This is a genomic window from Bradyrhizobium sp. BR 10289 (assembly GCF_019455385.1).
Classification (GTDB): Bacteria; Pseudomonadota; Alphaproteobacteria; order Rhizobiales; family Xanthobacteraceae; genus Bradyrhizobium.
In genome coordinates, this window is the sequence record NZ_JACOFR010000036.1 from 1 (window position 1) to 54921 (window position 54921).

The 54921-nt window shown below is 64.2% G+C and carries 61 protein-coding genes (1 of these 61 only partly in view); 35 read left to right on the forward strand and 26 right to left on the reverse strand.

Annotated elements, in window-relative coordinates:
• Positions 1-147: 147 nt before the first annotated feature.
• Complete coding sequence (locus HYH08_RS34795; protein ID WP_220014330.1) at positions 148-534, forward strand: response regulator; 387 nt, start codon at positions 148-150, stop codon at positions 532-534.
• Between the two features lie 68 nt (positions 535-602).
• Here the strand turns inward: HYH08_RS34795 and HYH08_RS34800 are convergent, their stop codons facing one another.
• The 5 genes from HYH08_RS34800 to HYH08_RS34820 form a co-directional block, all read right to left on the reverse strand.
• Entirely contained in the window at positions 603-1721 is a 1119-nt protein-coding gene (locus HYH08_RS34800; RefSeq protein ID WP_220014331.1) for a branched-chain amino acid ABC transporter substrate-binding protein, read from the reverse strand.
• A 150-nt stretch (positions 1722-1871) separates the two neighbouring features.
• Positions 1872-2612, reverse strand: coding sequence for an ABC transporter ATP-binding protein (locus HYH08_RS34805; protein WP_220014332.1), 741 nt, complete (start codon positions 2610-2612; stop codon positions 1872-1874).
• A complete protein-coding gene (locus HYH08_RS34810) occupies positions 2609-3442 on the reverse strand; it encodes an ABC transporter ATP-binding protein (RefSeq protein WP_220014333.1) in 834 nt (277 codons plus the stop codon). The genes HYH08_RS34805 and HYH08_RS34810 overlap by 4 nt, the downstream gene beginning before the upstream one ends.
• The gene (gene livM / locus HYH08_RS34815) at positions 3439-4758 is read right to left on the reverse strand and encodes a high-affinity branched-chain amino acid ABC transporter permease LivM (protein WP_220014334.1); all 1320 of its coding nucleotides are present in this window, start codon (positions 4756-4758) and stop codon (positions 3439-3441) included. Before livM ends, HYH08_RS34810 begins: the two co-directional genes overlap by 4 nt.
• 11 nt (positions 4759-4769) lie before the next feature.
• Complete coding sequence (locus HYH08_RS34820) at positions 4770-5687, reverse strand: ABC transporter permease subunit (RefSeq protein ID WP_220014335.1); 918 nt, start codon at positions 5685-5687, stop codon at positions 4770-4772.
• A 290-nt stretch (positions 5688-5977) separates the two neighbouring features.
• Between HYH08_RS34820 and HYH08_RS34825 the strand changes: the two genes are divergently transcribed.
• Together HYH08_RS34825 and HYH08_RS34830 are read left to right on the forward strand one after the other, a co-directional pair.
• Complete coding sequence (locus HYH08_RS34825) at positions 5978-6139, forward strand: hypothetical protein (RefSeq protein WP_220014336.1); 162 nt, start codon at positions 5978-5980, stop codon at positions 6137-6139.
• A gap of 182 nt (positions 6140-6321) precedes the next feature.
• Complete coding sequence (locus HYH08_RS34830; protein ID WP_220014337.1) at positions 6322-6846, forward strand: hypothetical protein; 525 nt, start codon at positions 6322-6324, stop codon at positions 6844-6846.
• On the opposite strand, the gene HYH08_RS34835 is transcribed toward HYH08_RS34830, so the two are convergent.
• A complete protein-coding gene (locus HYH08_RS34835; protein ID WP_014494190.1) occupies positions 6808-7200 on the reverse strand; it encodes a carboxymuconolactone decarboxylase family protein in 393 nt (130 codons plus the stop codon). The genes HYH08_RS34830 and HYH08_RS34835 overlap by 39 nt on opposite strands.
• Before the next feature lie 163 nt (positions 7201-7363).
• On the opposite strand from HYH08_RS34835, the gene HYH08_RS34840 reads away from it, so the two are divergent.
• Positions 7364-9499, forward strand: coding sequence for a DUF3422 family protein (locus HYH08_RS34840; protein WP_220014338.1), 2136 nt, complete (start codon positions 7364-7366; stop codon positions 9497-9499).
• 6 nt (positions 9500-9505) lie between these two features.
• Here HYH08_RS34840 and pcaD read toward each other — a convergent pair whose 3' ends face one another.
• Positions 9506-10288 carry a 3-oxoadipate enol-lactonase gene (gene pcaD, locus HYH08_RS34845; protein WP_220014339.1) on the reverse strand — a complete coding sequence of 261 codons (783 nt, stop codon included), beginning with the start codon at positions 10286-10288 and terminating at the stop codon, positions 9506-9508.
• A gap of 35 nt (positions 10289-10323) precedes the next feature.
• On the reverse strand, positions 10324-11679 hold the full coding sequence (locus HYH08_RS34850; RefSeq protein WP_220014340.1) for a 3-carboxy-cis,cis-muconate cycloisomerase: 1356 nt from the start codon (positions 11677-11679) through the stop codon (positions 10324-10326).
• 171 nt (positions 11680-11850) lie between these two features.
• Between HYH08_RS34850 and HYH08_RS34855 the strand changes: the two genes are divergently transcribed.
• From HYH08_RS34855 to adhP, 11 genes are all read left to right on the forward strand, one after another.
• Positions 11851-12297, forward strand: coding sequence for an SRPBCC family protein (locus tag HYH08_RS34855; protein WP_220014341.1), 447 nt, complete (start codon positions 11851-11853; stop codon positions 12295-12297).
• A 153-nt stretch (positions 12298-12450) separates the two neighbouring features.
• Positions 12451-12936 carry a (2Fe-2S)-binding protein gene (locus tag HYH08_RS34860; RefSeq protein ID WP_008137528.1) on the forward strand — a complete coding sequence of 162 codons (486 nt, stop codon included), beginning with the start codon at positions 12451-12453 and terminating at the stop codon, positions 12934-12936.
• A 27-nt stretch (positions 12937-12963) separates the two neighbouring features.
• Positions 12964-13770 carry an FAD binding domain-containing protein gene (locus HYH08_RS34865; protein WP_220014342.1) on the forward strand — a complete coding sequence of 269 codons (807 nt, stop codon included), beginning with the start codon at positions 12964-12966 and terminating at the stop codon, positions 13768-13770.
• Positions 13771-13831: 61 nt separating this feature from the next.
• Positions 13832-14755 (forward strand): AAA family ATPase, encoded by a 924-nt coding sequence (locus tag HYH08_RS34870; protein ID WP_220014343.1) that lies wholly within the window; start codon positions 13832-13834, stop codon positions 14753-14755.
• 143 nt (positions 14756-14898) lie between these two features.
• Positions 14899-16101, forward strand: coding sequence for a vWA domain-containing protein (locus tag HYH08_RS34875; protein WP_220014344.1), 1203 nt, complete (start codon positions 14899-14901; stop codon positions 16099-16101).
• A gap of 12 nt (positions 16102-16113) precedes the next feature.
• Complete coding sequence (locus tag HYH08_RS34880) at positions 16114-16437, forward strand: XdhC family protein (protein ID WP_008564652.1); 324 nt, start codon at positions 16114-16116, stop codon at positions 16435-16437.
• Between the two features lie 2 nt (positions 16438-16439).
• A complete protein-coding gene (locus tag HYH08_RS34885; protein WP_220014345.1) occupies positions 16440-17141 on the forward strand; it encodes an XdhC family protein in 702 nt (233 codons plus the stop codon).
• Positions 17138-18742 (forward strand): NTP transferase domain-containing protein, encoded by a 1605-nt coding sequence (locus tag HYH08_RS34890; protein ID WP_220014346.1) that lies wholly within the window; start codon positions 17138-17140, stop codon positions 18740-18742. The genes HYH08_RS34885 and HYH08_RS34890 overlap by 4 nt, the downstream gene beginning before the upstream one ends.
• A 120-nt stretch (positions 18743-18862) precedes the next feature.
• Positions 18863-19252, forward strand: coding sequence for a DUF4189 domain-containing protein (locus HYH08_RS34895; RefSeq protein ID WP_220014347.1), 390 nt, complete (start codon positions 18863-18865; stop codon positions 19250-19252).
• A gap of 80 nt (positions 19253-19332) precedes the next feature.
• On the forward strand, positions 19333-19743 hold the full coding sequence (locus tag HYH08_RS34900; protein WP_220014348.1) for a DUF2000 family protein: 411 nt from the start codon (positions 19333-19335) through the stop codon (positions 19741-19743).
• Between the two features lie 142 nt (positions 19744-19885).
• The gene (gene adhP, locus HYH08_RS34905) at positions 19886-20911 is read left to right on the forward strand and encodes an alcohol dehydrogenase AdhP (protein WP_220014349.1); all 1026 of its coding nucleotides are present in this window, start codon (positions 19886-19888) and stop codon (positions 20909-20911) included.
• 4 nt (positions 20912-20915) lie between these two features.
• On the opposite strand, the gene HYH08_RS34910 is transcribed toward adhP, so the two are convergent.
• Genes HYH08_RS34910 through HYH08_RS34920 form a run of 3 tightly spaced genes read right to left on the reverse strand, consistent with a single transcriptional unit; the run spans position 20916 to position 22147 of the window.
• Complete coding sequence (locus HYH08_RS34910; RefSeq protein ID WP_220014350.1) at positions 20916-21329, reverse strand: GFA family protein; 414 nt, start codon at positions 21327-21329, stop codon at positions 20916-20918.
• Between the two features lie 12 nt (positions 21330-21341).
• Complete coding sequence (locus tag HYH08_RS34915; RefSeq protein WP_220014351.1) at positions 21342-21815, reverse strand: SRPBCC family protein; 474 nt, start codon at positions 21813-21815, stop codon at positions 21342-21344.
• Positions 21812-22147 (reverse strand): ArsR/SmtB family transcription factor, encoded by a 336-nt coding sequence (locus HYH08_RS34920; RefSeq protein ID WP_212371966.1) that lies wholly within the window; start codon positions 22145-22147, stop codon positions 21812-21814. The genes HYH08_RS34915 and HYH08_RS34920 overlap by 4 nt, the downstream gene beginning before the upstream one ends.
• A gap of 106 nt (positions 22148-22253) precedes the next feature.
• On the opposite strand from HYH08_RS34920, the gene HYH08_RS34925 reads away from it, so the two are divergent.
• The 10 genes from HYH08_RS34925 to HYH08_RS34970 all read left to right on the forward strand — a co-directional run bounded on the left by HYH08_RS34925 (position 22254) and on the right by HYH08_RS34970 (position 31658).
• A complete protein-coding gene (locus HYH08_RS34925) occupies positions 22254-22949 on the forward strand; it encodes a TetR/AcrR family transcriptional regulator (protein ID WP_220014352.1) in 696 nt (231 codons plus the stop codon).
• Entirely contained in the window at positions 22946-23734 is a 789-nt protein-coding gene (locus HYH08_RS34930) for an HlyD family secretion protein (RefSeq protein ID WP_220014353.1), read from the forward strand. Before HYH08_RS34925 ends, HYH08_RS34930 begins: the two co-directional genes overlap by 4 nt.
• Complete coding sequence (locus HYH08_RS34935) at positions 23731-24660, forward strand: ABC transporter ATP-binding protein (protein WP_220014354.1); 930 nt, start codon at positions 23731-23733, stop codon at positions 24658-24660. The genes HYH08_RS34930 and HYH08_RS34935 overlap by 4 nt, the downstream gene beginning before the upstream one ends.
• Complete coding sequence (locus HYH08_RS34940) at positions 24657-25820, forward strand: ABC transporter permease (protein ID WP_220014355.1); 1164 nt, start codon at positions 24657-24659, stop codon at positions 25818-25820. Before HYH08_RS34935 ends, HYH08_RS34940 begins: the two co-directional genes overlap by 4 nt.
• A 29-nt stretch (positions 25821-25849) precedes the next feature.
• The gene (locus HYH08_RS34945; protein ID WP_220014356.1) at positions 25850-27157 is read left to right on the forward strand and encodes an adenylate/guanylate cyclase domain-containing protein; all 1308 of its coding nucleotides are present in this window, start codon (positions 25850-25852) and stop codon (positions 27155-27157) included.
• A 195-nt stretch (positions 27158-27352) separates the two neighbouring features.
• Positions 27353-27550, forward strand: coding sequence for a hypothetical protein (locus HYH08_RS34950; RefSeq protein ID WP_220014357.1), 198 nt, complete (start codon positions 27353-27355; stop codon positions 27548-27550).
• 121 nt (positions 27551-27671) lie between these two features.
• Positions 27672-28403: a GntR family transcriptional regulator gene (locus HYH08_RS34955; RefSeq protein ID WP_220014358.1), complete on the forward strand. Its 732-nt coding sequence runs from the start codon at positions 27672-27674 to the stop codon at positions 28401-28403.
• A gap of 54 nt (positions 28404-28457) precedes the next feature.
• Positions 28458-29699: an MFS transporter gene (locus tag HYH08_RS34960; protein ID WP_220014359.1), complete on the forward strand. Its 1242-nt coding sequence runs from the start codon at positions 28458-28460 to the stop codon at positions 29697-29699.
• Positions 29700-29721: 22 nt separating this feature from the next.
• Entirely contained in the window at positions 29722-30618 is an 897-nt protein-coding gene (locus tag HYH08_RS34965; RefSeq protein ID WP_220014360.1) for an amidohydrolase family protein, read from the forward strand.
• Between the two features lie 125 nt (positions 30619-30743).
• Positions 30744-31658 carry a PhzF family phenazine biosynthesis protein gene (locus tag HYH08_RS34970; protein ID WP_220014361.1) on the forward strand — a complete coding sequence of 305 codons (915 nt, stop codon included), beginning with the start codon at positions 30744-30746 and terminating at the stop codon, positions 31656-31658.
• A gap of 214 nt (positions 31659-31872) precedes the next feature.
• On the opposite strand, the gene HYH08_RS34975 is transcribed toward HYH08_RS34970, so the two are convergent.
• Positions 31873-32334, reverse strand: a complete 462-nt coding sequence (locus HYH08_RS34975) for a DUF488 domain-containing protein (protein WP_220014362.1) — start codon at positions 32332-32334, stop codon at positions 31873-31875.
• Between the two features lie 8 nt (positions 32335-32342).
• Entirely contained in the window at positions 32343-33179 is an 837-nt protein-coding gene (locus HYH08_RS34980; protein ID WP_220014363.1) for a DUF72 domain-containing protein, read from the reverse strand.
• Between the two features lie 104 nt (positions 33180-33283).
• Here HYH08_RS34980 and HYH08_RS34985 point away from each other — a divergent pair, with 104 nt between their 5' ends.
• From HYH08_RS34985 to HYH08_RS35000, 4 genes are all read left to right on the forward strand, one after another.
• A complete protein-coding gene (locus HYH08_RS34985) occupies positions 33284-33673 on the forward strand; it encodes a hypothetical protein (protein WP_220014364.1) in 390 nt (129 codons plus the stop codon).
• 85 nt (positions 33674-33758) lie between these two features.
• A complete protein-coding gene (locus tag HYH08_RS34990) occupies positions 33759-33962 on the forward strand; it encodes a hypothetical protein (RefSeq protein ID WP_220014365.1) in 204 nt (67 codons plus the stop codon).
• A 239-nt stretch (positions 33963-34201) separates the two neighbouring features.
• Complete coding sequence (locus HYH08_RS34995; RefSeq protein ID WP_220014366.1) at positions 34202-35329, forward strand: glycosyltransferase family 2 protein; 1128 nt, start codon at positions 34202-34204, stop codon at positions 35327-35329.
• A 7-nt stretch (positions 35330-35336) separates the two neighbouring features.
• Complete coding sequence (locus tag HYH08_RS35000) at positions 35337-36842, forward strand: glycosyltransferase family 39 protein (protein WP_220014367.1); 1506 nt, start codon at positions 35337-35339, stop codon at positions 36840-36842.
• A 4-nt stretch (positions 36843-36846) separates the two neighbouring features.
• Here HYH08_RS35000 and HYH08_RS35005 read toward each other — a convergent pair whose 3' ends face one another.
• Both HYH08_RS35005 and HYH08_RS35010 read right to left on the reverse strand, forming a co-directional pair.
• Positions 36847-37875, reverse strand: a complete 1029-nt coding sequence (locus tag HYH08_RS35005) for an NAD-dependent epimerase/dehydratase family protein (RefSeq protein WP_220014368.1) — start codon at positions 37873-37875, stop codon at positions 36847-36849.
• Between the two features lie 56 nt (positions 37876-37931).
• Positions 37932-39104 carry a DegT/DnrJ/EryC1/StrS family aminotransferase gene (locus HYH08_RS35010; RefSeq protein WP_220014369.1) on the reverse strand — a complete coding sequence of 391 codons (1173 nt, stop codon included), beginning with the start codon at positions 39102-39104 and terminating at the stop codon, positions 37932-37934.
• A 174-nt stretch (positions 39105-39278) separates the two neighbouring features.
• On the opposite strand from HYH08_RS35010, the gene HYH08_RS35015 reads away from it, so the two are divergent.
• Both HYH08_RS35015 and HYH08_RS35020 read left to right on the forward strand, forming a co-directional pair.
• The gene (locus HYH08_RS35015) at positions 39279-40025 is read left to right on the forward strand and encodes a glycosyltransferase family 25 protein (RefSeq protein ID WP_220014370.1); all 747 of its coding nucleotides are present in this window, start codon (positions 39279-39281) and stop codon (positions 40023-40025) included.
• 27 nt (positions 40026-40052) lie between these two features.
• Complete coding sequence (locus HYH08_RS35020; protein ID WP_220014371.1) at positions 40053-40763, forward strand: WbqC family protein; 711 nt, start codon at positions 40053-40055, stop codon at positions 40761-40763.
• A 47-nt stretch (positions 40764-40810) separates the two neighbouring features.
• Here HYH08_RS35020 and HYH08_RS35025 read toward each other — a convergent pair whose 3' ends face one another.
• The 5 genes from HYH08_RS35025 to HYH08_RS35045 form a co-directional block, all read right to left on the reverse strand.
• Complete coding sequence (locus HYH08_RS35025) at positions 40811-41578, reverse strand: class I SAM-dependent methyltransferase (protein WP_220014372.1); 768 nt, start codon at positions 41576-41578, stop codon at positions 40811-40813.
• A 75-nt stretch (positions 41579-41653) separates the two neighbouring features.
• Entirely contained in the window at positions 41654-42334 is a 681-nt protein-coding gene (locus HYH08_RS35030; RefSeq protein WP_220014373.1) for a metallophosphoesterase family protein, read from the reverse strand.
• Positions 42312-43289 (reverse strand): ATP-grasp domain-containing protein, encoded by a 978-nt coding sequence (locus HYH08_RS35035; protein ID WP_220014374.1) that lies wholly within the window; start codon positions 43287-43289, stop codon positions 42312-42314. Before HYH08_RS35035 ends, HYH08_RS35030 begins: the two co-directional genes overlap by 23 nt.
• A 57-nt stretch (positions 43290-43346) precedes the next feature.
• Positions 43347-44183: an SDR family NAD(P)-dependent oxidoreductase gene (locus HYH08_RS35040; RefSeq protein ID WP_220014375.1), complete on the reverse strand. Its 837-nt coding sequence runs from the start codon at positions 44181-44183 to the stop codon at positions 43347-43349.
• Positions 44111-44878, reverse strand: coding sequence for a class I SAM-dependent methyltransferase (locus HYH08_RS35045; RefSeq protein WP_220014376.1), 768 nt, complete (start codon positions 44876-44878; stop codon positions 44111-44113). The genes HYH08_RS35040 and HYH08_RS35045 overlap by 73 nt, the downstream gene beginning before the upstream one ends.
• A 197-nt stretch (positions 44879-45075) precedes the next feature.
• On the opposite strand from HYH08_RS35045, the gene HYH08_RS35050 reads away from it, so the two are divergent.
• Positions 45076-46401, forward strand: coding sequence for a glycosyltransferase (locus HYH08_RS35050; RefSeq protein WP_220014377.1), 1326 nt, complete (start codon positions 45076-45078; stop codon positions 46399-46401).
• 9 nt (positions 46402-46410) lie between these two features.
• Here HYH08_RS35050 and HYH08_RS35055 read toward each other — a convergent pair whose 3' ends face one another.
• Together HYH08_RS35055 and HYH08_RS35060 are read right to left on the reverse strand one after the other, a co-directional pair.
• Positions 46411-48297: a CHASE2 domain-containing protein gene (locus HYH08_RS35055; protein WP_220014378.1), complete on the reverse strand. Its 1887-nt coding sequence runs from the start codon at positions 48295-48297 to the stop codon at positions 46411-46413.
• A 149-nt stretch (positions 48298-48446) separates the two neighbouring features.
• Positions 48447-48971 (reverse strand): FecR domain-containing protein, encoded by a 525-nt coding sequence (locus HYH08_RS35060; RefSeq protein WP_220014379.1) that lies wholly within the window; start codon positions 48969-48971, stop codon positions 48447-48449.
• A 631-nt stretch (positions 48972-49602) separates the two neighbouring features.
• On the opposite strand from HYH08_RS35060, the gene HYH08_RS35065 reads away from it, so the two are divergent.
• Positions 49603-50676, forward strand: coding sequence for a DUF2778 domain-containing protein (locus HYH08_RS35065; protein WP_220014380.1), 1074 nt, complete (start codon positions 49603-49605; stop codon positions 50674-50676).
• Positions 50677-50740: 64 nt separating this feature from the next.
• On the opposite strand, the gene HYH08_RS35070 is transcribed toward HYH08_RS35065, so the two are convergent.
• The 3 genes from HYH08_RS35070 to HYH08_RS35080 all read right to left on the reverse strand — a co-directional run bounded on the left by HYH08_RS35070 (position 50741) and on the right by HYH08_RS35080 (position 52885).
• A complete protein-coding gene (locus HYH08_RS35070; protein WP_220014381.1) occupies positions 50741-51565 on the reverse strand; it encodes an SDR family NAD(P)-dependent oxidoreductase in 825 nt (274 codons plus the stop codon).
• 75 nt (positions 51566-51640) lie between these two features.
• Complete coding sequence (locus HYH08_RS35075) at positions 51641-52279, reverse strand: glutathione binding-like protein (protein WP_220014382.1); 639 nt, start codon at positions 52277-52279, stop codon at positions 51641-51643.
• A gap of 12 nt (positions 52280-52291) precedes the next feature.
• Positions 52292-52885, reverse strand: coding sequence for a cysteine hydrolase family protein (locus HYH08_RS35080; protein WP_220014383.1), 594 nt, complete (start codon positions 52883-52885; stop codon positions 52292-52294).
• A gap of 128 nt (positions 52886-53013) precedes the next feature.
• Here HYH08_RS35080 and HYH08_RS35085 point away from each other — a divergent pair, with 128 nt between their 5' ends.
• Together HYH08_RS35085 and lepB are read left to right on the forward strand one after the other, a co-directional pair.
• Positions 53014-53847, forward strand: a complete 834-nt coding sequence (locus tag HYH08_RS35085) for a LysR family transcriptional regulator (protein WP_220014384.1) — start codon at positions 53014-53016, stop codon at positions 53845-53847.
• A gap of 147 nt (positions 53848-53994) precedes the next feature.
• On the forward strand, positions 53995-54741 hold the full coding sequence (gene lepB, locus HYH08_RS35090; RefSeq protein WP_220014385.1) for a signal peptidase I: 747 nt from the start codon (positions 53995-53997) through the stop codon (positions 54739-54741).
• Between the two features lie 72 nt (positions 54742-54813).
• On the opposite strand, the gene HYH08_RS35095 is transcribed toward lepB, so the two are convergent.
• Positions 54814-54921 carry the 3' end of a GIY-YIG nuclease family protein gene (locus HYH08_RS35095; protein WP_220014386.1) on the reverse strand. It continues 180 nt past the right edge of the window, so only the last 108 of its 288 coding nucleotides appear in the window; its start codon lies beyond the right edge, outside the window; it ends in the stop codon at positions 54814-54816.

A 54921-nucleotide genomic window follows, 5' to 3' on the forward strand; every position in this document is an offset into this window, starting at 1 on the left:
ACCGAGGGTTACAGCTTACTTAACTTGGAGGGGTATTCGGAACAGGTAAGAGGTAAGAAGTGCTTTACTGGGCCGGACTCATACTGCCTTGTCGCCCATTTGCGGTGAATTGAACCAATTAATGATGCGGATCCGGGAGTTGTTCCCATGCCCCGTGTGCTCGTTGTCGACGACCAGAAGGACGTCCGCGCCATGGTGGCGATCGTGCTTCGGGTCAACCATTATGACGTAGTCGAGGCCGAGAGTGGCGCCGCGGGCCTGAAGGCCTTCGGCGAAGGTGCTTTCGATGCGGCAATTGTCGATATCTTCCTGGCTGATACCAGTGGCGTTGACGTCATGATGGCCATTCGCGAGCAAGTTCCGGGGTTTCCGCTCGTCGCGGTCTCCGGGATGACCGCTCTGGATTTCGTGAGCGAGGCGCCTGATCTCGCCGACGTCGTATGCCTGCAAAAGCCGTTTCGGCCGAACGATCTGCTGCAGGCGCTGCGCAAGGCTCAGGCTGCCGCGGGCGGCCAGCTCTCCGCAGCTGTCTGACCCGCCGGGCAAAAGAAAACGCCCCGGCGAACCGGGGCGTTGGGGGCGATCTGGACAGGCGACCCGTCTCAGGTGCCGTTGCCTTTGATCTCGGCGTAGCCGCCCTTGGCGTCCCATTTGTAGACGACGTAGTCGAGCTGCTTGATGTCGCCCTTGGCGTCGTACTCGATCGGGCCGATCACGGTGTCCCACTTGCCGGCCTTGATCGCGGCCATGACCTTCTTCGCATCGGTGGTGCCGGCCTTCTTGGCCGCCTGCGACCAGACCTGCATCGCCGCGTAGGTGTAGAGCGTGTAGCCTTCGGGATCGATGTTCTTGGCCTTGAACGCCTCGACGATCTTCTTGGCGGTCGGCTTGTTGCGCGGATCGGGACCGAAGGTGAACAGCGTGCCTTCGCCGGCCGGACCGGTGATGGAGGCGTACTCCTTGTCGGCGAGCGCGTCGCCGGCCATCAGCACGGTCTTCAGGCCCTGGTCGCGCATCTGGCGCAGGATCAGGCCGCTCTCCTGATGATAGCCGCCGACATAGACGAGGTCGATGTTGTCGCGCTTCAGGCGCGAGACGATCGCGTTGAAGTCCTTGTCGCCCTTGTTGTAGGACTCGTACATCTTCTCGGTGATGCCGGCCTTGTTGAGCGCCTTCTTGGTCTCGTCCGCAAGACCCTTGCCGTAGGTGGTCTTGTCGTTGAGGATCGCGATGTTCTTGCCTTTGTAGTTCTTGGCGATGTACTGCGCCGCGACCAGGCCCTGCTGGTCGTCACGGCCGCAGACGCGCGCCACGTTCCAAAGTCCCGCATCGGTGAATTTCGGATTAGTGGAGGCGGGGGTGATCTGGAGCACGTTGCCGTCGGCATAGGCCTCCGATGCCGGGATCGACGACGACGAGCAATAGTGCCCGGCCACGAACGGCATCTTGGCGCCGGCGATCTTCTCGGCAACCGAGCGCGCCTGCTTCGGATCGCAGGCATCGTCCTCGACGTCGAGCGCGAGCTTCTTGCCGTTGACGCCGCCGGCGGCGTTGATGTCAGCCACGGCCATTTCGGCGCCGTTCTTCATCTGGCGGCCGAAGGCGGACTCGCCGCCGGTCATCGGACCTGCGACTGCGACGGTGACATCCTGCGCGAATGCCGCGCTCGAGAGCGCGAGCGATGCGCCGAATGCCAGACCGATGAGCTTCAGTGATTTCATGAGATACCTCGCGGGTGGTCGCCTGTGGAAGTTGCCGGGCAGGCCCGGTCCAAACCGGCGCCATTCTTGAATGAATTTTGCGAGAAGTCACCGGCAAAATACGGGCATCGATGGAGATATCTCGCCGCATTCGGCCGCACATCGCCCGTCTCAGCCGTGCCGGCCGCCTTCCAGATAGGCGGCGCGAATCTCGGGGCGCTGCAACAACTCGGCGCCGGTGCCTGCCAGCGTGATGAGGCCGTTGACCATGACATAGCCGCGATGGGCGAGCTTGAGCGCGTGGTTGGCGTTCTGCTCGACGATCAGCACGGTCAGGCCGTCCTGCCGGTTCAGGGTGCGGATCGCATCGAAGATCTGCCGGGCGATCAGTGGCGCGAGGCCAAGCGAGGGCTCGTCGAGCAGCAGCAGGCGGGGCCGGCTCATCAGGGCACGTCCGATCGCCAGCATCTGCTGCTCGCCGCCGGAGAGGGTTCCGCCGCGCTGGGCGTAACGTTCCTTCAACCGTGGAAACAGTGAGAACACGCGCTGCAGCGTCGCCTCGCGCTCCGCATCGGTGCATTCGGTGGCGTCCGCCCCCATCTGGAGGTTTTCCGCCACGCTCATGCGCGGGAAGATGCGACGTCCCTCCGGCGATTGCGCGATGCGCAAATGCGCGATCTCGTGGGTCGGAACGCCGGTGATGTCGCGGCCCTCGTACAGGATCTGGCCGGAGCGGGCGCGCGGCTTGCCGAAGATCGTCATCATCAGCGTCGATTTGCCGGCCCCGTTGGCGCCGATCAGTGCCACGATCTCGCCGGAATTGATCTCGACGTCGACGCCCTTCAGCGCCTCGATCTTGCCGTAGGCGGCGCGAAGGCTGCGGATCGCGAGCAGGGGAGTGGGTGAAGTCATGACCCGCTCTCCATCACGGCCGCAGCCTCGTCCTCGTCGGTGCCGAGATAGGCGGCGATCACCTTGGGATCGTCGCGCACCTCCTGCGGTGATCCCTGCGCGATCTTGACGCCATGGTCCATCACCACGATGTGGTCGGAGATCTCCATCACCACGGACATGTCGTGCTCGATCAGGAGGATCGAGGTGCCGAGCTCCTTGCGGATCGAGAGCAGGAGCTCGCTGAGCGCGGCACTCTCGCGCGCATTGAGGCCGGCGGCGGGCTCGTCCAGGCACAGAAGTGCGGGCTCGGTGCACATCGCGCGCGCGATCTCGAGCCGGCGCTGGTCGCCATAGGCGAAATTGCCGGCGGCATCGTCGGCGCGGTCGAGCAGATTGACGCGCCTCAGCCAGTCGGTGGCGAGATCGATTGCGCGCTTCTCCGCATCGCGATAGCCGGGTGCGCCGATCAGGCCGAGGAAGGTGAGGCCGGAGGCCCGCATCAAGGCGTTGTGCTGCGCCACCATCAGGTTTTCCAGCGCGGTCATGCCGGGAAACAGACGGATGTTCTGGAAGGTCCGCGCCACCTTGGCCTGCTTGGCGATGCGGAAATCGTTCAGCTTCTCCAGCGCGATGGTCCGGCCGTCGTCATGGCTGAGGCGAATGGCGCCACCGCTCGGCTTGTAGAAGCCGGTGATGCAGTTGAAGACGGTGGTCTTGCCGGCGCCGTTCGGTCCGATCAGCGCGGTGATCTTCTTGCGCTCGGCGGCGAACGACAGGTCCTGCACGGCGACGATGCCGCCGAAGCGCATGGTCAGCCGCTCGACGTTGAGAATGGTGTCGCCGCTCATCCGTGGCCTTCCTTGACGAGGTCGGAGGAGATCGCCTGCGCCTTGGTCAGGTACACGGTCGGGGCGCGATGGCCGATCAGGCCGCGCGGCCGCCAGATCATGATCAGCACCATCGCCATGCCGAACACCAGCATGCGGTAGGTTTCAAGGCTGCGGAACAGCTCGAAGCCGCCGATCATGGCAAGCGCCGCAAGCGCGACGCCGAGCTGCGATCCCATGCCGCCCAGCACGACGATGGCGAGCACCAGCGCCGATTCCTGAAAGGTGAAGGATTCCGGGCTGATGAAGCCCTGGCGTGTGGCGAAGAACGCACCGGCGAAACCGCCGAACATCGCACCGGTCGCAAACGCGGTGAGCTTGGTCGTGGTCGTGTTGATGCCGAGCGCGCGGCAGGCGACCTCATCCTCGCGCAAGGCTTCCCAGGCGCGGCCGATCGGCAGGCGGCGCAGGCGGATCGTCACCCAGTTGGTGAGCAGCGCCAGCGCCAAGATCAGATAGAACAGGAACACGATGCGGTGGGTCGACGAATATTCGATGCCGAGTTTTGCGGCGAGGCCGTCATCGCTGTTGTCGAGCGGAATGCCGAAGAAGGACGGGCGGGGAATGCCGGAGACGCCGTTGGGGCCGCCGGTCAGCTCCTGCCAGTTGATGATGACGAGGCGGATGATCTCGCCGAAGGCGAGCGTCACGATGGCAAGATAGTCGCCGCGCAGGCGCAGCACGGGGAAGCCGAGCAGCACGCCCCAGAATGCGGCGAGGATGCCGGCGAGCGGCAGGCAGACCCAGAACGACCAGCCGAAATTGGTGGCGAGCAGTCCGTAGGAATAGGCGCCGACCGCGTAGAAGGCGACGTAGCCGAGATCGAGCAGGCCGGCGAGACCGACTACGACGTTCAATCCCCAGCCCAGCATGACGTAAGTGAGCACGAGGATCGCTAGGTCGAGGATGTAGCGCTGGTTATAGAAGATCACGGGGACCAGCAGCGTGAAGATCAACAGCGCGGGTGCGAGGTAGCGGCCGACGAAGGACATTCCGCTCTGCACGCTGGGTGGCACCAGCTTGTCGGCGCCGGTCGGCCCGATCCATTGCCGCAAGAGATCGATCACGATGGAGCCGCCGAACACCACGGCGACGAGGGAGGCGAGCTCGCCGAACCGCGTCCAATAGGTGAGCTGGCCGTCGGAGCCCGCCTCGGTGCGGATGCCGACCATCAGCGAGAACAGCACCAGCGCGATCAGCGCGTTGATGAAGGCGGTCTTGAGGAGAGCGGGGATGCCCGTTGCAGGTTTGGCCGTTTGGGTCGAGGGAGCTGTCACGCGGCGGTCCGTCAGACTTTTTCGACTTCGGGACGGCCGAGCAGGCCGGTCGGCATGAAGATCAGCACGACGATCAGGATCGAGAACGCGGCGACGTCCTTGTATTCGACCGAGAAATAGGCCGACCAGAACGTCTCGATCAGGCCGATCGCGAGACCTCCGAGCATGGCGCCCGGCAGCGAGCCGATGCCGCCGAGCACGGCCGCGGTGAAGGCCTTGATGCCGGCGACGAAGCCCATGAAGAAATCGACGAGGCCGTAATAGAGCAGGTACATCAGGCCGGCGACCGCGGCGAGCGCGGCGCCGATCACGAAGGTCATGGAGATGGTGCGGTCGACGTCGACGCCGAGCAGCGCCGCCATGGTCTGGTCCTGCTCGCAGGCGCGCATGTCGCGCCCGAGCCGCGTGCGCGAGACCAGCCAGGTGAACAGCGCCAGCAGCACGATGGTGGTGATGACCACCATGATCTGGATGTTGGAGAGCTGGATGACGAAGCCGTCCGCGCTCTCATGCAGGGTATAGCCGCCAGTGATGAAAGGCGGGATCGGTTTGACGCGCGCGCCCTGGGCAACTTGCGAATAGTTGGTCAGTACGAAGGACATGCCGATCGCCGACAGCATCGGGGCGAGTCGGAAGGAATGCCGCAGCGGCCGGTAGGCGATGCGCTCGATGGTCCAGCCATAGAGTGCGGTGATCGCCATCGCGACCAGCAGCACCACGAGCAGGATCACCGGGATCGCGGTCAGGCCGAGTGAGACCAGGATCAGGAACGTGATCAGGGCGATGAAGCCGCCGATCATGAAGACGTCGCCGTGGGCAAAATTGATCATGCCGACGATGCCGTAGACCATCGTGTAACCGATGGCGATCAGGCCGTAGATCGAGCCCAGGACGAGACCGTTGATGAGTTGCTGGGCGAAATAATCCATGCGCTGCCGTTACCAAACCTGTGGCGGGCTCAAAGGGAGCTCTTCGAGGGAGAGTTTCTGTGAGTTTCTTCGCGGGCCCCGGCAGCCCCAAGCGTTCTTCCTGTTTTGTAACAGGAGGGAACTGGCGGCTGCAACTGGCCGCTGCTCGTTAGAAGGTCTTGTGCAGAACTCATTTGGCTACGGATGTCATATCGGGGTTCCGCAGCTGCGAGGAACCTGGTTCCGCATGGCAACCAAATCGCTGCCCCGCGGTTATCTCGCACTGACGTCCAACAAGGGAGTTTCCCGACATGACGAAGCAGCAGAACCAGAATCCGGGCCAGCAGGGCCAGAACCCCGGTCAGCAGCAGGGCGGCGGCCAGAAACCCGGACAGCAGCAGCAGGATCCGCAGCGCCAGGGCGAGCGGCCCGGCCAGCAGCAGGGCGGCCAGCCCCGTCAGGACAACAGGTAGATTTGTGAGCCGAGGAGTGAAGGGAGGCCCCGCCGCAAGGCGGGGTCTTTTTGTCGGACCGGTCGTTCCACAGGCCGGTTAAGGTAAACGAAGGGTTTAAATTGCTGCCACAGTCTGATGCGAGTTAGCTCCCCGCAAAGCCTTCTCTCCGAAGGCGAGTGGCAGGCGAAGCGGGAAGCGGCATGTTCAGGAATTGGCGGATCGGCTCGGTCAACGGCGCGCTGGTGGCGGCCTACTTCATCCCCGCCTGGACCCTCGTTGCCTTCAACATCATGGTGGCCCCGGTGCACGGCCTCTATGAGCGGCCGAGTGTCGCGGTCGCCCTGTTCCTCAGCGACCATCTCCAGATGGCCGGTATGGACACGGTGCGGGCCGCCTGGCTGCTGGCGCTGGGGCGGCTGACCGTCGTCGCGTTTTTCGCGATCCATCTCGCGCTTCTGTGCATTCCCCGAACCCGCAGCAATGGCGGCAGCGACGAGGCGCTCGGCATTGCGCTGGCGATCGGCAGCATCATCTCGTTCGCGAGCATGGTGATGGCCTCCAAGGTCGGCGAGATGGCCGCGCTCCGGCTGCACGCCACCGAGCTGCTGCTGCTGCTCGGTGCCGCCATCGTGGTGGTGATCGAGAAGCCTGCGGCAGCGCCGAAGCTCGTCGAAGCAACACCGCCGCTAGCTCTTGAGCAGACCGAGCTCCTGCACAATCGCTGAGGCTTCCTTGACGGCGTGGTTGGCCGCCGGCACGCCGCAATAGATCGCCTGCTGCAAGAGGATTTCCTTGATGTCGTCGGGCGTGAAGCCGCCCTCGGCGAGCGCCGCGCGGACGTGCAGGCGGAACTCGTCCCATTGCCCGAGCGCGACCATGGTACCGATCACGAGCACGCGCCGCGTGCGCTCGTCGAAATGCGGCCGCGTCCAGATCTCGCCCCAGGCATAGCGCGTGATCATGTCCTGGAAGTCGGTGTTGAACGCGTTGCGGTTCGCGATCGACTTGTCGACCCAGGCATTGCCCAGCACTTTTCGGCGCACGTTCATGCCGGCATCGCGGCGCTTCTGGTCGTCCATTGGGCATCCTCTGGTCAAAATCACGGTCACGCCAATCTAGCGCAGCCCCGCCGAAGCCGACAGGGCGATGCGGCGGGCCCCATATCTTTCGCCGCCGTTCTATCTGAGGTAGCATCGGCCATTGCACGCGCCTGAAGCCTTCGTTTCGAAGGAGTGAATTGCCATGGTCGAGACCGCGCCCGGCTATATTGCCATGTTCAAGACGGCCGACGACTACCACGAGCTGAATGCGGGCGCGCATCGCAAGCCGCCCAAGGTGCTGAGCGCGCCGTCCCTGGTGTGGCATCTCGCCTTCTGGACCAATTTTCAGGAGGTTGGGCGTGGCCGGGACCAGCCTGTCAATCCGGAATGGGCCCCGAACAAGCGCCCCGAGGAGATCAACACGGCCCTCGACGGCTTCATCCGGGAGCTTTGGATCGGGCTGGAAAGGGAGCTCGGCAGCACGGTCGATGTCACGCCGCGGATTGGAGGCGTCAACCTGCTGTTCGGCAGCGCCTACCGCAATCCGCGGAGCGACGGGGTCACGACGCTCACGCGGCGCCAGAATGACATCTTTGCGAGCACCAATCGCGTTGTCAGCCTGCAATTCGTCTGGCAATTGCTTGACGTCACGATCCGTTTCGAGACCCAGGCCGAGTATTTCACGATGTCGGTCTTCGTCGAGCTCGACCGGCCGCGCACCAACGCTCCGAGCGGCATCGCCAGGCTGAACGAGACGATGGAGCGGGTCGCCGCCTATCTCGACCCGGACCGGCACCTCTCCGCTGGCAGCGATCCCGCGACTCCGCCGTCACAAGAGATGATCGACCAGCTTGCGAAGGATATCAACCGCTATTCATTCCACGAGTTCTGGCGTGTCTTTGACGAGCAGGTGCTGTCGCTGGGCGGTCCGTTCCGGAACGATGCCATTTTCCAGCGTGTCTGCGCGGATTTTCGCGGCCTGATCGCCTCCGAGCGAGCCGTGATTTTCCAGGACGATCGCTTCTTCAAGTTCAACGGACCGCCAAGCTGGGGCGCCGAGGCCAAGCAACTGCTGTTGCCCCTGATCCAGCATCGTATCCGCACCGATCACACGCGCTACGAATGCGCCGCCAACTACATGCTCGACGGCCGTGCATTCTATCTGAGTACGCTAGGTCCGCAACTGCCCGAGATTCCGGATGGCCAGCGCGTTCCCGTCGAGTTCATCGTCTATGCCCATCAGAGGGTCGACGACAGGACCGTGGTCAACAAATGGCAGCTCGGCCGTCTCGTCAGCCAGATCCTCCAGCTCGGCACGTTCCGGCTGTGTGCGCTCAAGGACGTCAAGTGGCTGCACGATGCCGGGCTCGAGCTGTCCGATCTGGAGGAGGCGACCCAGCGGGCACGTCGCGCGATCGCGAGAACGGAAGCTTACGGGACGCGCCCGGGACAAAGCGTCCCGGAAACCGCCAACCAGCGCAATCGCGTCGCCATGGCCGAGATCGCCAAGGCGCATGCGCAGCTCAACGAGATCACCGGCAAGTTTCTGGAGAATACCGGCAGCGGTCCGCTCTACCGGATCGAACGGTCCCGCTTCTATGTGCGGCAGTTCGAAGACAATGTGAAGCTGCTGCGCATTCTACGCCTCGAAGGCGACCAGCCCTACGATCAGTTCATCCGGCGCCGGCTGGGACCGGAATTCGATTTCATCGACCGGCTGGGCGTCCGCTACGAGCGCGCGATGTCGAGCATCGTCAGCCTTGATCAGAATTATCTTTCCATCACGCAGAACTCGCTGGTGGAGCGCGCCACCAAGATCGACGAGGAGACGAAGACGATCCAGTCGGAGATCGGCGGAATCCAGCGTTGGGGCGAGTTCATCCTGCTCGCTGCCCTGGTGCCCTACTACGTCTCCCATCTGCTCATCCTGATCATGGGAGAAGAATGGCCGCTCAAATCGCGGGCCGCCACCGGCGTGTGGTTGCTCAGCATCGCGTTCGCGATCTACCGCGCTTTCAATCAGGCCTTCGACCGCCGCAAGCTCACCTTGATACTGCTACCATTCGCGTTGGCCGAACTGGTGTTGATCGGCGTGTCGTTGATCGCGCCGCCGCAACCAGGACATCACCAGGCCGGGTCGGGGACCGATGGCGGCGTGCGAACCCGGCCCTCGCGCGAGCCGGCTCCAACGAACTCCGAAGCGCCGGCGGACGAGCTGAAAACGCCTCAGCGACCATCATTACAGTCTGCGGACCCATCGCCTTCTGAGCCCGCGCCGCCGCCTCCGCCCGACCCGCAGGTAACGCCGCAACCGCAGCCTTCTGCGGAGTCGCGATAGGCGACCTCAGCGCTGCGTCAGAAAGCCCACCACCGCGTCGGTGAAGGCGTGCGGCTGCTCGACATTGGAAATGTGGGCGGCGTCGATGATGGTCATGCTGGCGCCGGGAATGTTCGAGCGGATCAATTCGCCCGCGGAGATCGGGGTGGCCATGTCGTGGCGGCCGGCGATGACAAGCGTCGGGCTCTTGATCTTCGGCAGCAGCGCGCGCTGGTCGAGCGTCGACAGCGCCTCGCAGCAGGCGAGGTAGCCTTCCACGGGCGTGGCGAGCAGCATCGATTTCATCTTCGCGGTGATGTCAGGCTCGCGCTCGCGGAAATCCTGGGTCAGCCAGCCCGCGACGACGGCGTCGGCGACCGCGGCGATGCCGCCCTTCTTGACGGCCTCGATCCGCTCCAGCCATTTGGTCGGCTCGGCATAATAGCAGGAGGTGTTGGCGAGGATGAGCTTGCCGAATCTTTCAGGCGCGTTGGCGCCCAGCCATTGCCCGACCATGCCGCCCATCGACAGGCCGCACCAATGCACCTTCTCGATGTTGAGGTCGTCGAGGATCGCCAGCACGTCGCGGCCGAAACGCTCCAGCGTATAGGGGCCGGGCGGAACGTTCGACTTGCCGTGGCCGCGGCGGTCGTAGCGGATGACGCGGAACACCTGCGTCAGCGCCTTCATCTGCGGCTCCCACATCTGCAGCGTGCAGCCGAGCGAGTTGGACAGCATCAGGGTCGGCCCGCCGTCGCGGCCCTCGACGGAGACGTTGATCAGGCAACCGTCGGCATCGATCATGGGCATGCGGCGTCTCCGTTTATTGTCCGCTCGGGGCTGTTCTAGTCGCGGTCGAGGCTGTCGAGCAGCCGGTCGATCAAGGCCTGCGACGCTCCTTGATAGGCCATCGGCTCGAACAATGCCGCAATTTTCTCCGGCGAAAGATGCGCGGCGACCTGCGAATCGGCTGATAGCACATCGCGCAGGTGTTTCTTCTCGGCAACCGCGCGCTTGCTGGCGGCCTCGATCAGATGATGCGCATCGCTCTTGCCGATCTTGTCGGCGAGTGCAAAGGTGACGGCTTCCGCCATGATCAATCCGTGCGTCGCATCGAGATTGCTGCGCATGCGCGCGGGATCGACGTCGAGGCCTTCGGCGATGTCGACGATGGCGGCAAGCGCCCCCGAGGCGACCAGCATCAATTGTGGCAGCGTCGGCCATTCCGCATGCCAGGGCCCGGCGCTGCGCTCGTGATCCTGCACCTGCGCCGCGAAGATCGTCGCGGCGAGTTGCGGGGCCATGGTCGCGCAGCCAAGGGCGCTTGCGGCGGCGACCGGGTTGCGCTTGTGCGGCATGGTCGAGGAGCCGCCACGGCCTTCGCCGGCGGGCTCGAAGGCCTCGCCGACATCGGTTTGCATCATCAGCGAGACGTCACGCGCGATCTTGCCGCAGCTGCCGGCGAGGATGGCAAGGATGGATGCGGCTTCCGCGATGCGGTCGCGATGGGTGTGCCAGGGCGCCTCAGGCAGCGGCAGGTTCAACTCCTGGGCCAGCCGTTCGGCGACCGCGAGCCCCTTGTCGCCGAGCGCGGCGAGCGTGCCGGCGGCGCCGCCGAATTGTAGCGCAAGGCCTTCGCGGGAGAGCCGGCGCAGGCGGCAGCGGGCGCGCGCGAGGCTCGAGGCATATTCGGCGGCCTTCAGGCCGAACGGCATCGGCAGCGCGTGCTGGAGCCAGGTCCGCGCCACCATGGCTGTGTTGCGGTGGTTGCGCGCCACTGTGGCAAAACCCGTGATGGCGCGGCTGAGGTCGGCGTCCAGCGCAACGATGCCGGCGCGCAAGCCCAGCATGGTCGCGGTGTCGATCACGTCCTGGCTGGTCGCGCCCCAATGCACGTAGCGCGCAGCTTCCGCGTCGGCTTTCGCGACAGCGGCGGTCAGCGCCTTGACCAAGGGAATCGCGAGATTGCCGGACCGCGTCGCGGCCTCGGCCAAAGCGGTCATGTCGAAGGTGCCGGCCTTGCAGGCGGATTCGATCGGGCCCACGGCAGAGGCGGGAATCACGCCGGTCGCGGCCTCGGCCCGGGCCAGAGCTGCCTCGAAATCGAGCATGTTCTGGAGGGTGGCGCGGTCGTCGCAGACGGCGCGCATGGCCGCGCTCGACAGCATCGGCGCGAGCAGGGGGGAGAGGGCTGTGCTCATGTTGCGCGCGACCTAATCACCATGCTTCGGCTCTGCCAATCCCCCGACCGTTCGCACAAAACATTTTGCAGGTGCGAATATGCATTGCACGTGACCGGGGGCTGCCCTTTTCTTTGCGGCCTCCGTGCGTTACTTGAGCATCCCCTACCTTTACGATCCCGGAGGCACCCCATGGCCATGACGATGAACGGCGAAGTCCAGCTTGCGGCGCCGCGCGAGGCCGTGTGGGAGAAACTCAACGACCCCGAGGTGCTGAAGGCCTGTATCCCCGGCTGCGAGGAGCTGGAGAAGACCGAGGACGGCGGCTTTCGCGCGACCGCGAAAATGAAGGTCGGGCCAGTCTCGGCGCGCTTCAAGGGCAAGGTCACGCTCAGCGATCTCGACCCGCCGAACGGCTACAAGATCTCGGGCGAGGGCGAGGGCGGGGTCGCCGGCTTCGCCAAGGGTGGCGCGGTGGTCAAGCTGGCCGAGAAGGACGGCGGCACGCTGCTCTCCTACGAGGTCGAGGCGCAGATCGGCGGCAAGTTGGCGCAGCTCGGACAGCGCCTGATCAACGGCACCGCCAAGAAGCTGGCCGACGAGTTTTTCGCGAACTTCGCCAAAGCTGTACAAGGCTAGCGGTACGGGGTTGAAACCTATCGCCTTTCGGCATGGCGCCTTGCGCTCCCGGTGATGTTGCCCCGGGGCATAATGGCCCATATGATAGGTTGGAATAATTATAAGAAAGAACCGCTTCGACGGGACCCGTCGGGGCGCTGATAGAGAGTGCTTATGGCGAAAATCTCCCTCATCGTGAACGGCAATCCTGTGACGGCCAACGTCGATCCCCGCACGCTTCTGGTGCAGTTCTTGCGCGAGAATCTGCGGCTGACGGGCACCCATGTCGGCTGCGACACCTCGCAGTGCGGCGCCTGCGTCGTGCATCTCGACGGCAAGGCCGTGAAGTCCTGCACCACGCTGGCCGTGATGGCCGACGGCCATGAGGTCAAGACGATCGAGGGGCTGGCTGCTGACGGCGCGCCGCTGCATCCAATGCAGGAGGCCTTCCGCGAGCACCATGGCCTGCAGTGCGGCTTCTGCACGCCCGGCATGATCATGACCGCGATCGACATCGTCCACCGCAAGGGCAACGAGCTCGACGACCACACGATCCGGGAAGAGCTGGAAGGCAATCTCTGCCGCTGCACCGGCTACCAGAACATCGTCGCCTCGATCTCCGCCGGCGCCAAGGCGATGGCGAAATCCGACCTCGCCTAACGCGCATCCCGCGACCAGGACATTCAGATGTACGAATTCAAATACCACCGCCCCGGGACCGTGCGGCAGGCCGCCAACCTCCTGCTCAAGAACGAGGACGCCAAGGTCATCGCCGGCGGCCACACGCTGATTCCCGTCATGAAGCAGCGCCTCGCCAGCCCGCCGCATCTGGTCGACCTCTCCCATATCGAGGGGCTCAACACGATCGAGATGAAGGGCCGAGCGCTGGTGATCGGCGCCACCGCCAAGCATGCCGAGGTCGCGACCTCCGCGATCGTCGGCGAGGCCATTCCGGCGCTGGCCAACCTCGCCAGCCAGATCGGCGATCCCGCCGTGCGCCACAAGGGCACGATCGGCGGCTCGCTCGCCAACAACGATCCGACCGCGGATTATCCGGCCGCCGTGCTCGCGCTCGGCGCCACCATCGTCACCAACAAGCGCCGCCTCAAGGCCGAGGAGTTTTTCCAGGGCCTGTTCTCGACGGCACTGGAAGCCGACGAAATCATCACGAAAGTGATGTTCCCGCTGCCGAAGAAGGCGGCCTACATCAAGTTCCGCAACCAAGCCTCGCGCTATGCGCTGGTCGGCGTGTTCGTGGCGCGGCGTCCGTCGGACGTGCGGGTCGCCGTGACAGGCGCCGGCTCGGAAGGCGTGTTCCGCGTCACTGCGTTCGAGGAGGCGCTGAAGAAGCGGTTCGCGTCGAAGGCGATCGAGGGCATTGAGGTGCCCGCCGAGGGGCTGAACAGCGACATCCACGGCAGCGCCGAATACCGTGCACATCTCATCGGGGTGCTGACCCGGCGCGCCCTCGATGCCGCCAACGCCAAGGCGTGAGTGAACCTCACGCCTCGGCCAAACTTGTCCCCGGTGAGGGCGTAGCGAGACTGGCTTTTTCATGACTTCAGCGGCCAATTCTTCCGGTGCTTTGCCGGCATCGGTTGATGCGATGCTCGAACTTCTCACTTCGCGCGGCTATCTCGCGGAGCGATCGCTGGCCACGGTGACCTATCTGTCGCTGCGCATGGGCCGGCCGCTGTTCCTGGAAGGCGAGGCCGGCGTCGGCAAAACCGAGATCGCAAAGGTGCTGTCGGCGGCGCTGGGGCGGAAGCTGATCCGCCTGCAGTGCTACGAGGGCCTCGACGTCTCCTCCGCGGTCTACGAGTGGAACAGCGCGTCGCAGATGATCGCGATCCGGATGGCGGAAGCCGCCGGCGACACCGACCGCGACCAGCTCTCGAGCGATATCTTCGCCGACCGCTACATGATCAAGCGGCCGCTGCTCCAGGCGCTGGAGCCCGATGTTGCGGGACCGCCGGTGCTGCTGATCGACGAGCTCGACCGTGCCGACGAGGCGTTCGAGGCCTATCTTTTGGAAATCCTCAGCGACTTCCAGGTCACCATCCCCGAATTCGGCACCGTGAAGGCGCCGCATCCGCCGATCGTCATCATCACCTCCAACCGCACCCGCGAGATCCATGACGCGTTGAAGCGGCGCTGCCTCTATCACTGGGTCGATTATCCCGCCGCCGAGCGCGAGCTCGCCATCGTCAAGTCGCGCGTGCCCGGCATCTCGGCAAAGCTGTCGCAGCAGGTCGTGCGCTTCGTGCAGGCGCTGCGCAACCAGGACTTCTACAAGTCTCCGGGGGTCGCCGAGACCATCGATTGGGCGACCGCGCTGTCGGAGCTCGATGCCCGCTCGCTGACCCCGCAAGTGGTCGGCGACACGCTGGGCGCTCTGCTCAAATACCAGGACGACATCACCCGCATGCAGGGCGACACCCTGCAGAAGGTGTTGAAGGAAGCGACGAGCGAGAATTGACGCGCGCGTCATAACGAACTCGTCATTCCGGGGTGCGCATAGCGCGAGCCCGGAATCCATCGGGCCGCAGAGTTCGTGGATGAATGGATTCCGGGCTCGATGCTCCGCATCGCCCCGGAATGACGAGTGGATGGATACGAGACATGGCCATCAACCACCTTGCGCCCGAGCAAACCGAGCAGTTCGCCGACAACATCGTCGGCTTTGCCCGCGCGTTGCGCTCGGCCGGGATGCCGGTCGGCCCAGGCGCCGTCATCGATGCCATGAGCGCGCTCCAGGTGATCGACATCGGCAACCGCGCCGACGTCTTCGCCACGCTGGAGGCGATCTTCGTCAAGCGCCACGAGCATGCGCTGATCTTCAAGCAGGCCTTCAACCTGTTCTTCCGCGCCTCGGAAGAATGGAAGCACATGCTGGATTCGGTGCCGCTGCCGGAGCAGGCCAAGAAGAAGCCGCAGGCCGGCGCCCGCCGCGTGCAAGAGGCGATGTCGCAGCCGCGCATGACCGAGACGCCGCAGCACCAGGAGCAGGACCTGCGCCTGTCGGTCTCCGACAAGGAGATCCTTCAGAAGAAGGATTTCGCGCAGATGAGTGCGGCCGAGATCACGGAGGCGCTGCGCGCCATCGAGCGGATGCATCTGCCGCAGGCCGAGCTGCTGACGCGCCGGCATCGGCCCGATCTCCGCGGCCTGCGCCTCGACCTTCGCCGCACGCTGCGGGCATCGCTGCGCACCGGCGGCGACATCATCGACATCCATCGCCTTGGGCGGATCGAGAAGCCCGCGCCGATCGTCGCCCTGCTCGACATCTCGGGCTCGATGAGCGAGTACACCCGTCTGTTCCTGCACTTCCTCCATGCCATCGGCGACGCCCGCAAGCGTGTGTCGGTGTTCCTGTTCGGGACCCGCCTCACCAACGTCACCCGCGCGCTGCGCCAGCGCGATCCGGACGAGGCGCTGGCGAGCTGCTCGGCCTCGGTCGAGGACTGGGCCGGCGGCACGCGGATCTCGGCCTCGCTGCACAACTTCAACAAATTGTGGGCGCGGCGCATGCTGAGCCAGGGCGCCATCGTGCTGCTGATCTCCGACGGGCTGGAGCGGGAGGCCGATTCCAAGCTCGCCTTCGAGATGGACCGGCTGCACCGGTCCTGCCGGCGGCTGATCTGGCTCAACCCGCTGCTGCGGTTCTCCGGCTTCGAGGCCAAGGCCCAGGGCATCAAAATGATGCTCCCGCACGTTGACGAATTCCGGCCCGTGCATAATTTGAGTTCGATCCAGGAGCTGATCACGACGCTCTCCCGGCCGCTGCCGCCGCATCACCGCAGCCTGATCCGCTCCGCAGCTTGAGAGGCAAAGCCCATGCTCGATCGCGACGAGGATATTCTGAAGGCGGCGGAGGACTGGCAGAAGGCCGGCCGTGGCGTCGCGCTGGCGACCGTCGTCGAAACCTGGGGCTCGGCCCCGCGTCCGGCGGGCTCGAGCCTCGTCATTAATGACGAGGGCACCTTCCTGGGCTCCGTTTCAGGCGGCTGCGTCGAGGGCGCCGTGGTCACCGAGGCCATGGACGTCATCGAGAGCGGCAAGCCAAAAATGCTGGAGTTCGGCGTCGCCGACGAGACCGCCTGGAACGTCGGTCTGTCCTGCGGCGGCACCATCCGCGTCTTCGTCGAGAAGGTCGGCTGACCGTGAAGCTCGCGATCCTGCACGAACTCAATGCCGAGCGCGCCGCGCGCCGCCCGGCCATTTTGGTGACCGACACCGAGACCGGCGAGCAGCGCCTGGTGAAGGCTGCGGATTTTGCAAAGGACCCGCTGCGCGCCGAGCTGGAAAAGCAGCTTCGCATGGGCAAGAGCGCCAATGTCGAGGCCGGCGGCAAGCAGCTGTTCCTCAACGTCTATGCGCCGACCGCAAAGCTCGTCATCGTCGGCGCGGTCCATATCAGTCAGGCGCTGGCGCCGCTGGCGCGCTCGCTCGGCTACGACGTCACCGTCGTCGATCCCCGTACGGCCTTTGCGAGTCCCGAGCGCTTCCCCGACATTCCGCTCGTTGCCGAATGGCCCGACACGGCGCTGCCGCCGCTCAACGTCGATGCCTATACGGCGTTCGTCGCGGTGACGCACGATCCCAAGATCGACGATCCCGCGCTGCTGCACGCCTTCGAGCGCAAATGCTTCTATATTGGCGCGCTCGGCTCGCGGAAGACGCATGTCAAGCGCGGCGACCGGCTGCGGGCGCAGGGCGCCAAAGAGAGCGACATCGCGCGCATCCACGCGCCCATTGGCCTTGCGATCGGCGCGGTCTCGCCGTCCGAGATCGCGGTGGCGATCATGGCCGAGATCACGGCGGTGCTGCGCCTGCCGCCCAAAGAAAAAGAAGAAGCGGCATGAAATTCGGCCCGGCGAGCCCGAGGGATGCGATCGGCGGAGTGACCGTCCATACCCTGCGCCAGGGGCCGCTGGTACTGAAGAAAGGCACGACCATCGGCCCTGCCGAGGTCGAGGCGCTCGAGCGCGTCGGCATCAAGGACATCGTCGTGGTCCGCATGGAGGAGGGCGACGTCTCCGAGGACGTCGCGGCCGCCAGCATCGCACTCGCGATCGGCGGCGATGGCATCCATGTCGAGCGCGCCTTCACCGGCCGCGCCAATCTGTTTGCCGCGCGTCCGGGTGTGCTGGTGATCGACCGTGCCGCAGTCGACCGCATCAACAACGTCGATGAAGCCATCACCTTTGCGACGCTCTCGGCCTACAAGCCGGTGGTCGAGGGCGAGATGGTCGGCACCGTCAAGATCATCCCGTTCGGCGTCGAGGGGACTTTGCGGGATGCCGCGGTGAAAGCCGCCGGCAAGGACGTGCTGAAAATCGCGCCTTACGTCATCAAGCGCGTCGGTGTGGTCTCAACTCTGCTGCCGGGACTCTCGTCGAAGGTCATCGACAAGACCCTGCGCGTCACGGCCGAGCGGCTTGCCCCTGCGGGCGCCGGCATCATCGCCGAGCGTCGCGTGCAGCATGATGAAGCTGCACTGTCCGCCGCGATCAAGGAGCTGCTCGGGCTCGGCGCCGAGCTCGTCATCGTGTTCGGCGCGTCCGCGATCGCCGACCGCCGCGACGTGATCCCGGCCGCAGTTACAGGGATCGGCGGCGAGATCGAGCATTTCGGGATGCCGGTCGATCCCGGCAATCTCCTGCTGATTGCCCGCGCCGGCGGCGTGCCGGTGCTGGGCGCCCCGGGCTGCGCCCGCTCGCCGGTCGAGAACGGTTTTGACTGGGTGCTGATGCGGCTGCTCGCCGGCATCAAGGTGACGCGCTCCGAGCTGATGGGCATGGGCGTCGGCGGTCTCTTGATGGAGATCGTGACGCGGCCGCAGCCGCGCGCAAAGCCCGAGACCGAGGGCAACAGCCAGGTCGCTGCCATCGTGCTCGCCGCGGGACGTTCGACCCGGATGGGCGGGCCGAACAAGCTGCTCGCCGAGCTCGACGGCAAGAAGCTGGTGCGGATCGCGACCGAGCAGGCGCTGGCGTCAAAAGCCTCCGAGGTGATCGTCGTCACCGGCCACCAGACCGAGCTGGTCGAGCAGGCGTTGCAGGGCCTGAAGGTGCGCTTCGTCAAGAACCCGGATTTCGCCGGCGGCATTGCAAGCTCGGTCAAGGCAGGCATCGCGGCCGTGTCCGACGCCTGCGACGGCGCATTGGTCTGCCTCGGCGACATGCCGCTGATCGACGCCGGCCTGATCGACCGTCTGATCGACGGCTTCGCGCCGGACCGCGGCAATCTCATCGTGGTGCCTGTCAGCGAGGGCCGCCGCGGCAATCCCGTGCTGTGGTCGCGCCGCTTCTTCAAGGAATTGATGACACTCGATGGTGACGTCGGTGCGCGGCATCTGATCGCCAAGCACAGTGAAGCGGTCGCCGAAGTGCCTGTCGAAGGCGAGGGCGCCTTCCTCGACATCGACACGCCGCAGGCCCTGGAAGCGGCACGGCGCGGATGACGCTTCGCTAATCCGCCCTATGGCATCTCCCAAACATCCCGATTTCAACCACCCGTTCACCATCTGGAAACGACCGCGGATTAGAGTTCCTCCACCTGCCTTGGGGGGAGGGGTTTTTCCATGGTTTCGAACGTCGTCGCGCGCCGTTGCGCGATGTTTTTCTTTGCGTTGTCGGTTTGTGTCGCCGGCGCCCGCCACATCACGGATGCGCATGCCGCCGGCGCCTTTGCGGTCGGCAAGTGCGGCGCCTATGGCCAGGCCTATGATTACGGCGCCGAGCACGAGGCCCGCGCCGCCGCGCAGAAGCAGTGCAAGGGCGATTGCACGACCGTGACGATGAAGCGTGCCTGCGCCGCCATGTCGGTCGATATGACCAATCCCTGCGGCGCCTATGGCTATGCCGTCAAGCCGAAGATCTCCGCCTCGCTCAATGCCGCCACGCGCGAATGCTACAAATACGGCGGCAAGGAATGCGTGATCCGCGCCTGGGCCTGCGACGCCAAAGGCTGATTCGTCGAGCGCTGATTCCTCTTGCTGTCATTCCGGGGCGATGCATAGCATCGAGTCCGGAATGACAATTGAGGAAACACATGCAGTTCGATACCAAGATCGCCGTCGTGATCCGCACCGACCTTCAAGCCTGGCAAAAACTCAACGTTGCGTCCTTTCTCACCAGCGGCATCGCGGCGGCATTTCCTGAATGCATCGGAGATCCCTATGAGGACGCCTCGGGTACGGCATATCTGTCGCTGATCGGCCAGCCGATCCTGATTTATGGCGCCGACGGTCCGGCGCTGTCGCGCGCGCTCGACCGCGCGCTGACGCGTGGCGTCAAGCCGGCGGTCTATACCGAAGACATGTTCAAGACCACGCACGATGCCGCCAATCGCGAGGCGGTGAGGGCGGTGGCTCGTACCGATCTCAATCTCGTCGGCATTGCCATGCGTGCCGAACGCAAGGTGATCGACAAGATTGTGGATGGGCTCAAGTTCCACAGCTGACACGGCCCCACTTCCGCCGCCTTGTCATCGCGTCGTCACGCCGCCGCGAATGATGCGCAAACATTGTGCTGTTTGACCCCAATCAAAGGCGCACCGTCCGGCATCGCTAGTCTGCTCCGCGTCATGCAGAAGGAGCAGACCTATGCCGACCATGAAAGCCGCGATCGTCAAACAATTCGGCAAGCCGCTGGTGATCGAGGACGTGCCGGTGCCGCAGCCCGGTCCGGGCGAGGTTCTGGTCAAGGTCAAGGCGTGCGGGGTCTGCCACACCGATCTGCACGCAGCCTCCGGCGACTGGCCGGTGAAGCCGGTGCCGCCCTTCATTCCCGGCCACGAGGCTGCCGGCATCGTCGCGGCGCTCGGGCCCGGCGTGAAGAATCTGAAGGTGGGCGATGCCGTCGGCGTCGCCTGGCTGCACGATGCCTGCATGTCTTGCGAATATTGCGAGACCGGCTGGGAGACGCTGTGCGAGCACCAGCACAACACCGGCTACAGCGTGAATGGCGGCTTTGCCGAATATGTCATTGCTTCGGCTGCCTTTGCGGCAAAGCTGCCGGCGACGGTCGACTTCGCCGCCGTCGCGCCGATCCTCTGCGCGGGCGTCACCACCTACAAGGGTTTGAAGGAGACCGAGGCAAAGCCCGGCGAGTGGGTCGTGATCTCAGGCGTCGGCGGGCTCGGCCACGTTGCGGTCCAGTACGCCAAGGCCATGGGGCTCAAGGTTGCCGCGATCGACATCGCCGAGGACAAGCTCAAGCTCGCACGCGAGACCGGCGCCGATCTCGCCGTGAACGCGCTTGCAGCCGATGCGGTGGACAAGGTGCTGGCGGCAACCGGAGGCGGGGCGCACGGCGTGCTGGTGACGGCAGTCTCGACCCCGGCATTCGCACAGGCGCTGAAGATGGTGCGCCGGAAGGGCACCGTCAGCCTCGTCGGCCTGCCGCCGGGCGAATTTCCGACGCCGATCTTCGACGTCGTGCTCAAGCGCATCACCGTGCGCGGCTCCATCGTCGGCACACGGCGCGACCTCGACGAAGCCATCGCCTTCGCCGCCGACGGCAAGGTGAAGGCCGAGGTGACGAAGGTGCCGCTGGCTGAGATCAACGACGTCTTCGAGCGGATGAAGGCCGGCAAGATCGACGGCCGCATGGTGCTGGATTTTGCCTAGCAACTCACCCCGGCGGCATGCCCGCGAATTTCGGCAAGCTCGGATCGAGACGATCCCAGTCATGCCCGCGCGCGGCGTAGGTCACGACTTCAGGCTTGTAGCGGGCGGGCTCGTCGAGGCTTGCGGCGCGGATGGTGAAGATGTCGGGCATGGCGGCGAAGGTCAGGTAGACCGGCAGGCCGCAACGCGCGCAGAAGCCGCGCGTCTTCACATTGCCGCTGTCGCCGGTCATGTCCCAGTGCCTGGCCTCGCCTGTCAAGGTGACGCCGGCGCGTGCGAAAGTCATGTACGAGCCGTGGCCGCTGCCGCTTTCCCGCTGGCAGTCGCGGCACTGGCAGTGATTGCTGAACAGCGGCTCACCGGTGATCGAGTAGCGGATCGCGCCGCAGGCGCAGCCGCCGGTAAATGGCTTCGTCATCGAACAATCTCCTCACTCGCTGCTGGTCTCTTGGCTGCTGATGTCATCGAGCTGCTTGACGACCTTCTTCCAGCCGCCGCTCATGACCGTGTAGGCGCTCTCGTTCCTGGGCAGCACGAAGCCCGCATGCACCAGTTGGATCCGCGTGCCGGCTTCGACCGGGGTGAGGGACCAGGTCACGATGGTGTCGAGCGGCGCGCCGTAGCCGGTGTTGCGCTCATCGCCGCCCTTCCAGGCGTAGACGAGGCGCCTGTTCGCCACGACCTCGAGCACGCGGCAATGGATGACGCCGTCCCAGTGGCCGCCCGGCTTGGTCTGGAATGTGAAGTCCTTGCCTTCAATCGCTGCAAAGCCGGTCGGCTGCATCAGCCAGCGCGCGATCAGCTGCGCGCTGGTCAGCGCCTTCCAGATCGTCTCGGCGGTGTGAGGGAAGACCTCGTCGATGACGATGTCCTTTGTGTCGGCGTTCAACGCGGCAGCACTCACGGATCGATCTCCTTCAAGAGGTCACGCAGGTTCTGGAAGCGCTCGCGCCAGAAGACACCGTAATGATCCATCCAGGTCACCAGCGGTTCGAGTCCTTGCGGCGCGGCGCGGTAGTAGACGTTGCGGCCCTCGGCGCGCTCAGCGACGAGCCCGGCCTGCTTCAGGGATTTCAGGTGCTGCGAGATCGCGCCCTGTGTGACGCCGCTGCCGCGGGTCAACTCGGCGACGCTGATCTCCTTGCTCTCGAACACGCGCTCGAACACGGCGCGACGGGTGGGATCGGCGAGGGCGCGCATCACGATGGTGACGGGATTTGGGGCAGCTTCGATCATGGCGACAAATTAGTGGAAGCTAATTCATTAGTCAATACTAATATGTTGTCGATTACGTCAAGGAGGTTGTCTTGACTATGACTGACCAGTCAGTCATAAGTAAACAATGACCAAGAAGCCGATCGAAGCCGCCAACCCATCCGCAGTTCGCGCTCACGCGGCGACGCGTGCCTCCGCCGATGGGGAGGAAGCGCCGACGTCGAACCGTGCCACGCGTGCGGCGGAGCGCCGGGCCGCCATCGTGGAGGCCGCGATGGAGGAGTTCATCGCGCGCGGCTTTGCCGCGACGCGGCTCGACGACATCGCCCGCCGCGCAGGCGTCGCCAAGGGCACGATCTACCTGCACTTCAAGGACAAGGAATCGATGTTCGAGGAGCTGGTGCGCATCGTGATCGTGCCTGTGGTTGCACGGCTGACGGCGCTGCCGCCGCCGACGGGCTCGGTGCGCGACCTCATCGAGGCTTTCGCCGGCAATTTTCTGAGAGAGGTGATCGGCACCAGGCGCGGCGATCTCGTGCGGCTGATCGTGGCGGAGGGGCCGCGCTTTCCCTCCGTCGCCGACTTCTACTACCGCGAGGTGGTCTCGCGCGGCATCGCCGCCATGCGCGCGCTGATCGAGGTCGGCATCGCCCGCGGCGAGATCCGCGAGAAGGACCTTGCGCGCTATCCGCAGATCCTGGTCGCGCCCGCGATGATCGCGGTGATCTGGCAAAGCCTGTTTGCGCGGCATTCGCCGCTCGATGCGCAAGACATGCTGCGCGTCCATCTCGATTTGATTTTCGGCGAACGGAGGACGACATGAGGTCGTCGCGGGTATTTTCTGCATTTGCATTGGCTGCCGTCCTCGCAACCGGTCTCGCCGGCTGCAAGGAGAAGCGCGAGCCGGGATTTCAAGGCTGGGTCGAGGCCGACATGATCTATGTCAGCCCGGACGAAGCAGGCCGGGTGACGAAACTGAACTTTCGTGAAGGCGACGAGGTCAAAGTCGGCGACCAGCTCTATTCCGTCGATGACGATCTCCAGCTCGCCGATCTCAACCAGAACAAGGCGACGCTCGCGAATGCGCAGCAGACCTATGATCGCGCGGCCTCGCTGAGCAAGACCGGCTCGGGGACGCAGGCCAATCTGGACTCCGCCGTCTCCGCACTGCGCGTGGCGGAAGCGCGGGTGGCGACGTCGGAGACGCGGATGGCGCGGCGCAAGGGCTTTGCCCCTGTCGCCGGCACCATCCAGCAGATCTACTTCCGCGAGGGCGAGATGGTGGCGGCGCAGCGGCCGGTGCTCTCGATCATGCCCCCCGGTAACATGAAGTTGCGCTTCTTCGTGCCGGAGACCGAGCTGCCCAAGCTTGCGATCGGGGATACGGTGCGGGTCGCTTGCGACAATTGCGCCGCCGATCTCACCGCAAAGATCTATTTCATCGCCACGACGGCCGAATACACCCCGCCCGTGATCTACAGCCTCGAGGAGCGCAACAAGCTCGTCTACCTGATCCAGGCGCGGCCTTCGCGGCCCGATGCCTTGCGGGTCGGGCAGCCGATCGACGTCTACCTTAATCCAAAGACTCCGGTGGCGGACAAGCGATGAACGGCGATAGCGACATCGCGATCGACGTCAAGGGCCTGACGAAATCGTTCGGCGGCCGCGAGGTCGTGCACGATCTGTCGATGCAGGTGAAGCGCGGCTCGATCTACGGCTTCCTCGGGCCCAACGGCTCGGGCAAGACCACAACCATCCGTATCCTCTGCGGCCTGCTGACGCCCGACAGCGGCGAGGGCACCTGCCTCGGCTACGACATCCTGAAGGATTCCGAAAAAATCAAGCGCCAGGTCGGCTACATGACGCAGCGCTTCAGCCTGTACCAGGACCTCTCGGTCCGCGAGAACCTCGAATTCGTCGCGCGGCTCTATGGCCTCACCGATGCCCGCGGCGCCGCGCGCGACATGATCAGCCGGCTCGGACTCTCGGGCCGCGAGCAGCAACTCGCGGGCGAGCTCTCCGGCGGCTGGAAGCAGCGGCTCGCGCTGGGGGCCTGCACGCTGCCGAATCCGAAGCTGCTGCTGCTCGACGAGCCGACCGCCGGCGTCGATCCCAAGGCGCGGCGCGACTTCTGGAACGAGATCCACGCGCTCGCCGCCGAAGGTCTCACTGTGCTGGTCTCGACCCATTACATGGACGAAGCCGAGCGCTGTCACGAGATCGCCTACATCGCCTATGGTCATCTGCTGGCGCATGGCACGGTCGAGGAGGTGATCGCGAAATCGGCGCTGACGACCTATACCGTCACGGGCGAGTTGAGCGGTCTTGCGGCAGAGCTCACCGGCAAGCCCGGGGTCGACATGGTCGCTCCGTTCGGTACCTCGCTGCACGTCTCGGGGCGCGACGTCGCGGCGCTGGAGGCGAGCATCGCGCCATGGCGGGAGAAGAGCGGCCTGCACTGGCAGAAGTCGGCGCCGTCGCTGGAGGATGTCTTCATCGAGCTGATGGGCCGCTCCAGGGACAATTTCCAATGAGCAGCATCCGCGCAACCGGCCCCTTGCGGGAGATCCGCGACCGCTTCGGCTTCCTTCGCCGCTCCTATGCCATGATGGCGAAGGAGTTCATTCAGCTTCGGCGGGACCGTGTCTCGTTCGCGATGATCGTCGCGATCCCGGTGATGCAGCTTCTCCTGTTCGGGTTTGCCATCAATACCACGCCGCACCATCTGCCGAGCGCGGTGCTGCTGCAGGAAGATTCCGATCTCGCCCGCTCGGTGCTGAAGGCGCTGGAGAACACCGCCTATTTCCGCTTCGTCTATGAAGTGCACGACGTCGAGGATTTCGACAATCTGCTGAAATCAGGCAAGGTGCTGTTCGGCGTGGAGATCCCGCGCGGATTCGAACGCGCCGTGCGGCGCGGCGACAAGCCGGCACTGCTGGTTGCAGCCGATGCCACCGATCCGGTCGCGGCGAGCTCCGCGCTCGGCTCACTCGGGATGATCGTGCAGACCGCACTCAAGCACGATCTCTATATCGGCGATCCGCCGGCCCTGCCGTTCGAGATCCGCGCGCATGCGCGCTACAATCCGGCGGCGGAATCCCGGCTCAACATCGTGCCGGGACTTGTCGGCACCATTCTCACCATGACGATGCTGATCTTTACGGCGCTGTCGGTGACGCGCGAGATCGAACGCGGCACCATGGAGAGTCTGCTGTCGATGCCGATCAAGCCGGTCGAGGTGATGATCGGCAAGATCGTGCCCTACATCCTGGTCGGCTTCATCCAGGCCTTCCTGATCGTCAATATCGGAGTGTTCCTGTTCGGCGTGCCGGTGCTCGGCAACCTGTTCCTTCTGGCGGCGCTATCGACCCTTTTCATCGCCGCAAATCTCGCGATCGGCTACACGTTTTCCACCATCGCGCAGAATCAGCTGCAGGCGATCCAGATGTCGTTCATGTTCTTCCTGCCGAGCATCCTCTTGTCCGGCTTCATGTTCCCGTTCGCGGGCATGCCGGCCTGGGCGCAATATCTCGGCGAATGCCTGCCGCTGACGCACTACATTCGCATCGTCCGCGCCATCATGCTCAAGGGCGCGACCATGCCAAATCTGCGCTACGACGCCCTGGCGCTGGCGGTCCTGATGACGGTCGCCATGACCATTGCCGTGACGCGCTTCCGCCGCACGCTGGATTGAGGCAGACTGCCCCGGAATCGGGGGATGGAATGGCCAGCCTTACAAGCGGAAAAGCCCGGCAGAAGGCCGTCTTGTCGGAGGAGTTCGAGCGCGAGCTGACCCGGGAAGTGCTTCGCACCGAGCTGTTGCGGGTGCGGGCGCTGATCACGACGGGCTGCGTCATGATCGTCATGCTTACGGCAACCTTCGTGATCGACCCTGCCATCGTGAACCGGGTCTGGCACGGGACGGAGGGCATGGTTCGCGAATACATGCTCGTGGCGGGTTTCCTGCTCTTCGAGGTCTGGGTTCACAGCCAGATCCGGCGAAACCTCAGGCTCGATCGTGACCTGCCGGTGATCAGGCGGTATATCGGCGCAACGATCGAAACATCGCTGCCGACGATCATTCTGATCCTGCAGATTCACAGCATGGGTGCCAGCCAGGCACTCGGTTTCGTGTTGCCATTGGTCTATTTCATCTTCGTCATTCTTTCGACGCTGCGGCTCGATTTCTGGCTGTCGACCTTCACGGGATTCGTCGCCGCGGCCGAACTCCTGACCATCGCGCTGTATTACAATGCGGCCAGCGACACCGGCGAACCCCTGATCTATTTCCACACCGTGCGCAGCCTCATCATCCTGGTTTGCGGCGTGCTCGCGGGCTCCGTCGGCGCGCAGCTGCGGCGGCAATTTGCCGCGAGCATCGCAGCGGCGACCGCCCGCGACCGGGTGACGAATCTATTCGGCCAGCACGTCTCGCCGCAGGTGGTCGAGCGGCTGATGGCGGAGGGCACCAGCGCCGCCGGCGATCTCCGCCGCGTCGCCGTGATGTTCGTCGATTTCCGCGGCTTCACCGCAGGCGCGCAGTCGCGCACGCCGCAGCAGGTGGTCGACCGGCTCGACGGTGCCTTCGCGGTGCTGGTCGATATTCTCGACCGCCACGGTGGCATCGTGAACAAGTTTCTCGGCGACGGCTTTCTCGCGCTGTTCGGCGCGCCGCTGGAGGCCTCCGACGCCGCGCACCGCGCGGTCGCGGCCGGCCGCGACATGCTGACCGCGATGGACCGCATCAACGCGAAGACCAGCTGGCCGCTGCGGATCGGCATCGGCATCCATTTCGGCGAGGTCGTCGCCGGCAATATCGGCTCGCCCCGACGCAAGGAATACACGGTGATCGGCGACACCGTGAACTTCGCGTCGCGGCTGGAGGCGCTGAACAAGGAGTTCGGCTCGCAACTGCTGATCTCGGCGTCCGTGCGCGAGGCGCTCGGTGAGGACGGCAAGGATGCCGTCGCGCTTGGTGAGGTCGAGGTGCGCGGTTACGAGCAGAAGGTGCCCGTGTTTCAGCTGGGATAAGCACGATCCGGAAAAGTGCGAAGCGGTTTTCCGACAAGATCATGCTCGAACAAGAAAGCTCACGCGCGACCCCTGGCGCGCGTGAGGCTGCTCGCGTTTCGTTGAAAGCGCGTGATGAAATATCGCGTGGCGATCTCCGCTCTCGCACTCAGGAGGCCGAAACATCGGCTTCCGTTTGTCACGCGGAGAAAATCCATGATCCGATTGCCCGTTGTTGCGGCCGCCTTGATCGCCGCCGCTGTCTATCAGACCGAGGCTGCGGCCGCCCGTACCGCTGCCCCGCGGCACGCCGTAAGTAAGGCGGCCGCGGATTGCGTCAGGGCTCCGGCGGAGGGCGCCTATGCCTCGGCGCCTTACACGCAGCCCCCCTGCCTGCCGAAGGCCGCGAACTGACGTGTGAGCGAGGCCGGGTCGGCAACCTCCGCCGACTCGGCCCCGCGGGCACTGCCTCCCGGCTGCCGCGGTATCATGGTAGCGCTTGACTCCGATTTCATCTAGTCATCTATATGACTATATGAATTCCGCCCCGCGCGACGAGCGCCTGCCACGCTACCAGCTTCTGCGCGACGATCTTGCCGCGCGCATCAACCGCAATGAATGGCGGCCAGGCGAGCCGATCCCGTCGGAGGCCGAGCTTGGCGCGCATTACGGCGTTGCGATCGGCACCGTGCGCAAGGCGATCGACCAGCTCGTCAGCGACAACGTGCTGGAGCGGCAGCAGGGCCGCGGCACATTCGTGCGCCGCGCACGCTTCAACTCCTCGCTGTTTCGCTTCTTCCGCTTTCAGTCGGAGAGCGGCGAGCGGCGCGTGCCGAAGAGCCGCATCATCCGCCGCAAGAGCGTGCCGGCGACATCCGCTGTGGCCTCGGCGCTACGCATTCCCGTCGGCGAGCCCGTGATCAGCCTGTCGCGCCTGCGCCTGATCGACGACGTGCCGCTGCTCGCCGAAGAAATCTGGCTGCAGCAGTCGCGCTTTTCGAAAATCCTCGACATCGACACCGCCGAGTTCGGCGACCTGCTGTATCCGCTCTACGAGGAGCGCTGCGGCGAGGTCGTGGTCTCCGCCGAGGAAATATTGACGGTCGAGACCGCCAACGAGATGCAGGCGCGCCTGCTCAGGCTCGCGGCCCACGCACCGCTGATCGTGATCGAGCGTCTCGCGCTCGACCTCGAGCGGCGGCCGATCGAATGGCGCCGCTCGCGCGGGCCGGCGGATCGCTTCCGCTACCACGTCGAGATCAGGTGAGAGCAGCCGCTCTCATCCACCAATCAAGCAACAAGAGTACAGGGGTTAGGAAATATGTCGAACTGGTACAGCGAAAGCACGCCGCTGGAGCGGCGCACATTCTGGGCAAGCTTCGGCGGCTGGGCGCTGGATGCGCTCGACGTCCAGATGTTCGGCCTCGCCATCCCCGCACTGATCGCGGCGTTCGGTATCAGCAAGGCTGATGCCGGCCTGCTTGGTTCGATCACGCTGTTCTTCGGTGCGTTCGGCGGCTGGATCGGCGGCGCGCTCGGCGATCGCTTCGGCCGCGTCAAGGCGTTGCAGATCACCGTCGCCACCTTCGCGCTCGCGACCTTCGCCTGCGCCTTCGCGATGACCTACACCCAGCTCTTGATCCTCAAGGCGATCCAGGGCCTCGGCTTCGGCGCCGAATGGGCCTGCGGTGCGGTGCTGATGGCCGAGATCATCCGCCCCGAACATCGCGGCAAGGCGCTCGGCTCGGTGCAGAGCGCATGGGCGGTGGGTTGGGGCGCGGCCGTGCTGCTCTCGGCGCTGGTCTTCACCTACGCGCCGGCCGACATCGCCTGGCGGCTGCTGTTCGCGCTCGGACTGTTGCCCGCGCTTCTCATCATCTTCATCCGCCGCGGCCTGAAGGAGCCGCCGCGTGCGGTGGCATCTGAAAAGACGCCGTTCTTTGCCACGCTCGCCGGCATCTTCCATCGCGACGTGCTGCGCTCGACGCTGATCGGCGGCCTGTTCGGCATCGGCGCCCATGGCGGCTACGCCGCGCTCACCACCTTCCTGCCGACGTTCTTGCGCGAGGTGCGGCACCTGTCGGTGCTGGGCTCCAGCTTCTATCTCGCCGTCATCATCGTCGCCTTCTTCTGCGGCTGCGTCGCCAGCGGCATCATCAGCGACCGCATCGGCCGCAGGGCGAACGTTGCCTTGTTCGCCGGTGCCTGCATCGCGACCGTGCTGGTCTACATCTTCGCGCCGCTGACCAACGGCGAGATGCTGGTGCTCGGCTTTCCGCTCGGCTTCTTCTCCGCGGGCATACCTGCCAGCATGGCGGCGCTGTTCAGCGAGCTCTATCCCGCCGGCGTGCGCGGCACCGGTGTCGGATTCTGCTACAATTTCGGCCGCATCGTCTCCGCCGCGTTCCCGTTCCTGGTCGGCTATCTCAGCGACCATATCGGACTCGGGGCGGCGATCGGCATCGATGCCGCCTTCGCCTATTCGCTGGTGCTGATTGCGGTTCTGATGTTGCCCGAAACCCGCGGCAAGGTCTTTGAACAGACCGCGGCAACGCGCGCCTGACGCGGGATGGGGAGACGCCATCATGACATTATTGTCCCAGCGCGGCCTGACGCGCCGCCAGTTCGGCGCCGGTCTCGCGTCGATCGCCATAATGGCCGCAACCAAAGCCGAAAGTGAGGCGGCCTTGCCGACGATTGACACCCACGCCCATGTCTTTCACCGCGGGTTGAAACTCGCTCCGGGCCGGCGCTATGCGCCCGATTACGACGCGCCGCTGCCGCTCTATCTGGAGCAGCTCGACCGCAATGGCATGACCAACGGCGTGCTGGTGCAGCCGAGCTTTCTCGGCACCGACAATTCCTATCTGGTCACGTGCCTGAAGCAGACGGATGGCCGCCTGCGCGGCATCGCCGTGGTCGATCCTGCCATATCGGCAGACGAACTGCGCACCCTCGACCGTGCCGGTGTGGTCGGCATCCGTCTCAATCTCGTCGGCCAACCGCTGCCTGATCTTGCGACCGGCGAATGGAAAGCGCTGCTCGGACATGTAAAATCGATGGGCTGGCAGGTCGAGATCCAGCGCAACGCGGCCGATCTCGCCATGCTCGCGCCGCAGCTGCTCGACCACGGCGTCAAAATCGTGCTCGATCATTACGCGCTTCCGGATCCAAGACTCGGTGTCGCCGATCCCGGCTTCCAATCCGTGCTGAAACTGGGCGCGACGAAAAACGTCTGGATCAAGATCTCGGCGCCGTATCGCAACGGCGCGGCCGGCGAGGATTTTGCCAGGGCGGCCTATCCATTGCTGCGCAATGCCTATGGTCTCGATCGCTTGTTGTGGGGCAGCGACTGGCCGCACACGCTGTTCGAGGCCACGCAGAGCTATGAGAAGAATCGGCAATTCCTCGACGCGCTGATCGTCGACAAGAGCGAGCGTGCGCAGGTGTTGGCGTCACCGAGGACGCTCTTTCGCTTCTGATCCGTCTTCCGCGATTGCTCCGATTGCACTCAATTTTGGGGCATGACGGGCGATATCGCCGGCTTGTAGAGTGCTGCGCGAGGCGTCCGGTTGCGGCCGCCCTTTGCGTGAAGAGGAATTGAGCGATGCAGCGCCGCTACATCACCGTCGACGTGTTCACCGACCGCGCCTTCGGCGGCAATCAGCTCGCCGTGGTACTCGATGCGGGTGGACTGTCCACGCAGCAAATGCAGGCGATCGCGACCGAGTTCAACTATTCCGAGACCACCTTCGTGCTGCCGCCGCGCGACAAGGCCAATGACGCGGAGGTGCGTATCTTCACGCCGGTGCTGGAGATCGCCTTTGCCGGGCATCCCAATGTCGGCACCGCCTTCGTGCTGGCCTCGATGGCGAAGGAGCCGAAGCCGCGTCTGCTGTTCGAGGAGAAGGCCGGACTCGTGCCGGTCGAGATCGTGCGCGAGCAGGGAAGGGTGATCAAGACCGAGCTCACCGCGCCGCAGCCGCTCGCACGGCACGCGCCGCTGTCGCCGGCTGAAGCCGCGAGCTGCATCTCGCTGAGCGCAGATGATGTCAGGACCGACAACCACGCTCCGCACGTTGTCACCGTCGGAAACGCGTTTCTGGTGATGGAGCTGCATTCGCGCGAGGCGCTGAAACGGGCCCGGCCTGATGCTGCGGCCTACGGCAAGGTCCTGCCACGCGACGGCGCCCGCTCGGTGTGGTTCTACACGCGCGACGTGCCCGCATCGGAGGCGCCTTGCGAGCGGCAGGCGCGCATGTTCATGCGCGGCGCCAGCGGCCTCACCGAGGATCCCGCCACCGGCAGCGCCACCGTCGCCGCCGCCGCACTGTTTGCCGATCTCGATCCGATGCGTGATGGCGAGTTGCAGCTCACCGTCGGCCAGGGCTTTGACATGGGCCGGCCGAGCATCCTGCAGACGCGCGTGCGCAAGCAGGACGGCAAGGTCGTCTCCGCCCATGTCGGCGGCCAATGTGTGCAGATGATGGAGGGGACGTTCAAGCTGGCAGGAGAGGGGTAGTTCGTAGCCATTCGTCATTCCTGTTCTCGCTACAGGCATCCCCTAGTAGACCCGTCATCCTGAGGTGCGAGCCCTTGCGAGCCTCGAAGGATGTGCGGCCGAGGTGCCGCTTCGTGCCACGCCGTCGTCCTTCGAGGGCCGCTGAAGAAGCGGCCACCTCAGGATGACGGCTACTGCTTGACCGTTATCTCGGGCTCCGGCATCGAAACGACGGCTACACCTGCCGCCCGACCAAATTCTTAACCGCCACCCCATCTCTTTCCTCGATGATCTCCGCGATCATCTGGCGGTGGCAGTGGGTGTGGTCGCGCTCGTAGCAGAGCAGACAGACGGGGCCGGCCTTCTTCACCAGGGCGGAGAGTTCGTCCATCTGCTCCCGGGCTTCCGGCGTCTTCAGGTGCTTTGAGAAAATCCTCTCCAGCACATCGTACTGCCCGCTGCGCGCGGCAAGGCGCCCTTCCTTCGGCGTGCCGAGCGCGGCAAGGTGGACATAGGCGATGCCGCGCTCGTCAAGGCCGGCGGCGAGCTGCTTCTTGGAAAAGCCCGGCCGGCGCGACGACGTCACCGCGCGCACGTCGACCACGAGCTTGACGCCGGCCCCTTCCAGCTCGTCCAGCACCGCCTTGGGCGGCGTCTGCTCATAGCCGATGGTGAAGAGCTTTTTCGCCTTGGCCATGGGCCACCTCAGCTCACCCGCGCGATCAGTTCCATGGCGCCGTGCGGGGCGCGCACCTTGCCCTCGTGGATGACATAAGCGAACACGTCGCGCGGCTCTTTCTTCGGTTTGGCTTTGTCGACCTTCGGCAGGTCGTCGGGCTCGCCGCCGGCGGCCCAGGCCTGAAAGCGCTCGGCCCAGGCGTCCAATTGTTTCGGCGGATAGCAGGTCTTGATCTCGTCATTGCCCTTCTGCAAGCGTGCATAGACGAAATCGCCAGCGACGTCGGCAATGGCGGGATATTTGCCGTGCTCGGCGAATACGACGGGCGTTTCGAATTCGCGGATCAGCGTGATGAAGTCGGGCGTGCAGAAGCTGTCATGGCGGACTTCGACGACATGGCGCAGCGCGCGCCCGTCGAGCTTGCGCGGCAGAAGCTCCAGGAACTTGCCGAAATCGGCGCCGTCGAACTTCTTGGTCGGCGCGAACTGCCACAGCACCGGTCCGAGATGATCGCCGAGTTCCAGCACGCCGGAATCATAGAACCGCTTGACGGAGTCGCCGGCCTCGGCGAGCACGCGGCGGTTGGTGGCAAAGCGCGGCCCCTTCACCGAGAAGACAAAGCCCTCCGGCACCTCGCTCGCCCATTTGCGAAAGCTCTCCGGCTTCTGTGAGCCGTAATAGGTGCCGTTGATCTCGATCGAGGTCAGCTTGGACGCCGCATAGGATAGCTCCTTCGCCTGCGTCAGCTTCTCCGGATAGAACACGCCGCGCCAGGGCTCGAAGGTCCAGCCGCCGATGCCGATGAAGATGTTGCCGGATTTTTTGGACGCGGTTTTTGCTTTGGCCACGGAGGGATCTCGCATCGACGTGGAGGGGAGGGCGGCATCCTAATCAAACGTGTTGTGATTGGCCAGTTGCCGTGTCCCGTCTAAGCTGACCCGGAAATCTGCACGAACAGGAGAACAAGATGCGGATGCTGATGGGAGCGGCGCTCGTGATGATGACATCTGCTGCCATGATGGCTTCGGCCGTGGCGGATGATGACGATGCCAAGGATGGTGCGAAGGGCGCGCAGAAGCTCGCGATGCAGGGCCGCGACGATTACTGGCATTGCCTCGCGCGGGAATATTCGCGCGATAGCAATCAGGGCCTGTCGGAACAGGACTTCGGCCGCTCGATCGCGGGCGCCTGTCCGTCAGAGCGGCAATATTACCGGGTGGCCCTGCTCGACTATCTGACTATGCAATATCCGACCATCGATGCCGGCGCCCATCTCGCGACCGCGAACAGGGCGGTCGAGTCGGCGCAGAAGGATATCGTGACGGCCTTCGTCAAGCGCCGGCCGCCGCAGAAGTAGCCCATCTCCGATGCCGCCGGGGGCTCTTCCGGCGCTGCGCTCATCCGTGGTATCACCGGCCTCATCTGGAGCGGGGATAGGTTCCATGTCGTCTGAGTCGATGGGTGGCATTCTGGGCGCAATCGTCGCGGCGGTCGTGCTTGCGGCCGCCGTCTTCCTCGGGCCGATCGGCCAATATGGCAAGCCGCCCAAGCCGGCCAAGGCCGAACCGGCCCCGGCTGCCATGGCGCCGGCGGCACCCGTTGCGCCCGCACCGCGCGGCCCGGTGATCAAGGAAGTCCCGAACTAGTCCTGAAAAAGGCGGCTTCCACCCCCTTGAAAAGCGGATTTGCCGTCCCCATTTGGTTTCTAACAGCGGCGTTGAGCGAAAACTCCGGCGCCGGAACGACCTTGGAATAGCTTGGGCCTGCGCCGGATGTACGCGCGGTCCGCCGTTCCGGGGTCGTTGGCATTTTTGGGCCCTTTTGCTCCTTTCTCTCGGAAACCTCGGCTTGGCAGCGCAGGACGCGGCGGATATACGCTGCCGTCATGAATGAAGCGATCAGACCGGACGCCCACAGTCAGGCCCACGAGGGGCCGGAACTGTCGGTCATCGTCCCGACCTTCAACGAGCGCGACAACGTCACGGTGCTGTACCGGCGCCTGGAGGCGACGCTCGCCAACGTCGCCTGGGAGGTCGTGTTCGTCGACGACAATTCGCCCGACGGCACCTGGGATGTTGTGCGCGACCTGGCGCAGAAGGACAGCCGCGTGCGCTGTGTCCGCCGCATCGGCCGCCGCGGCCTGTCGGGGGCCTGCATCGAGGGCATCCTGGCCTCGAGCGCGCCCTTTGCGGCCGTGATCGATGCCGACCTTCAGCACGACGAGACGCAGCTGCCGAAGATGCTGCTGCTGCTCGCCAGCGACCAGGCCGATCTCGTTGTCGGCAGCCGCTACATCGAGGGCTATAAGAGCGAAGGTTTCAACAAGCAGCGCGCCGGCGCCAGCGCGCTGGCGACCGAGTTCGCCAGGAAGATGCTGCGGGTCGAAATCGCCGATCCCATGAGCGGCTTCTTCATGGTCCGCCGCGACCGCTTCGAGCAGCTCGCGCCAAAACTGTCGGTGCACGGCTTCAAGATCCTGCTCGATCTCGTCGCGACCGCGCATGGCTCCTTGCGCGCTGTCGAGATTCCCTACACTTTCGGCGCCCGCCAGCACGGCGAGAGCAAGCTCGATTCCATGGTCGCGCTCGACTTCCTCGGTCTGGTGTTGGCCAAGCTGACCAACGACATCGTCTCGCTGCGTTTCATCCTGTTCGCGATGGTCGGCGGCATAGGCCTCGTCGTGCACCTGACCACGCTGTTCGTCGCCCTTCAGCTGTTCAAGGCGCCGTTTGCGGAGGCGCAGGCCGCCGGCGCCATCGTCGCCATGACCAGCAATTTCATCCTCAACAACTTCCTCACCTATCGCGACCAGCGGCTGAAGGGCTTTGCGCTGCTGCGCGGCCTCATCATGTTCTACATCGTGTGCGGTGTCGGACTGCTTGCCAATGTCGGCGTCGCCTTCTCGGTCTACGACCAGGAGCCGATCTGGTGGCTGGCCGGCATGGCCGGTGCGCTGATGGGCGTGGTGTGGAACTACGCAATGTCCGGACTGTTCGTCTGGCGCAAGAAATAGCCGCAGGATGGGCGGAGCTGACGCGCGGATCGTCCGCAACACCACGCTGGTGATCCTCGCGCTGGTGGGCTTGCGGCTGGTCGCGGCCGCCTTCACGCCGATCACCTTCGACGAAGCCTATTACTGGATGTGGTCGAAAAACCTCGCGGGTGGCTATTACGACCACCCGCCGATGGTGGCCTATGTCATCCGCGCCGGCACCATGATCGCCGGTGACACCGAGTTCGGCGTCCGCCTGGTCTCGATCCTGCTCGCGCTGCCGATGAGCTATGCGATCTATCGCTCCGCCGCGATCCTGTTCGGCGGCGCGCGCGTGGCAGCGACCAGTGCCATCCTGCTCAACGTGACGCTGCTGGCTTCGGTCGGCACGCTGATCGTGACGCCCGATGCGCCGTTACTGGTTGCCTCCAGCTTCGTGCTGTTCTTCCTCGCAAAAGTGCTGGAGACCGGGCGCGGCGTCTGGTGGCTCGCGGTCGGCGTCGCTGTCGGCGCGGCGCTGCTGTCGAAGTACACCGCGATGTTCTTCGGCGCGGCGATCCTGATCTGGCTCGCATCGGTGCCGAAGCTGCGGCGCTGGTTCCTGTCGCCCTGGCCCTATCTCGGCGGCCTCGTTGCGCTCGCGCTGTTCTCGCCGGTGATCCTGTGGAATGCGGATCATCACTGGGTGTCGTTCGTCAAGCAACTTGGGCGGGCCAAGATCGAGGATTTCCGTCCGGTCTTCATCGCCGAGCTGATCCCGACCCAGATCGCCTTCGCAACCCCATTGGCCTTCATTCTCGGCGCGATGGGCCTGCACGCGCTGACCTGGCGCCGGGTCGGCGCGCTGGCCTCGCGCGTGCTGATCGGGACGATGTTCTGGACCATCGTCGCCTATTTCGTCTGGCACTCCCTGCATGCCCGGGTCGAGGCCAACTGGTTCGCGCCGGTCTATCCGCCCTTCGTGGTGGCCGCAGCCGTCGCCGCCAACATCGCGCAATGGAAGCCGCGGGCGCAACGCCTGGCGGATTTCTGCCTGCGTTGGGCCGCGCCTGCGGGCATCGTGATGTTCGCCGCCCTCATCGTGCAGGCCAACACCGGCTGGCTGTCCGGCTATCGCCGCGATGCCACGGTCCGCAGCGTCGGCGTCGGCTGGCGCGAGCTTGCGGGCGAGATCGAAGCGGTGCGCAGCCGCACTGGCGCGACCTGCGTGCTGGCACCGGATTACGGCACCACGGGTTGGCTCACCTTCTATTTGCCGCGCGGCACCTGCGTGGTGCAGCAGAACCAGCGGATCCGCTGGGTCAACATGCCCGAACCCGATCCGAAGCTGCTTGCCGGCAAGCTGATCTATGTCGACGAGCTGCGCGAAGGTGGCCATCCCGCCCTCAAGGACCTCTTCGCGCAGGTGACGCAAGTCGCGCAATTGCAGCGCAAGCGCGGGCCGCTCGTCGTCGAAAGCTACGGCATCGATTTGCTGGAAGGCCTCAAGGGCGACGTGCTCGACCGCTCGCCGCCGCCCGAACTGGTGCCTTGAGCGATCACAGGATCTTGCCGTTGATCGACAATTCCTTGATCCTCTTTTCCCAGTCGATCAGGGAACGATACCATCCCAGTGTATGGGTCGTGGGATCGTCACCGCTGACCGTGCCCCGCTCCAGGGCCTGTTTGATCTCCACGATCCCTTCGTGCACGCGGGAGGACGGATCGAATTTCAGGCGCTGGGTGATCTTGGCGAAAGACAAATTATAGGTTCGCTTGTCCGTCGCATCCGGGATCGTATGGGTGACGATGTTTGGGATGATGTCCTTGACGAAGTTGGCGAGCTGCTTGATCTGGTAGTTGAGATCGTCGCCGCCGACGTTGAACGTCTCACCTGACACGATCGACGCTTCGCTCTCGATGCCCATGATCAGGGCGCGGCAGACGTCGTGGACGTGGATGAACGGCCGCCACTGCTCGCCGCCCCCCATGACGTAGATCACCCGCTCCTTCCAGGCGCGCAGCGTCATGACGTTGATGGCGAGGTCGAAGCGCATGCGCGGGGCAAGGCCGAACACGGTGCTGTTGCGCAGGATGACCGTTTCGAACGTGCCGCTTTGCAGCTTGCGCAGCTCGTCCTCGACGTGAAGCTTGCTTTCGGCATACAGCGTCTGCGGACGGCAGGCCGCATGCTCGTTCAACGAGACTTCCTGGCCGTGACCATAGACCGATGCCGAGCTCGAATAGACATAGCGGCGAACGCCGGCCCGTTTGGCCGCGCGCGCCAGACGAACGCCACCCTGATGGTTGATCGAGACCGTCAGTTCGGGATCGATCTCGGCGGAGGCGTCGTTGCTCAGTCCAGCCAGATCGATGACGGCATCCATGCCCTCGAACTGCTGGGGGTCCACGGTGCGGATGTCTTCGATGAGCATCTTGATATTTGGGTGCGAAGCCGCCTGCGCGAAGCGATCCCGGCCGAAGAAACATCGATCAAGCGCAGTCACCGAATAACCCTTCTGGGCCAGCATCTGGCAGAGGGGAATGCCGATATAGCCACCTGCTCCAGTGACGAGAACTTTCTGCATGGTTCGACTTCTATGTCCTTGGGGTCATCGCATGAGGTGCGATCTGTTCTCTGCGGTTAGAACTTGCTTCCGTTTTGCGCCGACTGGCGCACGCGCTCGATGGCGGCGACAATGAGATCGCATTCGTCGTCGGTCATGTCGTTGTAGACAGGAAGCGCGATGACGCTGTAAGCGATCCGCTCCGTCACGGCCAACTTCACGTCTTTCTGCGCGCTGTAGGCCGTCATGTGGTGGCAGGGTGGGCTGTAATATTTGCGAACGAAAACGTTGTGCGTCTCGAGCGCCGATGCCAGCGCTTCGCGATCGAGACCGAATTGTCCGGCATCGACCACGACCGGCAGGTAGAGCCAATTGGTTTCGACGCCTGCGGGCTCTTGCCCGACGAGCAGGCCGGGAATGCGCGACAGGCCGGTCCGCATGCGATCGACGGCCCGACGGCGCGTCGCGACGGCCTGCTCGAACGTCTTGAGTTGCTCGAGGCCGATGAGGGCCGATATTTCCAGCATTTTTCCGTTCAGGCCCGGCTCGTGACAGTCGGCGCCGTCGACCTGCCCGAAATTGCGCATCGCCTTCACCCGCGCGAGCAATTCGGCGTCGTGGCTGCAGACGCAGCCGCCTTCCATCGTGGCGAAGGCCTTGGTGGCGTGGAAGCTGAACATCTGCGCGTCCGCGCAGCCCCCGATAAGTTGTCCATCGACGCGCGTGCCGAATGACGGCGCGCTGTCGACGAGGAATTTCAGCTTGTGTCGCTCGGCGATGCGCGCAAGCGAAGCGTAGTCGCTGGCGACGCCGTAAGCGTCGACGGCAAGGATGGCGACCGTGCGATCCGTGATCCTGCGTTCCACGTCCGCGGGGTCGAGGCGCATGGTCATGTCGTCGACAATGTCGGCAAACACAGGTTCGGCGCCGACCCATGTGATGGCATGTGGCGTGGCGCTGAAGGTGAACGACGGCACAATGACTTCGCCGCCGGTGATTCCCGCCGCGCGCAGCATGGCCATCATGCCGATCTGGCCGTTGCAGAACACGAGCGTGGGGACGCCGAGATATTCGCTCAAGCGCCTCTCGAATTCGACGACCCAGCGCGAATTGTTGGTAACCTGGCCAGTCTCGAGCGCAGTTTCGAACGCGGTCAGGAACTGCTCTGTTCTCGGAAACCTCGGGCGCACGATATGCAGCGGACGCTCGGCCCGGGGCGTCGGAACTTCAGGCGGGAGCCCGTCACTCATCTCGAGTCCTGATAAAATCCATGACGGGTGATCGATACAGGCCGAAACTTGCGTGGAGCATTCCTGTGCAACGGGGGGCCGCGATTGACACGCGTTTTGGACTAGCGGGGATGACGGCGAATCATATTTGAGTGGCCTTCACCGGTGTCCATTCGCCAATGGTGCTTTTCGCACATGAAGAACTTCGTCGTTAATCTCGATCGTTGCCCGGAAAAATATCAACGCTTCCTGGAGAGGAACGCGGGCTGCGGAATTGCTTTCGAGCGCTTCTCGGCGGTCAACGGCCTGGAGCTCACCGATGAGGACGTCATGGCGATGGGGCTTGTTGCGCCGGGCTCGAAGTTCACGAGGGGAGCCGTTGGCGGTGCGGCGTCGCTATGGCGGATCCTGAACTGGATCGCCGGGCAGAATGAGCCCGCTCTTGTGTTCGAGGACGATTGCACGATCCGTCACGACGTCATCGCGCGTTTGCAGGAGCTGCTTCCGTCGCTCGAAAACTGGGATTTCCTGGTCCTTGGCTACAATACGGATTCCGTACTCGATATCGAGATCGCCCTCGGCATGAAGTCGATGATGACGTTCAGGCCCCGACATCCGGACGACCGGAGCGAAACCGCTTTCCAACTTGCTACTTCCCCTGTTGCCGCGTTCCGGCTCAACACCTGCTTTGGTCCGGCCGGGAACCTGATATCTCCCGCAGGCGCGAAGCGGCTCCTGGAGCTTTGTTTCCCGATGGATAACCGGCCGGTGCAGATCGAGGCGCTCGGCAATCGCGCGCTGGCGACGCACGGGCTGGATGGAATGGGCAACAGCATCTATCGTTTTATGCGGGCGTATGCCTGCTTCGCACCGCTCGTGGTGCCGCGCAATGACAATTCGACGTCGACGACCTTCACGCACGATGCGCGTGCCTGGGGCTGAGCACGTAAGAGCAGGGCGTCGCACACGATGAAACTCGCTATCATGCAGCCGTATTTTCTTCCCTATATCGGCTACTTCCAGCTCATCAGCGCAGTCGATCTCTTCATCGTCTACGACAACATCAAATACGTCAAAAAGGGCTGGATCAACCGCAACCGGATGCTGGTCAACGGCAAGGACGCCCTGTTCTCATTGCCGTTGAAGAAGGATTCCGATGCCCTGGACGTTCGCGACCGGGAGCTGGCGGCCGATTTCGATCGTGCAAAGCTGCTCAACCAGTGGCGGGGCGCCTATCGCACCGCGCCCTTCTTCAAGCAGACCTTTCCGCTTCTGGAAGAGATCGTGGGCTTTCAAGATCCCAATCTCTTTCGCTATCTCTTCAATTCACTGCAGCTGATCTGCGCACATCTCGGCCTGAAAACTCCCCTGAAAATCTCCTCGCAGGTGCCGATCGACCACTCGCTCAAATTCCAGGACAAGGTGCTCGCATTGTGCGAAGCCGAGGGCGCGAAGACGTATATCAACGCGATCGGTGGCCTGGAGCTCTACGATTCCAGGGCTTTCAGTGCCCGCGGAATGGAATTCAGGGCACTGCGGGCAAGACCGTTTCCTTATGAGCAGTTCGGTGAGCCTCACGTGCCGTATCTGTCGATCGTCGATTTGCTGATGTTCAATTCGGTTCCGAAATTGAGCGAGGTTATCGCCGAAAACTACGATCTGGTTCGACAGGACGTGTAGGCCGCAAACCGCCTCCGTCCGGAAACGGCTTGGCACCAAATCGGCCGCTATTCGAACACGACGTAACTCTGCTGCGGCGAGATCGTGCTGCGGCAGATGCGATAGCCCTGGGTGCCCCAGGCCTCGCGCAACGCCAGGGTTTCGCCCGGGTTCTCGGCGAGCACCAGCTCGTCAAATCCGACGATGCTGTTCTTCGCCAGATAGGGGCGAATGAGCTCGAGGCATCGCTTCGTCGGTTCGTAGAGGTCGAGGTCGAAATAGGCCAGCGAGATGATCGTCTCGGGGTGCTTCTGCAGATACACGGGAAGAGTTTCGGTCACGTCGCCCTTGACCAGCTCGAATTTGCGCAGATGGCTGCGCGGCGCGAGCTTCTCCTGCGCCGAAAGGATGTCTGCCAGCACGTCTTCGTAGTTGGGCGTGACGCTGAGTCCGCCGACCTTCAGCCCGTCGAAATCGCCGTCCTGAGGTGCGACTGACGGGAAGCCCTCGAACGTATCGAAGCCGACCACCTTGCGGCTCATGTTGTAGGGTTCGTAGATGTGACGCATCGTCGTGAACAGTGCCATGTTCTGGCCCCATCGCACCCCGAACTCCATGATGACGCCGTGCGTGTGCAGGGTCTTCGAATAGAGGTCATGCATGAAGAGAATGCGTGCGAGCGATGGACGGTTCAGGAACAGGCCGAGATTCGCGTGGAATTCGCGTGGAGGCATCGGCGAGGTCTTCATCAGTTCTTGCAGCCGGCCGTAGGCGGCCACTTCGTCCTGGGCGGCAAAGGTAAAATTCTGTGCGTCCTGCGGATCGTTCGATGTCATGATTTATGCTCACAAGGCCGATTGACGTTGGTTTTCAGGGTGATTGGGGAGGAAGACAACGTTTAAAGATTGCGCTCAATCCGCGAGCCGTCTCAGATTTCTGGCGCCAGTCTTCAGTCCGCCATAGTAGTAATCGTGGAAGCCCGCCGCTTCCATCAGGTCGAAGACCGTCTGCATATTGTACTCGACCCGATGCAGTTCGAAGGTCTCGCCGTCGAAGGTTGCAAAGGCGGCCCGCGGATCGCCGTCGCGCGGCTGCCCGACGGAACCAGGATTGCAGTAGGTCTTTTCGCCGAAGCGGTGGATGCTTTGCACGTGGGTATGGCCGCTCACGAAATGGGTGCCGGAGAGCCGCGCGAAATAGTCTTCGTTGGGATTGGTGAGGTACTCGTCGATCGGGTCGCCCCAGCCGGCGTGAACGATCTGAACAGTCCCGATCCGCATGTGCAGGCGAAAATTCCTCAGCCAGTTCGCGTTCTCGGACGTAATCACCTTCCGCTGATAGACCAGGCACTCGTTCACGCTCCTGGATCGGGTGCAGAAACCGCCGAAGCCAAGGTACCAGTCGTGGTTGCCGATAACGCTCGGGATACCGCGCCGTTTCAACTCGTCGCAGCATTCGTTGACCTGGGAGTAATAACCGACCACGTCGCCCACGCAGACAATCTCGGTGACGCGCATGCGGTCGATCTCGGTGAGAACCGCTTTCAGCGCCTCGTAATTTCCGTGGATGTCAGAGATGAGCGCTATTGTCATGGAAGATGAAATCCTCGGTATAGCGGACGGCTCTGCCGCGCTTGATGTCCGGTTGCGCCGGCAGGCGCTTCTCGACGGCCATGTCGACCGCCATGAGCGCTTCGTTGTAGCCGAAGGCGGCGCGGATCGACGTCGATGACGAAATCCGCGGATTGATCTCGAGCAACCTCAAACCGGCATCGGTCTTGCGAAACTGAAAATTGGTCGGCCCAATCGGCGCAAACGCCCTGCACAGATCGTGGACCGCTTCCGAGAATTCGGCCTGATCGACGACCTCGGCCTTTTCCGTAAATCCCTCCCTGGAGAGCTTTCGCCGGAGCGCCATGGAGGCCGAGTAGCCGCCTTTGCCGTCGCAGAACGCGGACACCGTGAATTCCTCGTCATCGCGTCCGACAACGGGTTGGGCCATCAAGGTCGCCCTCGTCGCGGGAGCAATCCTGGCAAGCTGCTCCGCCGTCGCGACCAGAGCGATGCCCTTGGAGCCAAAGCCGCGGCGCGGCTTCACCAGGAACGGAAGGCCGCAATTTGCCTTGAGGACATCGAAGTCGATGTCCAGATAGCTCGGGATTGCATAGGTCGGCATCAGGTCCTGCTGCCGCTCATAGAATGCCCATTTGTCGGAGCACAGGGAAATCAGCTCGCGCGAATTGAGGACGACCTTCGTTCCGGTTGCTTCGATCTCGGCGACATGATCCGCCCATTTGTACATGTCCGCATCGATGCCGGGGAATGCCACGTCGACCTGATGCTTGCGCAGCAGCGCGAGAAGCTGGTCGAGGTAGTCAGGTGCATCGGTCCTGGGTACGACTTCAAAGACGTCGCAAAACCCCGGTGCGACCGAGTCGGTGTAGATCGAGGTGCCGACGAGTGTCATCGGTCGCTTCGACATAATGAGGGAGCGCAGTATTCCGTAGCCGACGATTCCGGCGGCGCCGGACACCAGGATTGTCGTCACGATGTTTGCCTGCGATGAAGAGCTTCCATGGGGACCGGCATTGAATCTGCGGGCGCACTATTGTGACTTGATCAGATCGCGGATCGATACCTTCGTCAGAGACGCGAGATCGTCCCTCAAGACGAACGCTCCGAGCGCCGCTGCGACCGTTTCGGCGGAAAGCAGCTGTCCACTCTTCTTGAAGGTGAGGAATTGCGCGACTTCATCGAAATTGGCCGGATCAGTGTCGCGGATCCGCGCCTGCATGTCGGTGTCGACGATGCCTGGTTCGAAGATGACGGACTTCACGCGATCATCATTCGCAAAGTCCCGCGCGAGCGCCGTCGAGAAGCATTCGAGGCCGGCTTTCGCTGCGGAATAGGTCGCCCAGCTTCCCTTGGGCCGGCTGGCCGCGCCGCTGGAGATATTGGCGACGATTCTGAGCCCGTCGAAATCGGATGAGCGTTTCAGAAAGGCCGATGTCAAAGCAATCGGTGCCACCAGATTGATTGCAATATTCCTGGCAACAGACGCCGCGTCCAGGTCGACGACGTGCTTGATCGGATCGACGATACCCGCATTGTTGATCAGGGTGATGCGATCGTAGCGCTTGACCGGAAACGTTCGAAAGATGTCCTGAAACACCGGCTCCTTGGACTCTGCGCTCGACAGATCACAATTGAAGGAACGGAGTTTCGCGTCACAAAAGGTGCCCGATCGTGAAATGTCGGCAACGTCGTCGCCACTTTCAGCAAGGAAGTTGACCAGTGATCGACCGAGACCGCGAGATCCGCCCGTGACAATGTGTAGGTTCATGCCGTGGCTTTCAGCTTTCCGCGCGCTCACGGATCGACCGGAGTGAGTTGGGCGAGCATCGCAACGGATAGTTCCGGATATTCGATTCCGAGCTCGCACAAGGCCTGAATGATGTCGCTGTCCAGATTCAACGACAAGATCTGGCGGGTCGCGAACGGCTTGAGGTAAATGCCCTCCATCCTCTCGATCTTGTAGCCGGCATCGCCGGCCAATTCGGTGAGAGAAGCGGCGGTAAAATATCGTTGGTGCCCGAGAATCCGGTCGTGCTCGGAGAGGGCCTGAATATCAGGGAGCATTCCCGCAAGATTCCCCAGCCTCCGGTTCATTACTTCGGCATTCGGGACCGCCACGAAAAGCTTGCCCGTGGGTGCGAGAAATTTCCTGAAGCGGTTCAGGATCAGAAGCGGGTCGTCGACATGCTCGAGGACGAACCCCATGACGATGAGATCGAATCGTTCATCAGTGTCGTACTCCTCGAAATAGGTCTCGATGAGCTCGCTCTTGTTGCCCGGATATCTCAGCTTGAAGTTTTCGATGACCGCGCGAGATCCCTCGAGGACGACGTGACGGCCAGGTCCGCCCGAGAAAATCTCGGTCGCAAAGCCGTGGCCTAGTCCGAGATCCAGAACGGCGCGCGGAGCCCTCACGACGCGCGCGATGCGTTTCGGATACCAGGTCAGCACGATTTCGTTGTCGAAATCGTAGATGTTCTCGCCTTGATAGGCGGCGACATGGACGTCCAGTTGATTGTTCGTGGCCAAATGACCGTCCTCTCCGCCGAAGGCCAGACCCAAAGATCGGATCGAGCGCACCGATCGCTGTTCGCTGCCATATCAGCGGCCCCTTTGATTCGCCACGCGGCACCGCTGCAGGGCGAATGCGGTGTCAAGCTTCGTGCAAGCTACGGGCGGGATAGTCGCGTGGCGGCGAGCCTTCCGAAGACTCGGAAGGCGGGTTGCTGCCTGCTGTCCCATGATCTGGAAGGTATCCGATGAATTACCACGACGGCTCTCTCGCAAGAGCAAACGAGATATCGACAGAGCCGTCGTCGCTGACGCGGGATGAATATTACCAGATCTGCCTGCGGCACCTGAAGACAGGCGAGCTCGCGCAGGCCGAAGCGCGCTGTCGGGAGGGACTGGCCGCGGACGCAACCCATGCCGGCCTGCTTCATCTCATGGCCGGTGTGTCGCTGCTCAACGGCAACTACGATGCCGCCATCCAGTGGGCCGGCCGCGCGCTCACGAACGAGATGAAGGCGACTTACCTGGCGACGTTCGGGACGGCCCTGCAAGGCAAGGGGCTGCAGGAAGAGGCGCTGGAAGCGTTTCAGCGCGCGGTGGATCTCGATCCCGTCGATCCCTCGATCTGGGACAATTATGGCCACGCCCTGAGCCGGGCGGGGCACGGCAACCAGGCGAACCTCTGCTTCGTGATCGCGCGGGCCTATCAGAAAATGCCGTTCCTTAGCGACTGCCGCTCTGCACCTCGCGACGGCTGGAATGCGCTGACCGCGCAATTCAATCCTCACCTTCGTAGCGCAGCTCAAGAGGCGAAGGCCCGCGATCCCATTCACTGCTTCTGGTCGGACGCGCTGCCGAGCGCGATGTCGCATCTCGCACTTCGGTCGATGATCCGCCAGGGCCATCCGGTCACGCTGTACACCTATGATGACGTGGCGACGATGCAGGCGCTGGTACCAGCAGGGGTCGTGGTGACGGATGCTGAAAGCGTCGTACCGCGATCGACCTACCACCAGGCTATGATCCACAGCGAGATCCGCTACTTCAGCGACATCTTCCGCTACGCCGTCCTGCACGAATTCGGCGGATGGTGGCTCGATACGGACATCGTCCTCGTCAAGCCGCTGGATTTCGCATCGGAGCACGTGTTTTCAACGCAATGGTCCGGTGTCGAGAACGGTCATGTCTGCGTCGGCGGGGCGATGCGCGCGCCCAAGGGATCGCCGCACATGGCCAATCTGCATGCCCTTGCGCTCCAACGCTTCTCCCTTGACCGGCGCGTCGAATACGGCGCGGTCGGGCCGCTGCTGCTCAGCGAATATCTGCTGCTGTCGAACGACGAGGAACTGCAATCCTGCGTTCTGCCGCCGACGGCCTTCAACGCGATCGACTGGCACGAGGTGGATCTGTTCGCCACCGAAAGCCGGGCCGGCTTCGATCTGTTGAGCGATCCCCGGGTCGCCGGTGTGCATCTGTGGGAAAAGATCTGGGCCGAGCGGGGGCTGCGTCTCGATGCGGTCTCCGAGCACAGCGTTGCGGGTCATCTGAAGAAGCTGGTTCTCGAACCGAGCTGATCCGTCGCCTCACTCGATCATCTCGGCCCTGGCTGCGGCCTGGCCTGACTGGTCCTGGTCGCGCCAGAACCAGACGGTCACGACGCCGGAGCGGCCGCGGACCTGCGTGAGCAGGGGCCCCGTCAGGATTCCGTCGGGGGCGCCGTGGAAATCGGCGGCGTCCAGCAGCGTATCGGTCAGCGCAAGCCGCGCACTGTTCTGGGCGGCAACCTCCATCAGGCGGCTCGCGACGTTGACGGTATCGCCTGTCGCCGTGATGTGCTGATGGCTTTCGCCGAGGCGCGAGGCGACGATCGGGCCGTAATGCGTGCCGATCTTGAAGCCGAGCTTGCCGCGGACCGCGGATGGCAGCGACGCGATCCAGCGATCGACGCTGCGATACAGATCGATCGAACATTTCAGCGCGCGTGCCGCATCATCCGGCATCGCGCGGGGCAGGCCGAACAGGATCATCGCGCCGTCGCCGAGAAATCCCGTGATCAGGCCGCCGCAATCGACCGCCGCCTTGTCGATCGCTGCGTGAAACGCCCTCAGGAGATCCTGGAGTTCGTCCGGGTCGATCCCTTCGCTCAGCGCCGTGAAGCCGGAGAGATCGATGAAGACCACGGCCGCATCCTGCCGGACCGGACTGGACAGGAAGTTCGGATCGCGCGCGAGCCACTCCTGCACCGCGGGCGCCTGGAATTGCGCGAGCGACCGGCTCTTGTCGGCGAAATATTGCGTGCGGCGGCCTCCCGCCCACAGCTGCACGCCGGCAAACACCGCAACCGGCGGCACAGCAGCGGCGAGCGTGGTTGCAGCATTCAGCCAGATTCCGTGCGTGAACGCGAACAGATTGAGTCCGCCCCAGGCCATCATCACCGCGGCGGCCGCGATGATGCCGAGCGCACTGCGCCGCCAGGCGAGCAGGCCGACCAGCAGCATCGGCAGCAGGATCGCGGTCAGCGCATCGGCGATGCGAACCTTGCGGTCGCGCACGATGCCATCGCCGGCGACGAGATGCGTGATTGCGGTTGAGACCACCTCGACGCCGGGCATCAGGGAATCGAACGGCGTCGGATAGAAGTCGCCGCCGCCCGCGACTGCGGCGCCGATCACCACGATGCGGTTCTCGATCGCCGCGCGATTGAGCGTGCCGTCGAAGATGCTCTGCGCGCTGACGGTGCGGATGGTCCGGCGCGGACCGTAATAGGTGATCGGCAGCGCGAAGTCGGTATCGGTCGGCACCGCGCGGTCGCCGAGCATGAGATGGTCGGGCGTGATCGTCAGCGGCTTGTCGAGCGCACGCGTTGCGACGCGCAAGGGGAACGACAGCTCAACCTTGTCGCGGGTCCGGAACAGCATCGGCACCGCGAGCGGCGAGCCCGATTGCCCCGTCGCGACGTTGACAACGCCGACCTCGGCGTGTTCGGCGAAAGCGGGCAGCGGCAGCAGAAAACGCTCGGCCTGCGGCAGGCCGGCGAGGGGGCCCTGGCTGCTGCGTTCCACGGTCTCGCTGCCGGACGGAAAGATCGCCGCGGCGGCCAGCACCATGGGACCGGTGGCGAGCGTATTGGCGAGCGTGGCGTCGCCGATCGCGGCGCTGCGGTCGACCAGCAGCAAGTCGATCGCGACCACCTTCGGCTTGAACTGCACGATGGTGTCGACGACACGGGCAAGATCGGCGCGCGGCAGCGGATAGCTGCCGCCGCGTTTGACGACTGTGTCGTCAATCGCGACGATGGTGACGAGATCGGGCGGGGTCTGCACGCCGCGCACCTGCGTCCGCAGATCGGTCAGCGTCGCCTCGAGCCGATCGAGAAAGCTCAGACGCCCGTTGGCGCGCGCGGTATAGATGCCCGCGCCCCACAGTGCGGTGAGAACAAGGGCCAGCAGAATCTGAACGCGTCTCGTCATGACGTACTGCAATCTTCTTGTCGCCCGGGCCTTGCTGCGCGGGCCTTAATTGATTGTCCAGGCCGTGTTGGCCAAACCTTATTGGCCATGTCTTATCGACCGAGCCTTATCGACCGAGCCTTATCGACTGAGGCGCTGCTGACCCAGCCTCATTGGCCAAGCCTCGCCATCAGCGCATCGACGCGCGCCTGGCCCCAGGTCTTGACGGTCAGCGGACCGGTTGCCTCGACATCGACGCCTTCGCCGCGGCCCAGAACGACCCCGCGTCCACGAGTCCTGCGGGTCACGCCGACACGGCCGTCGGCGACGAAGACGGCGGTCTTGGCATCGCTGACATCGACGGCCCATTTGGTGCCGCGCACCGCGGCGATCGCCTGCGGCGTCAGCACCTTGAAGGGATTGCCGCCGGGTTTCTTGGGCACCTCGACCAGCAGCGCTTTGCTGCTCAACTCCACGGAGTCTATATGTCCGTCGCGGTTGGCGTCCTTAAGTTCAAATCTGGCGCCGTTTTCGGCAACGATGGTGATGCCGTTGTCGCAGCGCCAGAGTTGCGTGCCCGCGGCCGATGGCGATGCCGTGCAGCCCGCGTTGGCCGCAGGCTGTGCGCTTGCAGTCCCGATCAACAGAAACGACCACGCCAGAGCGAAAAACCCGGCGCGCCAAAAACCTCTCATGCCAGCCTCCATTTGCGTGCTCGGCACAGTTAAAGGCAATGTTGATACGGTACCGTATCACACGCAGAGGCTGCTGAAAAGTGCCGCTGTCGGAGCTATTTCCTCACTGCGGTCTTTTCCAGTCGGACGCGATCAACTTTCAGTCAGGCGGCCGCTCACTTTCTCCCTCTCTCCGCGAGCCGGGAGAGGTAAGGCGTCGAGCGCGCCAGCCTCGCGCAACGCTTCCCCGGTATCGTCCGGGTATTGGCGACCACGAAAAGGACTCGGTTGGTGCGTTTAGAGGAGTGGCCGGAAGGCGCCCGCTGACCACGTCTATCCAGCCGAGAATTATGGTTAACAGACGCGTCTAAGTCCGTAGTTCTGCGGGTTTTTTCTCAGAATGAGACAGCGTTAACGAGTTGCCCTAGATCCGCCAGAACTTAATCCGCATTTAACTAAAAGTCGCCTTAATGACGCTCCGACCCTCTGCGAAATGCTGGTTCCGGAACGTGACCAGCGGCACTTCGAAGGGGGACTGAGTGACACCGTCCTGGACGCAAGGCGAATGAGTACGAGTATCGCTGCGCAGAGTAACGCGGCACGTAAGTCCAAAAATCCTGGCAAGAATTCACATCGGAAGCCTTCCCGGAAAATGACCACCCAAAACGTGCTTGGCGCGGCCGTGGTCGGCTGTGTCCTGCTTGCCGGCTGGACCATCTACAACAACATCTTCGCCGCCAGCGCCTTCCCGACCGTCGGCAGCGCCGGCTATGACGAGCCCGTGATCAAGCGCGCGCCGAAGGTTGCGCTGCGCGAGGCGGGCGAGGCGATCCGGGACACCTTTGCGCTGCTGCCCGACCGCTTGCAGGTCGCAGCCCCGATCTCCCGCGAGATGTTCAACGAGCGCTTTGCCGCGGCGGCCACGCAGGGTGTTGAGTCGAATGCGGCGAGCGCCGCGCCGGCACCCCAGGTTGCTGCCGTGGCCCCGAAGCAGAACGTGATCGCGAAGGTCGCCGAAGCCTTGAAGCCCGCGGCTCCGGCCAAGATTGCTGAAAAGGCTGCCGACAAGGCCAAGCGCGCCCCGGATGCGCAGATGCAGCTGGCTTCGGCCGACCCGGCCGCGATCGTGCCGGCGCCCGAGGCGAAGCCGAAGTCGTTTGCCGACCGCGCCAAGGCCGCGGTGATGTCGATCACCGGTCCGCGTCAGTCGATGGTCGAAAAGCTCTGGGGCAAGCGTGAGCCCTCCGGCGGCCTGCTCGCCTATGCTTCCGCCGATGCCAGTGTGACCTCGGCGATCGCGCCGAAGGAGCAGAACCCGATGTTCGGCGGCGCGCCGCCCTATGAGCGCGACACTGCCGTCTACGACATCACCGCCAAGACGGTTTACCTGCCCGATGGCACCAAGCTCGAGGCGCATTCCGGCCTCGGCTCCAATCTCGACGATCCGCGTTCGCAGCGCACCCGCATGCGCGGCGTGACGCCGCCGCACATCTACACACTGAAGCCGCGCGAGGCGCTGTTCCACGGCGTGCCGGCGCTGCGCCTCACCCCGATCGGCGGCGAGAGCGCGATCTACGGCCGCGATGGTCTGCTCGCCCACACCTTCATGCTCGGGCCGAACGGCGATTCCAACGGCTGCGTGTCGTTCAGGGATTACTACGCATTCCTCGACGCCTACCGCAACAAGGGCATCCGCAAGCTCGCGGTGCTGGCGCGGGTCGAGTGATCTGAAGCTCGTTCAAGACAATGCAAAGGGCCGCTCGCAGCGGCCCTTTCTTTTTGTGCTCGCTTCAGCCCGGCCAGCACTGTCCGCCGCCATCGATCCGCAGCACCTGGCCTGAGACGAAGGCGCCCGTGGGGCCTGCGAAGAACTCGACGACGCGCGCGACCTCGTCGACGGTCGCGATGCGGTCGAGCGTCCCGGTCTCGACCATCCGCTTCGCATCTACCGCGCGCGTGCCGAGGAAGCGGCCGGTGCGCGTATCGCCCGGCGCGATGCAGTTGACGGCGATGTCGTATTCGCGGAGCTGGTCGGCGAGGCATCGCGTGTAGTGCGTGACGCCGGCTTTCGACACCGCATAGATCGAGCCCTGGGTGCGTCCCTTGAACGCGGCGACCGAGCCGAGCGTGACGATGCGTCCGCGCCGCCGCTCCATCATGCCCTTCGCGACCGCCTGGCAGGTCAGGATCGTCGAGAGCAGATTGCGCTCCAGCACCGCGCGCACGTCGGCTTCCTTGATATGGACCGCATCGTTCGGATCGGGCTTGCCGCCTGCGGCCGCGATGTCTCCGCCGGCATTGTGCACGAGGATGTCGATCGGGCCAAGCGAGCTTTCCGTCTCCGCGATCACGCGCGCGATGTCCTCGCCCCTGGTGAGGTCGCCGAGCACGCGCCGGGTGCGGACACCGAATTGCCGGCCGATCTCGGCGGCGACAGCGGTGAGAGTGGTGCCCTCGCCATATTCCGCCGGCCCGTTCTCGCGCATGCCGTGGATGGCGACATCTGCGCCGAGTGCGGCGAGCTTCTCCGCGAAGGCGCGGCCGAGCCCGCGGCCTGCGCCGGTCACCAGCGCCACCTGGCCTGTCAGAATCTTCGTCCCGTCATGCGATGTCATGATCTTGGTCCCGTTGTGAAACGTCAGTCGGTCGCAAGATCTAGCCTAATCGCCGCTGCTTGTACCAGCGACCTGTCACGCCGGGCTGGTCGCCATCGTCCTTCGCAATGCCATTTCGGTGGCAACTGCGTCGCGCACCATCGGCCGCGCCTGCATGCGTTGGAGATAGGCCGCCAGCGAGGGCCATTGCGCGATGTCGACGCCCGCGGCACCGAGCAGCAGCAAGGCCCAGGTGAGATGCGCATCCGCAACGGTGAAGCTGTCCCCGACGAGGAATTTGCGGTCCGCCAGATGCGCTGCAGGGACCGACAGCGTTCGGCCGATCCGCGCGCGCGGCTTGGCGAGCGATGCGTCGTCCTTGTACCAGAAGGTCGGGAACAGGAACGCCTTGTGGATCTCGGAGCCGACAAAGCTCAGCCATTCCTGCAGGCGGTAGCGATCGGGATCGCCCGGCCGCGGCGCGAGGCCGGCGTCCGGTTTCAGATCGGCGATATATTGCAGCACCGCCGCGCTCTCCGTCAGCCGCTCGCCGTTCTCCAGCACCAGGACCGGCACCGCAGCTTTCGGCGAAATCTGGTGAAAGTCGCTGTCGTCGTCCACCACCTGCTTGGTCCGCAGATGCACCAGATGGTAGCGCGCGTCGAGCCCTGCTTCCATCAGTGCGATGCGGCTCGCAAGCGAGCAGGCCATCGGCGAAAAATAGAGCTGCAGCATCGCACCTCTCCGTTACTTGAGCGCATCCCCGCGCGCGATGATGGCGAAACGGTCGGACAGCTCGGCGAGTGCAACCTCGTGGATGGTCCGCGCATCCAGCGTGCCGCCGCGCCCGTCGGGAAGGTCGCGCGTGGCACAGGCATCGGCGTCAACAGTGGTGCGAAAGCCGAGATCGAGCGCGGCCCGCGCGGTGGAAGAGACGCACATATGCGTCATGAAGCCGGCCAGCACGATGTTCTTGCGGTCGGTCGCGTCAAGCCGCGCCTTGAGGTCGGTGCCGGCAAACGCATTCGGCAACTCCTTCTCGATCACGAGCTCGCCGGCACGGGGCTCGAGCTCCGTGACGATGGCACCGCGCTCAGTGCTGCGATCGAACAGGCTGCCGGCCTTGCCGCGATGGGCGATATGGATGATCGCAGCGCCGCTCTCGCGGGCCCGCGCCAGCAGCACGGCCGCCCGCGCGATCGCGGGGCGGGCGTCGGGCAGGGCGAGGGGACCTGCGAGATATTCGTTCTGGATGTCGATCAGCACCAGTGCGGCCTCGCCAAGACGCGGCGGGTTGAGATCGGCACCGGCGAGCTGCAGCAGGGTCTTGGCGGTCGTCATGGTCCTGGGATTCTCCGGGGCAAAAGGCATGACGAACATAGCGCCGCGAACGCCTGCCGATATGCAGGGATGTTGCAGCGGGTGGCTGCAAGATTGCAGGCAGCGTCGGGCCGGTCTAACCTCGCCGCATGAACTGGGACGATCTGCGCATCATTGCCGCCGTCAGGGACGAGGGCACTTACGCCGGCGCCAGTGCGCGGCTGCGCATTGACGAGACCACGGTCGGCCGCAGGCTGTCGCGCATCGAGCGTGCGCTCGGCGTGCGCCTGTTCGAGGCCGCCGACGGCGTTCGCAGGCCGACGCGGCAATGCGAGGCGGTGCTGGCGCATGTCGAGGCGATGGCCGCGCATGCCGCCGAGATCGGCCGCGTGGGCGACAGCCTGGAAGGTCCGGTGGGGCGCCTGCGCATCGCCTCCACCAACACGGTCGCAGAAGAGGTGTTGTCGCCGCGCGCGAGCGATTTCCTGCGCGCCAATCCCGGCCTGACACTGCAATTCCTCACCTCGAGCGAGAACGTCAAATTCTCGCGCTGGGAGGCCGATCTCGCCATCCGCCTGCGCAAGCCCGACAAGGGCGACTTCGCGATCTCCAGGCTCGGCGATATCAAGCTGTACTATTTCGAGCCCGCCACAACCGAGGGCGAGCCGATGCTGTGCGTCTATCCGGACGAACTCGGCGCCATTCCGGAGATGCAATTCCTGCGCACCAGGAAAGCCCGGACGCGCTGCGTCACCGACAACGTTCGCGTCATCCGCAGCCTGATCCGCGCGCATCAGGCCGCCGGCGTGTTGCCGGAATATCTTTGCGCGGACCTGCTAGCCGATCGCCGCCTGCGCGCCACGCTGCTGCCGAAACGGCGCGATGCCTGGCTGCTCGTGCAAAACCACCTCAAGCGCGACGCCGCAACGCGCGTGACCATCGACTGGGTGAGGGCGTGTTTCCAGCAGATGGCGCGCGCGTGAGGCTGGTGGAGGGCGCGATGCTCCGTCGCGAAAGGCCTGGTGAACGCCTGCGCGCGCCCACGCGACCAAACCCATGAGAGGGGATTGCACGCGCGCAAAGGTTGCGTAATCTCACGGCGACCATCACGAGCTTGATCAGGGCAGCCAATGACCACTTTCGAGCAGACCATCCGTCCCTCGGCGCAATCGCGCGAATGGAAGGCGATCCTCGTCCTGATCCTGCTAGTGCCGGTGCTGTGGTCGCCGCCCTTCCTGTTTCGCTTCTTCCTGTATCAGCCCTTCAACATCCCCTCGAATTCGATGGCGCCGACGTTGATGGTTGGCGACTATGTCTTTGCCGCGAAGTTTGCCTATGGCTACGACCGCTATTCGCTGCCGTTCGCGCCGTCCTGGTTTTCGGGCCGCATCTTCGCCGCCGATCCGGATTACGGCGACGTCGTCGTCTTCCGGACGCCGAAAGATACCTCGGTGGACTACGTCAAGCGTGTGGTGGCGCTGCCCGGCGACAAGGTCCAGATGCGGAACGGCCAGCTCATCCTCAATGACAGGCCGGTGACCCGCGCAGCGCTTGCGGCGGTGGCCGGCGGGGCCGCCTGCAGCACCGACGCCGCCACGAAGATCAAGCGCTGGCGCGAGACGCTGCCGAACGGCGCGAGCTACGTCACCTATGACTGCGCCGACAACGGCTACATGGACGATACCAGCGTCTACACCGTGCCGCCGGGCCATTTCTTCGTGCTCGGCGACAACCGCGACAACTCGACCGACAGCCGCTTTCCGGCGCAGATGGGCTACATCCCCATGGACAATCTCGTCGGCAAGGTGACGCGGATCTTCTGGTCCCTCGACGACAACGGCCGGCTGCGCGGCGAGCGGATGGGGAAGGTGTGGTGAGGACAGGCTGCCTCCACTCGTCATTCCGGGGCGACGCGGAGCGTCGAGCCCGGAATCCATTTATCCGCGAGGTCAGACCGCAATTTGTGGATACAGATCAATCCATTGAGGATTCTTCTCCTCAATGAGCCGGATTTTCCATTCCCTCCGCCACTTCTTCAGCTCTTTCTCGCGTGTGAT

Coding starts and splice junctions, on each gene's coding strand:
- HYH08_RS34795 (WP_220014330.1), top strand. CDS start 148: ATGCCCCGTGTGCTCGTTGTCGACGACCAGAAGGACGTCCGCGCCATG.
- HYH08_RS34800 (WP_220014331.1), bottom strand. CDS start 1,721: ATGAAATCACTGAAGCTCATCGGTCTGGCATTCGGCGCATCGCTCGCG.
- HYH08_RS34805 (WP_220014332.1), bottom strand. CDS start 2,612: ATGACTTCACCCACTCCCCTGCTCGCGATCCGCAGCCTTCGCGCCGCC.
- HYH08_RS34810 (WP_220014333.1), bottom strand. CDS start 3,442: ATGAGCGGCGACACCATTCTCAACGTCGAGCGGCTGACCATGCGCTTC.
- HYH08_RS34820 (WP_220014335.1), bottom strand. CDS start 5,687: ATGGATTATTTCGCCCAGCAACTCATCAACGGTCTCGTCCTGGGCTCG.
- HYH08_RS34825 (WP_220014336.1), top strand. CDS start 5,978: ATGACGAAGCAGCAGAACCAGAATCCGGGCCAGCAGGGCCAGAACCCC.
- HYH08_RS34830 (WP_220014337.1), top strand. CDS start 6,322: ATGTTCAGGAATTGGCGGATCGGCTCGGTCAACGGCGCGCTGGTGGCG.
- HYH08_RS34835 (WP_014494190.1), bottom strand. CDS start 7,200: ATGGACGACCAGAAGCGCCGCGATGCCGGCATGAACGTGCGCCGAAAA.
- HYH08_RS34840 (WP_220014338.1), top strand. CDS start 7,364: ATGGTCGAGACCGCGCCCGGCTATATTGCCATGTTCAAGACGGCCGAC.
- pcaD (WP_220014339.1), bottom strand. CDS start 10,288: ATGCCCATGATCGATGCCGACGGTTGCCTGATCAACGTCTCCGTCGAG.
- HYH08_RS34850 (WP_220014340.1), bottom strand. CDS start 11,679: ATGAGCACAGCCCTCTCCCCCCTGCTCGCGCCGATGCTGTCGAGCGCG.
- HYH08_RS34855 (WP_220014341.1), top strand. CDS start 11,851: ATGGCCATGACGATGAACGGCGAAGTCCAGCTTGCGGCGCCGCGCGAG.
- HYH08_RS34860 (WP_008137528.1), top strand. CDS start 12,451: ATGGCGAAAATCTCCCTCATCGTGAACGGCAATCCTGTGACGGCCAAC.
- HYH08_RS34865 (WP_220014342.1), top strand. CDS start 12,964: ATGTACGAATTCAAATACCACCGCCCCGGGACCGTGCGGCAGGCCGCC.
- HYH08_RS34870 (WP_220014343.1), top strand. CDS start 13,832: ATGACTTCAGCGGCCAATTCTTCCGGTGCTTTGCCGGCATCGGTTGAT.
- HYH08_RS34875 (WP_220014344.1), top strand. CDS start 14,899: ATGGCCATCAACCACCTTGCGCCCGAGCAAACCGAGCAGTTCGCCGAC.
- HYH08_RS34880 (WP_008564652.1), top strand. CDS start 16,114: ATGCTCGATCGCGACGAGGATATTCTGAAGGCGGCGGAGGACTGGCAG.
- HYH08_RS34890 (WP_220014346.1), top strand. CDS start 17,138: ATGAAATTCGGCCCGGCGAGCCCGAGGGATGCGATCGGCGGAGTGACC.
- HYH08_RS34895 (WP_220014347.1), top strand. CDS start 18,863: ATGGTTTCGAACGTCGTCGCGCGCCGTTGCGCGATGTTTTTCTTTGCG.
- HYH08_RS34900 (WP_220014348.1), top strand. CDS start 19,333: ATGCAGTTCGATACCAAGATCGCCGTCGTGATCCGCACCGACCTTCAA.
- adhP (WP_220014349.1), top strand. CDS start 19,886: ATGCCGACCATGAAAGCCGCGATCGTCAAACAATTCGGCAAGCCGCTG.
- HYH08_RS34910 (WP_220014350.1), bottom strand. CDS start 21,329: ATGACGAAGCCATTTACCGGCGGCTGCGCCTGCGGCGCGATCCGCTAC.
- HYH08_RS34920 (WP_212371966.1), bottom strand. CDS start 22,147: ATGATCGAAGCTGCCCCAAATCCCGTCACCATCGTGATGCGCGCCCTC.
- HYH08_RS34925 (WP_220014352.1), top strand. CDS start 22,254: ATGACCAAGAAGCCGATCGAAGCCGCCAACCCATCCGCAGTTCGCGCT.
- HYH08_RS34930 (WP_220014353.1), top strand. CDS start 22,946: ATGAGGTCGTCGCGGGTATTTTCTGCATTTGCATTGGCTGCCGTCCTC.
- HYH08_RS34935 (WP_220014354.1), top strand. CDS start 23,731: ATGAACGGCGATAGCGACATCGCGATCGACGTCAAGGGCCTGACGAAA.
- HYH08_RS34940 (WP_220014355.1), top strand. CDS start 24,657: ATGAGCAGCATCCGCGCAACCGGCCCCTTGCGGGAGATCCGCGACCGC.
- HYH08_RS34945 (WP_220014356.1), top strand. CDS start 25,850: ATGGCCAGCCTTACAAGCGGAAAAGCCCGGCAGAAGGCCGTCTTGTCG.
- HYH08_RS34950 (WP_220014357.1), top strand. CDS start 27,353: ATGATCCGATTGCCCGTTGTTGCGGCCGCCTTGATCGCCGCCGCTGTC.
- HYH08_RS34955 (WP_220014358.1), top strand. CDS start 27,672: ATGAATTCCGCCCCGCGCGACGAGCGCCTGCCACGCTACCAGCTTCTG.
- HYH08_RS34960 (WP_220014359.1), top strand. CDS start 28,458: ATGTCGAACTGGTACAGCGAAAGCACGCCGCTGGAGCGGCGCACATTC.
- HYH08_RS34965 (WP_220014360.1), top strand. CDS start 29,722: ATGACATTATTGTCCCAGCGCGGCCTGACGCGCCGCCAGTTCGGCGCC.
- HYH08_RS34970 (WP_220014361.1), top strand. CDS start 30,744: ATGCAGCGCCGCTACATCACCGTCGACGTGTTCACCGACCGCGCCTTC.
- HYH08_RS34975 (WP_220014362.1), bottom strand. CDS start 32,334: ATGGCCAAGGCGAAAAAGCTCTTCACCATCGGCTATGAGCAGACGCCG.
- HYH08_RS34980 (WP_220014363.1), bottom strand. CDS start 33,179: ATGCGAGATCCCTCCGTGGCCAAAGCAAAAACCGCGTCCAAAAAATCC.
- HYH08_RS34985 (WP_220014364.1), top strand. CDS start 33,284: ATGCGGATGCTGATGGGAGCGGCGCTCGTGATGATGACATCTGCTGCC.
- HYH08_RS34990 (WP_220014365.1), top strand. CDS start 33,759: ATGTCGTCTGAGTCGATGGGTGGCATTCTGGGCGCAATCGTCGCGGCG.
- HYH08_RS34995 (WP_220014366.1), top strand. CDS start 34,202: ATGAATGAAGCGATCAGACCGGACGCCCACAGTCAGGCCCACGAGGGG.
- HYH08_RS35000 (WP_220014367.1), top strand. CDS start 35,337: ATGGGCGGAGCTGACGCGCGGATCGTCCGCAACACCACGCTGGTGATC.
- HYH08_RS35005 (WP_220014368.1), bottom strand. CDS start 37,875: ATGCAGAAAGTTCTCGTCACTGGAGCAGGTGGCTATATCGGCATTCCC.
- HYH08_RS35010 (WP_220014369.1), bottom strand. CDS start 39,104: ATGAGTGACGGGCTCCCGCCTGAAGTTCCGACGCCCCGGGCCGAGCGT.
- HYH08_RS35015 (WP_220014370.1), top strand. CDS start 39,279: ATGAAGAACTTCGTCGTTAATCTCGATCGTTGCCCGGAAAAATATCAA.
- HYH08_RS35020 (WP_220014371.1), top strand. CDS start 40,053: ATGAAACTCGCTATCATGCAGCCGTATTTTCTTCCCTATATCGGCTAC.
- HYH08_RS35025 (WP_220014372.1), bottom strand. CDS start 41,578: ATGACATCGAACGATCCGCAGGACGCACAGAATTTTACCTTTGCCGCC.
- HYH08_RS35030 (WP_220014373.1), bottom strand. CDS start 42,334: ATGACAATAGCGCTCATCTCTGACATCCACGGAAATTACGAGGCGCTG.
- HYH08_RS35050 (WP_220014377.1), top strand. CDS start 45,076: ATGAATTACCACGACGGCTCTCTCGCAAGAGCAAACGAGATATCGACA.
- HYH08_RS35055 (WP_220014378.1), bottom strand. CDS start 48,297: ATGACGAGACGCGTTCAGATTCTGCTGGCCCTTGTTCTCACCGCACTG.
- HYH08_RS35060 (WP_220014379.1), bottom strand. CDS start 48,971: ATGAGAGGTTTTTGGCGCGCCGGGTTTTTCGCTCTGGCGTGGTCGTTT.
- HYH08_RS35065 (WP_220014380.1), top strand. CDS start 49,603: ATGACCACCCAAAACGTGCTTGGCGCGGCCGTGGTCGGCTGTGTCCTG.
- HYH08_RS35070 (WP_220014381.1), bottom strand. CDS start 51,565: ATGACATCGCATGACGGGACGAAGATTCTGACAGGCCAGGTGGCGCTG.
- HYH08_RS35075 (WP_220014382.1), bottom strand. CDS start 52,279: ATGCTGCAGCTCTATTTTTCGCCGATGGCCTGCTCGCTTGCGAGCCGC.
- HYH08_RS35080 (WP_220014383.1), bottom strand. CDS start 52,885: ATGACGACCGCCAAGACCCTGCTGCAGCTCGCCGGTGCCGATCTCAAC.
- HYH08_RS35085 (WP_220014384.1), top strand. CDS start 53,014: ATGAACTGGGACGATCTGCGCATCATTGCCGCCGTCAGGGACGAGGGC.
- lepB (WP_220014385.1), top strand. CDS start 53,995: ATGACCACTTTCGAGCAGACCATCCGTCCCTCGGCGCAATCGCGCGAA.